Below are 56,706 nucleotides of genomic sequence, written 5' to 3' on the forward strand. Positions count from 1 at the left end.
CCAACGTCATGTCAACCGAGGCAAACGTCCTAAAACGCTATAAAGTGGTCTTTGAGTGGATGCGCTCGGCGGCGCTCTCCGAATCGGAAACCATCGACTGGCTCGTCGAGGCATCGGGGCGGCTGGCCGAGGCGGTGGGGTCGCCTGCGGCGGCCCACGGGTCGGCAACGGCGCCGGCCCAACGTCGCCGGCGCTCCGAACGCCTGACGGATCGGTGATCCATCACCGGATCGCCCCGTCCGGGTGCGCGGTACCACTCGTCCCGTCGGAGCAGTCCAGTCAGGAGCAGACCATGCACCACATCAGCGACACGTCGTCCGCACTCACCCGACAGTTGGCCGACGCCCGGTGGCGGACCAGCACCCGCAGCCAGACCTCGAACTGCGTCGAGGTGGCCCCGCTACGCGGCCGGCCGGCGGCCGTGGCCCTGCGCGACAGCAAGGACCGCGGCGGCCCCGTCCTGCTGTTCGACCGCGCCGGCTGGCGGGGGTTCATCGCCGGAACAAAGGACGGACAGTTCGATCTGAGCTGATCCGCCCGATCGGGTCGGGGCCGTCGGCGGGACGCCGGCGGCCCCGTCGTATGCCGGGTCCGCAACCCCGCTGAACAGGGTTCATCCGATCGAGGGACCCCACCAATCAATCGTCGGGTTTCACTTGCTGAGACGCCGGCCGGGCGTAGCATGTCGACAGAGTGACGTGGAACTTCCACTAAGTACCGTCCGTCACGGTCGCATCCGGAGACACCCATGCGGTTTCTGATCGTACGCACCGAAATCCGCGCCGCCGCCGACATCGACATCGTGGCCGCCTGGGCCGATGGCGGTCGGGTACGCGACGAGACCACCGCCCCCGAGCCGCGCCGCCAGGTGGTGCACGCCGAGGACCGGGAGGCTGCCCTGCTGCTGGCCCGGGCCCTGTCCGCGGTGGGTGCGGTCCGCTACGGGAAGCAGCGGGTCAAGGTACTCCCGCTCGACGACGTTGCCCTCGGCCTCCGCCGGTACGACTCCGGCGGCTGACCCCTCCGACGTCCGTCGTGGTCGGCCGGCTCCCCGCCGCAGTTCCCGCCTAACCCGACCACGGCGGCCCGTGTTCCCGGCCTGGGATCGTCGCGGCAACGGCGGTCCCGGGCCGGGACCGTGTCCGGGTTCCGCCAACGCCCGCGGACCCTCCGCCGGCCGGCAGCCGGAGCAGGACGCGGCTCGGGCAGAAACAGCAGCCTGGGCAGGTCAGCAGTGGCCGTCGAGCCAGCGGTGGATCAGGAACAACGCGATCGACGACGGCGGGGGCAGGGCCAGCTCGTCGCCCTTTCCGACGTCCACCCGACGCCCGGCAAGCACCGCGCCGATCTCCCGGCGGGTGAACCAACGGGCGGACGCGATCTCGGCCGGGTCCACGTGCACGGCGTGCTCCGGGTCGGCCAGGGCGACGAAGCCGAGCATCAGCGAGCCGGGGAACGGCCAGGACTGGCTGCCCACGTATGTGATCGCCTCGACCGTGACACCGACCTCCTCGTGGACCTCGCGCAGGACGGCGGCCTCGGCCGACTCGCCCGGCTCGACGAATCCGGCGAGGCAGGAGTAGCGGCGCCGGCCGGACGTACCGGCCCAGGTGACGTTGCTCCCGAGCAGGCAGCGCCCCTGGAGCCCGGCGACCCCGTCGTGCACCATGACGATCATCGCCGGATCGGTGCGTGGCCAGCTTCGACCACCGTCCGGATCGGCCCGGGACCAGCCGGCCTCGTCCACCTGGGTCCGGTGGCCGGTGGCCGGGGAGTAGCCGTGCCGGACGTGCCAGTTGATCAACGCCAGCGCGGTGGTGAAGATGCCGGCGTCCCGGTCGAGCAGCAGGTGGCCGACGTCGCGCAGGTGCGCCGCCCGGGTGCCCGGCAACTCGGGCAGCGGGCTGTCCACGGCGAAGACCGGCACGCCGTCCGGCTCGACGCCGAGAAACATCGGAACCGAGCGGGGCACCTGCGGCAGCTCGCCGGAGGCGAGGAGCACCAGCTCCGGCGGGGACCCGTCGCCCCGGACCAGGGCTCGCCCGTCGCTGGCCGAGTCGAGCACCAGCACCCGGGCACGCTCCCACGCCTCGGCCAGCCACTGCGGGTCGGCGCGCCGGTGCGCGGCCCGGTCCAGGGTGGACCGGGCCAGCGGCGGGGCGGTCTCGCCGATCGTCCCGGCGACCCGCACCGGCCCTCGCCGGGCGGTCACGGTCGGGCCGGCTCGGTGCAGACCGGGGCGAGGGCGGAGAGCATGGGGGTGATCCGCTCGGCGTCGCCGAGCACCACGGTGACCGCGCGCGCCGGGGCAAGGTAGCGCTGGGCCGCCTCCGCCACGTCGTCGACGGTGGCCTTCGCCAGCCGGGCAGCGTACTCGGCAAGAAAGTCCAGGCGCAGCCCGCTGCCCGCGTACGCGCTGGTCAGCGACGCCAGGCCGGCCTGGGTGGACATCCCGAGCTGAAGGGTGCCCAGGGCGTACTGGCGGGCCTGCTCCAGCTCCTCCGGCTTCGCCGCCACGGTGGCCAGCCGGCCCAGCTCGTACGTCGTCTCGAGCAACGCCGGCCCGGTGACCTCGGTGGCCACCTCGGCGGCGGCGATCAGCACCGACCCGGCCACCGAGTGATCGACCAGCGAGTGCGGGCCGTACGTGTAGCCCTTGTCCTCCCGGATGTTCTCCACCCAGCGCGAGGAGAAGTAGCCACCGAAGATCAGGTTGGCCAGTTGCAGCGCGGCGTGGTCGGGGTGGGTGCGGGGCACCGCCGGCAACGCGATCCGCAGCGACGACTGCACCGAGCCCGGCCGGTCGACCAGCAGCAGCGGGCCGGGCTCCAGCGGCGGAGCGGGCGGCAGCTCGGCGGTGTGGCCGGTGCCGGCCCAGGCCGACAGGGTCTTCTCGGCGGCGTCCAGTGCCCGCTCCGGCTGCACGTCGCCGACCAGGACCAGCACCGCGCCGGCCGGGTGCACCCGCTCGGCGTGCAGCCGGCGCAGCGCCGCCGGCCGGACCGCGTGCACCTGCTCCGGCTCGGGGGTCTGCACCGCGTACGGGTGCCGGCCGTAGATCCGCCGGAGCAGGGCGGTGTGGGCCAGGTAAGCCGGTTGACTGCGGGCCACCTGGATGCGGTCGACCAGCCGGTCCCGCTCGGTGCCGACCTCCTCGCCCGGGTACGTCGCCCCGGTCAGCACGTCGGCCAGGATCTCCAGCATCCGGTCCAGCCCGGTGACCAGCCCCGCGCCGGAGAGCATCAGCCGGTCCGGGTCGATGCCGGCGGAGAGCCCGCCGCCGACCGCCTGGAGCTCAGCGGCGATCTGCACGGCGGTCATCGACTCGGTGCCGGAGAGCATGGTCTGGGCGAGCATCGCACCCCGGGCCAGGTGGATCCGGCCGGCCGGCATCCACAGCCGCAGCTCGACCAGGGGGACGGCCGGGCGGCGTACCGCGATGACGGTGAGCCCGTTGCCGAGCGTGCGCTCGGCCTGCTTGGGCAGCTTCAGCTTGCGGTTCGGGCCGAGCGGCGGCAGCGACCGCACCCCGGCCTGGGTCTTCGTACTCACCTGAGCCCACCTCCGGGGATGACCTCGACGGATGCGCGGCGTTCCGGCCGTAGGGTGGCGGCGGCGGCCCGGATCTGCTCGTCGGTTACCTCGCCGACCAGCCGGGGCAGCTCGTTGAGCAGGCCCGGCTGGCCGCGTTGCTGTTCGAGCACCGCCATCCGCAGCGCCCGGCCGAGCGCCGCGTCGGTGTCGCGCAGCAGGTGGGTGGCCATCCGGGCCTGGGTACGGGCCAACTCCCCGCCGGTCGGGCCGTCGGTGGCCAGCCGGTCCAGCTCCTCGTCGATGGTGCGCAGCACCTTGTCCACGTCCCCGCCCGGCGGCAGGTGCGCCTCCAGCAGCAGCGCGGTGGGGTCCCGCACGTCGAACGGGTCACCCATGAAGCCGACGTACCCGCCGAGGCCGGTGACCGCGCGGTCCCGCTGGACCAGCCGCTCGACCAGTCGGGACGCGTCACCGTCGGTGAGCACCTCGGCGAGCACCACGTACGGCAGGTAGCCGGCGAAGTCGGTGATCGGGTCGGGCACCCGCCAGGCGGCGGCGAACGCGGGCAGCGGGGCGAGCGCGTCGGTGTATGAGGAGCGCCGCTCGGCGGTCAGGTCGGGCTCGGCGAAGTCGGGGCGCTCGGGAGCGGGTCGGGACGGCACGTCGCCGAAGTGCCGCTCGATCAGCTCGGTCGCCTCGGCGACGTCCACGTCCCCGCTGACCGCCAGCACGGCGTTGCCGCTGGCGTAGTAGCGGCGGAAGAAGTCCGCCGCGTCGGTGACGGTGGCCGACTCCAGGTCGTCAAAGGAGCCGTAGCCGTCGTGCGCGTTCGGGAAGGTGTCGAACATGACCGGCGGCAGGGTCAGCCAGGGGAACCCGCCATACGGACGGTTGAGCACGTTGACCCGGATCTCCTCCTTGACCACGTCGACCTGATTGCGCAGGTTCTCCTCGGTCAGCCGGGGACCGCGCATCCGATCGGCCTCCAGGAACAGCGCCCGTTCCAGGGCATTGCTCGGCAGCGTCTCGTAGTAGTCGGTGTAGTCGTGGTGGGTGGAGCCGTTGAAGGTGCCCCCCGCGCCCTGCACATGCCGGAAGTGGGCCAGCTTCTCGAGGTTCTCCGAGCCCTGGAACATCAGGTGCTCGAAGAGGTGGGCGAAGCCGGTCCGGCCCTCCGGCTCGGAGCGGATGCCGACGTCGTAGATCACCGCCACCCCGATCACCGGGGCACTGCGGTCGGGGGTGAGCACCACCCGCAGGCCGTTGTCGAGGGTGAACCGCTCGACCGGATACTTCGTCGCTGGAATTCTCGATCTCCGCGCCGCCACGTGGTCGACCCTAGCGCGTCGGCGCCGCCGGTAGCGGCGGCCTACCGCAGGCCGGGCTCGGCTGCGGGTCAGCCGGCCGGGACGGGAGCCGGGGCGAGGGAGGCGGTCACCCGGGGCAGCACCTCGGCGCCGACCCGTTGCGCCTCCTCCCGGTGCGGCCAGCCGGAGAGGATGAACTCGTCGACGCCGTGCGCCGCGTACTCGTCGACGCGGGCCGCGACCTCGGCGTAGCTGCCGACGAGCGCGGTGCCGGCGCCCTCGCGGACCAGGCCGATCCCGGCCCACAGGTTCGGCGCGATGGTGAGCCCGTCGGCGCTGCCGCCGTGCAGGGCGGCCATCCGGGCCTGACCGACGGAGTCCATCCGGGCGAAGCGCGCCTGGGCGGCGGCGATCCGCTCCGGGCTCATCCCGGCCAGCAGCCGGTCCGCCTCCGCCCATGCCTCGGCCGCGGTGGGCCGGGCGATGACGTGCAGCCGGAGCCCGGTGCGTAGCGCACGTCCCTGCTCGGTGGCCAGGGCGCGCACCCGGGCCACCCGGGCGGCGATCGCTGCCGGCGGCTCGCCCCACATCAGGTACGTGTCCGCCTGCCGGGCGGCCACCGCCTCGGCGGCCGGGGACGCACCACCGAAGTAGACCGGCGGCGGGTCGGCCAGCGGGTTGGCGAGGCCACCGCCGGTGACCCGGTAGTGCTCGCCGGCGAAGTCGAACGGCCCGCCCCGCCAGGCCCGGCGGAGCACGTCGACGAACTCCCCGGTGCGGGCGTACCGGGCGTCGTGGTCGAGGAAGTCGCCGTACGCGCGCTGCTCGGCCGGGTCGCCGCCGGTGACGACGTTGAGCGCCAGCCGGCTGCCGGAGACCGCCTGGAACGCCTCGGCCTGCTGGGCGATGAGGGTGGGCAGCGCGAACCCGGCCCGGACGGCGACCAGCATGCCGACCCGCTCGGTGTGCTGGGCGACGGCCGCGCAGACGATCCAGGGGTCGGGGCAGCCGGAGCCGACCGGGGTGAGTAGCGCGGCGAAGCCGGCCGCCTCGGCGGCCCGGGCGACCTCGGTCAGGTATCCGACGGTGGCAGCCCGATCGTGTCGCGCCGCGCCGGCCGTGACGGTGGCGGCACCCACGTGGTGCCCGTCGCCGGAGGTGGGAAGGAACCAGTGGAAGGTCACGCCGACCGCCTCTCCGCGTCTGCCGGGCCGCCGGAACACCCACCGGAAGCCGTCGCACAACCTACCAAGAAGGTAGGAAAACCGGGAATAACTTCGAGCGCCAATCCCGCAATGTGGACGGTCCTTGACGCCGCCTCACCTCTCCCCCAACCTTCCTACTAACTAAGTAGGAATACTGCGGATTGGACATACCATGAGACGGCTCCCCTTCCGTCGGTTGGTCTCCCTGGCCACCCTCGCCGTGATGGGCGCGGCCACCCTGGGCGCCACCGCCGCCTGCGGCGAGGACGACAGCACGGCTGCTGGCGGCTCCGGCCCGGTGACGCTGCGGCTGGGCTACTTCCCCAACATCACCCACGCCCCGGCGGTGGTCGGGGTGGAGAAGGGCATCTTCACCGAGAAGCTCGGCGGCGACGTCAAGCTGGAGACCAAGACCTTCAACGCCGGCCCGGCCGCCATCGAGGCGATCTTCTCCGGCGCACTCGACGCGACGTACATCGGGCCGAACCCGACGGTCAACGCCTTCTCCAAGTCCAAGGGCGAGGCGGTCCGGGTCATCTCCGGTGCCGCGTCCGGCGGCGTCGCGCTGGTGGTCAAGCCCGAGATCACCTCGGCCGAGCAGTTGCGCGGCAAGAAGATCGCCACCCCGCAGCTCGGCAACACCCAGGACGTGGCGCTGCGCTACTGGCTCAAGGAGAAGGGCCTGACCGCCACCAAGGAGGGCGGCGGCGACGTCAAGGTGGTCCCGCAGGAGAACGCCCAGACCGTGGAGACCTTCAACAGCGGCGCGATCGACGGCGCGTGGGTGCCTGAGCCGTTCGTCTCCCGGCTGCTCAACGCCGGCGGCAAGGTGCTGCTCGACGAGCGCGACCTGTGGCCGGACAAGAAGTTCGTCATCACCAACCTGATCGTCTCCACCAAGTTCCTCAAGGCCCACCCGGACGTGGTACGAAAGCTGATCGAGGGGCAGGTCGCGGCCAACGAGTTCGTCAACACCAAGCCCGACGAGTCCCAGCAGGCCATCTCCGAGCACATCGGCAAGATCACCGGCAAGCCGCTGGACGTGAAGCTCATCAAGCAGGCGTGGCCGACGTTGCAATTCACCAACGACCCGATCGCCTCCTCGCTGAAGACCGGCCTGGACCACGCGGTCGCCGTCGAGCTGACCCAGCCGGTCAGCCTGGACGGCCTCTACGACCTGAAGAACCTCAACGAGGTGCTCAAGGCCCAGGGCAAGCCCGAGGTCGCCCAACCATGACGTCGGCCACGACGACGCCACGCAGCGCGACCGGCTCGGTCGCGCTGCACGGCGTCACCAAGGTGTACGGGCAGGGCGAGAACGCCGTCCTCGCCCTGGACGGGGTCTCCCTCGACGTCGCGCCCGGCGAGTTCGTCTGCCTCGTCGGCGCGTCCGGCTGCGGCAAGAGCACCCTGCTCAACCTGGTCGCCGGCCTGGACCGGATCAGCGGCGGACAGATCGATGTCGGCGACGGGGTCAACCCCGGACTGATGTTCCAGGAGTCCGCCCTCTTCCCGTGGCTCACCGTCGAGGGCAACGTCGAGGTGCCGCTGAAGCTGCGCGGCCTGCCCCGGGCCGCGCGCCGGGAGCGGGTCGCCGAACTGCTGCGCACGGTGCACCTGTCCGAGTTCGGTCGCAAGCGACCACACCAGCTCTCCGGCGGCATGCGGCAGCGGGTCGCGCTGGCCCGCACCCTCGCCCTGGACACCCCGGTGCTGCTGATGGACGAGCCCTTCGGCGCGCTCGACGCCATGACCCGGGACATCCTGCACGACGAACTGGAGCGGATCTGGACCGAGCGGAAGCTCACCGTGATCTTCGTGACCCACAACGTCCGCGAGGCGGCACGGCTCGCCGACCGGATCATCCTGCTCTCCAGCCGGCCCGGTCGGATCATCTACTCCACCCAGGTCGACATACCCCGGCCGCGACGCATCGACTCCCCGGAGATCGCGTCCATCGCCGCCGAGGTAACCGACAAGCTCCGTACGGAGGTGGGCCGCCATGGCCAGTGACACGCTCGCCGACGCCCGCGCCGACGCGGAGATCTCCGGCCTCGACGCGTTGGAGATCGCCGGACAACGGACGACGACGACCCGGGCCGCCACCATCTGGGCGTCGACCTGGCCCAAGCTGGCGGCGCTCGCCATCGCTGTCGGCGTCTGGCAGGCCGTGGTGTGGGCCGAGATCTGGCCACCGTACTCGCTGCCCGGGCCGGCCACGGTCGGGCAGGAGCTGCTCCGGCAGGCCAGCAGGCCGCAGCTCTGGGACGGGATGGCCACCACCCTGCGTCGGGCGGCGGTCGGCTACGTCTTCTCCGTCGGCGTCGGCCTGCTGCTGGGCCTCGCCGTCGCCCGCTTCCGGGTGCTCCGGGCGGCCATCGGCTCCATGATCACCGCATTGCAGACCATGCCGTCGATCGCCTGGTTCCCGCTGGCCATCCTGCTGTTCGAGCTCAGTGAGAAGGCCATCTTCTTCGTCGTGGTGCTCGGCGCGGCCCCGTCCATCGCCAACGGGGTGATCAGCGGCGTGGACTACGTGCCGCCGCTGCTCGTTCGGGCCGGGCGCAACCTCGGCGCCCGCGGGCTGAACCTCTACCGGTACGTCATCGCCCCGGCGGCGCTGCCGGCCATCGTGGCCGGACTCAAGCAGGGCTGGGCCTTCTCCTGGCGCAGCCTGATGGCCGGCGAGCTGATCGTGGTGGGCATCTCCCAGACCTCGCTGGGGGCCCAGCTCACCTACGCCCGCGAGCTGGCCGACGCGCCGTGGCTGCTCGCCACGATGATCGTCATCCTGGTCGTCGGGCTGGGGGTGGACGCCGCGTTCGGGGCCGCGGACCGGGCGATCCGCCGTCGCTGGGGCGTACTGGACCAGGCCGGGCAGTGACATGTACGTCTCCGCGCGCAGCGACTACGCGCTCCGGGCCATGCTCGCCGTCGCCGCGGCCTCGGTCGACGGCGACGGGCGGGCCGATGGGCCAGCCGTCTCCCCGGAGCCGGGCGGCGCGCTGGTCAAAGCGGCGGCCCTGGCCGAGAGCCAGGCCATCCCGCTGAGCTTCCTCCAGGGCATCCTGCTCGACCTGCGGCGGGCCGGGCTGCTGCACAGCCACCGGGGCACCGAGGGCGGCTACGCCCTGGCCCGCCCGGCCACCGACATCACCGTCGGCGACGTCCTCCGCGCCGCCGGCGGGTCGCTCACGTCGGTACGTGGGCTGCCGGCCGGACACGCCGGTTATCACGGCGTGGCCACCGGGCTGCGCGACGTGTGGCTGGCGGTCGACGGGGCGATCGCCCTCGTGGTCGATCGGACCACCCTGACCGACCTCCTCGCCGAGGAGGGCCGGGACGACAGGCCCACCCGGGACGGGCCGGACGCGATGGGTGCGCGGCCCGCCGACCGAGTCGGCGGCCCCTGACCGGTCACGGTCGGGCCGAGCGGGCGACAGCGGTCGGCCGGCTGGGGTAACGCCTCAGCCGGCCGACCCGTCGGTCACCTCGACGACGGAGCCGATGGGGTCGCTGCCCATCCCCCCTGGGTGGTGCAGCCCGACCACCCCGGCCGGCGTCCGACCGCTCGGGGTGGGATGCCACGGCGAGAAGGCCGCGACCATGGCGAGCAGCAGGCCCACTCCCGCGACCGCCAGCACCACCATCAGCTCACGTAGCGCCCCCGAGTCGACGTCGCCCGACATGGTTCATCCCTCCCCCAGTGGGCCCGGCCCCGCCAGCCCGCGTTCCCCCCAGGCAAGCATCGAGTACGCCGGGATGGTGGAACAGTCGCCGATCGGACCCCAACCTGACTGATTCCCGACTCAGTCGAAGGGCGGATGCCGGCAGCCGGCGGGCAGACACCGGTCACCCACCGTGCGGAAGCCGCCCGGCGGCTCGCGCCCGCCCAACCAGGGCGGTTTCCGCCCGCCCCACCCCCCCCGGGCGACACGCACACCGCCCCGGCCAGGGCGGTGTGCGCCCGCCCCAACCAGGGCGACACGCGCCCGCCCCGGCCAGGGCGGTGTGCGGTACCGAATCGAATCAGGCGATACGGGGGCGGCTCGGCCGGCGCGACCTGCCCGAGGCGCGGTGACCGCCCCGGCGGGCCTCGGCGCCCGCTCCGTCCCGGCTGCGCCCGTCCTCGGAGGTGCCGCCGACGCGCGGCGCACCCCCGGTCGCGGAAACCCCGGCGCCGTGGGACGAGCCCGCGGCACGCGACGAGCGGGGGCCCCGGCCGCCGCCCGACGCGGACCGGTCCGGTGCCGGGGCGACGATGGTCACCGGCACCCCGGACGGCTCGCGGGCCCCGGTCACCCGGGTCAACGCCTCGCCACCGGAGCGGACCTGGGTGGCCTGCGGCCGGATGCCGGCGGTGGCCATCAGTCGGGACACCTCCCGGCGCTGCTCGGGCAGGACCAGGGTGACCACGGTTCCCGACTCGCCGGCCCGCGCGGTACGCCCGCCACGGTGCAGGTAGTCCTTCGCCTCGGCCGGCGGGTCGACGTTGACCACCATGTCGAGGCCGTCCACGTGGATGCCCCGGGCCGCCACATCGGTGGCGACCAGCGCGGTCACCTGGCCGCTGCGGAACTGCTCCAGGATCCGGGTGCGCTGCGGCTGGGACTTGCCGCCGTGCAACGCCGCCGCGCGTACCCCCTTGGACAGCAACTGGCGGGCCAGCCGGTCGGCGCGGTGTTTGGTGCCCATGAACAGGATGGTGCGACCCTCCCGGGCCGCGATCCAGGTCAGGGCGGCCGGCTTGTCCTCGGCGTCGACGTGCAGCACGTGGTGGCTCATCTCGGTCACCGTGGCGGTGCCGGGGTCGACGGAGTGCGAGACAGGGTTGGTGAGGAAGCGGCGGACCAGCCGGTCCACGCCGCCGTCCAGGGTGGCGGAGAAGAGCATCCGCTGGCCGTCACCGGCCACCTGCTCCAGCAGCTTGGTGACCTGCGGCAGGAAGCCCATGTCGGCCATTTGGTCGGCCTCGTCGAGCACGGTCACGGCCACCTGGTCGAGCCGGGCGTCACCACGGTTGATCAGGTCGTGCAGCCGACCGGGGGTGGCCACGACCACCTCGGTGCCGGCTCGCAGGGCGTCCGCCTGCCGCTGCAACGACAGGCCGCCGACCACGGTGGCGGTACGCAGTCCGAGCGCCCGGGCGTACGGGACCAGCGCGGTGGTCACCTGCTGGGCCAGCTCCCGGGTCGGCACCAGCACCAGGGCCAGCGGGCGCCCCGGGCGGGCCCGGCGGCCGGCGGTGCGGTGCAGCAGCGGCAGCCCGAAGGCAAGGGTCTTGCCGGAGCCGGTCCGGCCCCGGCCGAGCACGTCCCGGCCGGCCAGCGAGTCCGGCAGCGTCGCCGACTGGATCGGGAAGGGCTCGGTGATGCCCTGAGCGGTCAGCTCGGCGAGCAGCTCCGGCGCCAGGCCGGTGGCGGAGAACGAGGGAATGACAGTGGTCATGCAAGAGCCTTCCTCGACGCGGCACGTGTCGAGGAGGCGCCGGAGTGGCGCTGCACCGGCGGCGGGGCCGCGGTGGTCACAAGCACGAACCGAAGGTGGGGTGGGGGGGGGCCGCGCCCCCCCCGCGGCGCCCCGCCCGCGACACCGCGACTGAGGCGCGATGGGTGTTCCGAGGAACAGTTGGTGCGGACGATCAGACCGGGCGGATGTTCTCCGCCTGCGGGCCCTTCTGGCCCTGGGTGATCTCGAACTCGACCCGCTGGTTCTCGTCCAGGCTCCGGTAGCCGGAGGACTGGATCGCCGAGAAGTGAGCGAAGACGTCCGCGCCGCCGCCGTCCGGGGTGATGAAGCCGAAACCCTTGTCAGCGTTGAACCACTTAACGGTGCCAATTGCCATGTGTTCTGTCTCCTTGACGGAACGTTCGGACACGCACTTGTTGCGGCCCGAAGAGGGAGGAGTGGTCCGTGCCCGTATGCGCGGCCCACTTGTCGCTTCTGGTCGCCCCGCCCGGAGAGCTCCGGACACAACAAAGAGCGCCTGGGGCCACAATCCGCCAGGCGCACATAGAGTCTCTGGTAACCAAAACTGCAACCCGGCTAAGGTATCACGGATTTCGGCCCGCCGACCCACACGGTCCAAGATTTCTTACGCTCCCCGCTGGCGAACGGCCGGCTGGGGCACCTCGGGCACGCGGCTGATCAGGTCGGTGAGTCCGTCGGCGTCGAGCAGGTCCGCCGGGCGGACCGTCGCTGCGTCCCGCACGTAGTGGAAGGCCGCGCCGACCCGATCGACCGGCACCCGGGCCAGCTCGGCCCAGGCCAGCCGGTAGACGGCGAGCTGCACCGCCGCCGCGTCGGCCTCCGCCCCGACGGGCTGCCGCCCGGTCTTCCAGTCGATTACGTCGTACCGGCCGCCGGGGCGGGCGAAGACCGCGTCCATCCGGCCGCGCACCACCACCCCGGCGATCACTGTGGCGAACGGCACCTCCACCTCCACCGGCACCCGCTCGGCCCACTCCCCGGCCAGGAAACGCGCCTGGAGCTCGGCCAGCGCCTCGTCGGGCGCGGCGTCCGCATCGGCCGCCCCCGGCAGCTCGTCCACGTCGAGCAGCCGGTCCGCGCCGAAGCGCCGCTCCAGCCAGGTGTGGAACGCGGTGCCCCGCCGCGCGTACGGGTTGGGCTCGACGGGCATCGGGCGACGCAGGGCCCGGGCCAGCTCCTCCGGGTCGCGGCGCAGCGCTACGAGCTGGGTCACCGAGAGCTGGCCGGGCAGGGCCACCTCGACCGCCCCTGCCCCGGCCGCCAGCTCGGCCCGCTCGGCGAGCAACAGGTCGGCCTCCCGCCGCCAGCGCGCCACCTCCGGGTCCTCGGCCCCGACGTCGGCCTCGGCACCAACCCCAGCCACGGCCCCGGCTGCGGGGGCGGTGACCTCGGCCGGTAGGGCTGCTGGCGCCGCTGGGGCTGTGGCGGCCGACGCGACCGATGGGGCCCGTGGGTCCGCCCCGGCGGACACCGCAGGCGGCCCGGACACCGCAGGCGGCCCGGACACGACAGGTGCGGATGGCTGGTCCCCGGCCAGGAAGCGGCGGACCAGCGCGGCGGCCTCGGCCAGCGCCGGGCGGCGACCGCCCAGCGGGTCAGCCGGCCACTCGGCGCGCAGCACCACCTCCGTGGTGGGGTTGGTGGCGTCACCGCCGGGCTCGGGGGCCCACCGGTCCACCAGGTGCCCGCCGCCGCCGTCCAGGCAGGTGTCGTGCACCTCCCGGAGGAACACCGACGGTCCGCGTGGACGCTTCCTCCCCTCACCCCACCAGTAACCGGAACAGAGCAGCAGCCGCCGTGGCCGGGTCACCGCCACGTACGCCAGCCGGCGCTCCTCCCGCTCGTCGTGCGCCCGCCAGGCGTCGGTGAAGTCGGTCAGCGCCCGGGCCACCGCGCGCTGATCGGCGGCCTCGGCGAGACCCAGCTCCGGCAGCCCGTCGGCGTCCCCACGCAGCGGGAACGGCAGCATCCCCAGCCCGCCGAGCCAGTGGTCAGAGTTGCGTACCAGGCCGGGCCAGACGCCCCGGCTCAGGCCGGCGACCGCCACCACGTCCCATTCCAGGCCCTTCGCGGCGTGCGCGGTGAGGATCTGCACCGCCCCCTCCACCACCTCCACCTCGCCCGGGGCGAGGCCGCGCTCCTCGTCCTCGGCTGCGGCGAGGTAGGCCAGGAACCCCGACAGGGTGGCTGCCGGGGACTCCCCGCTGAACCGGGCCGCCACGTCGCCGAGGGCGTCCAGGTGACCCCGGGCGAGGCCGGCGTCCCCGGTGCCGTCCCGGCCGGCCCGGACCGCCACCTCCACGTCGAGGCCGATGGTCCGCTCGACGTCTGCGATCAGCTCCGGCAGCGTCTGGTCCAGCCGGTAGCGGAGCAGGGCCAGCTCCTCGCCGTACGTGCGCAGCCGGGTGTAGCCCTGGACCGAGTACGTCTGGGCTGGCCCGAGGTCCGCCAGCGCCTCCACGAGGGTGGCCTCGTCGAGCAGGTCGACGGCGATCTCCGGCCCGTCGTCGGCGGCGAGCCGGCGGCGGCCGGCGGCGACGGCCCGGGCCCGGCGGTGCAGGGCCACCAGGTCACGCGGCCCGATCCGCCAGCGTGCGCCGGTGAGCAGCCGCAGCAGCGCCGCACCGTCGGTCGGGTCGGCGAGCACCCGCAGCGTGCACACCACGTCCCGCACCTCTGGGGTGTCCAGCAGGCCACCCAGCCCCACCACCTCGACGGGCAGTCCCCGGGCACGCAGCGCCGTGGAGATCGCCGGGATCTGGCTGCGCAGCCGGACCAGCACGGCGGTGGAGGGCCGCTGCGGCACCGGGATGTGCTCGGGCAGCGCCCCCGGCATCCGGGCCGCCCCCCGCCAGGCGGCCAGCACGCTGTCGGCGATCCAGTCCGCCTCGTCCGCGTACGTCGGCAGGAGCGCGCAGTGCACGGTGCCGGCGGCCAGGCCGCCGGGGGTACGGTGGCCGATCGGGTCGGCGACGCTCAGCGCCGCGCGCAGCTCCGGCACCCGGGCGCCGGCCGCCCGCAGCGGGGTGGACAGGGCGTTCGCCACGCCGAGGATCTCCGGGCGGTTGCGCCAGCTCGTGGTCAGCCCGAGCATCGCCGCCGGCGTGCCGTCGGAGCGGGCGAACTCGGTGGGGAAACGGTCCAGCGTGCCGGCGCTGGCCCCGCGCCAGCCGTAGATGGACTGGCAGGGGTCGCCGACCGCCGTCACCGGGTGGCCGCCGCCGAACAGGGCGTTGAGCAGCACCACCTGGGCGTGGCTGGTGTCCTGGTACTCGTCGAGCAGCACCACCCGGAAACGGTCCCGCTCGATCGTGCCGACCGCCGGGTGGTCCCGGGCCACCCGGGCCGCCCGGGCGAGCTGGTCGGCGAAGTCCATCGCCTCGAAGTCCCTCTTGCGCCGGGCGTACGCCCGGACCAACGGAAGAAGCTTCAGCCGGGTCTGCTGGAGGGCTAGGGCCTTGCGCATGTCGGCGTAGACCCGGCCGGGGCGGGATTGCACGTCGGCGAAGAAGCGGCCGGTCCAGGCGGCCAGGGCGTCCGGGTCGACCAGGTGCTCGTCCAGCTCGCCGGCCAGGGCCAGCACCGCATCGGTGATGGTGCTGGGCATCCGGTCGACGCCGGTCATGTCGCCGTCGTAGTTACGCACCAGCAGGTCGACGAGCTGCCAGCGGGACGCCTCGGTGAGCAGCCGGGTGGATGGCTCGTACCCGGCGCGCAGGCCGTGCTCGGTGACGATCCGCCCCGCGTACGAGTGGTAGGTGGAGACGGTCGGCTCGCCGGCGAACGGGTCGTCCTGCGGGGTCCGGCCCCGCCGCCCGACCCGGCGGACCAACTGGTCGAGCCGGGTACGCACCCGGTGGCCCAGCTCGCCGGCAGCCTTGCGGGTGAAGGTCAGCCCGAGGATCTGCTCCGGCCGGACGTACGCGTTGGCGACCAGCCAGACCACCCGGGCGGCCATCGTCTCGGTCTTGCCGGACCCGGCGCCCGCGACCACCAGCAGCGGCTCCACCGGCGCGGCGATGATCGCCGCCTGCTCGCGGGTGGGCGCGGACAGCCGGAGCAGCTTCGCCAGCTCGACCGGCGTGTACCGGGGGCCGGAGTCGGCGGTGCGGGGCGCCGGAGTCGCGGTGCTGAACAGGGCGGGCTGGGTCACGGTGCCTCTTCGTTCACGACTGTGGGGCTCGCAAGCCGGCTCCTCGCGCTCACGGGCTGTCCGGGCGGCGGGTGGTCGGCGGTTCGACGACCTGGCGCCCCTGGCCGGACACCGGGCAACTCGTGCGCACCGGGCAGACCCGGCACTTCGAGTTGGCGACCGCGGCGAAGGTGGCGGCGGCCATCGTATCGGCGGTGCGCCGCACCAGCGCGGTCGCCCAGCCGGCCTCCGGCCCCTGCCCTGTCGCCGGCTGGCTCTGCTCCTTCGCGTCCTTCGCCCCGGTGCCGAGCTGCACCAGGGCTGCGCCCCCGGACTCGGCGCCGAACTCGGCGAACCCGCCCGCCTCCACTGCCGCCTGGTACGCCCCGAGCTGCGGATGCTCGCCGATCTCGTGCTCGGTGACCACGGTGGACTTGCCGGTCTTCAGGTCGATCACCACGAGCCGTCCGTCGGCGTCCACCTCCAGCCGGTCCACCCGGCCGGTCAGCTCCACCGGCCGGTGCGGGTCGTCGAGCCGGACCGCGAACTCGTGCTCGATGGCGAGCAGCCGGCGCGGGTTGCCGGCCAGCCAGCGCAGCAACTTGTCGACCATCGCCTCGGCCCGTTCCCGCTCCGGGCCGACCATCCACCGGGCGGCCAACTCGATCGCGTCGAACCGGGCGGCCACGTACTCCAGCAGGGCGGAGCGGTCGACGCTGGCGTCCTCGGCGAGCATCGCTGCGGCGTGCACCAGGTTACCCACCCCCTGCGCGGCGCTGGCCGGGCCGCTGCCGCCATGCCGTTCCAGCAGCCAGCGCAGGCTGCACCGCAACGCGCTCTCCATCCCCGACGGGGTGACCCGCACCGGCTCCCCCTCGTCGACCAGCGGCCGGTCGTCGGAGAGGCCGCGCAGCCCCCACCAGTCGTCCGGGTGCGCACCGGGCACCCCGGCGGCGGCCAGGCGGGCCAGTTCCGCCGCCGCCGCGCGCCGCCGGGGATGTGGCGCCGCCGGGTCGGCCACGGCGGTACGCAGCTCCGCGACCAACGCCGGCAGGGTCAGCGCCCGGGGCGGCCCGGCCACCGGCAGAGTCACCGGCCCCGCCGAGTCATCGCCCGGCCCCGCCGAGTCATCGCCCGGCCCCGCCGAGTCATCGCCCGAGCCCGCCGGAGCGTCGCCCGACCCCGGCTCGGGCGGGCCGCCGGGCGGCGTGTCCCCACTCCCGGCCGACGGCGGGGCGGCCGGGCCGCCGTCCGGGGCGACGGGCCGTGGGCCACCGCTGCCGGGGTCACCCGGGCCGGTGGGGTCGAGCTCGTAGAGGAAGCGACTGGGCTGCTCCTCGTGGTCGTCGCCCCCGACCGCGGCCGAGGCGACCGCGCTCACCAGCAGCCGACGGCGGGCCCGGCTCACCGCCACGTGGAAGAGCCTGCGCTCCTCGTCGAGCAGAGCGGAGGTCTGCCCGATCAGGACGGCCCGCCCACCGTCGCCGGAGTCACGGCCGGCCAGCACGTCGACCAGCCGCTCGGAGCCGAGCAGGCTGCCGCGCAGCCGCAGGTCAGGCCAGACGCCCTCCTGCACCCCGGCGACCGCCACCAGGTCCCACTCCAACCCCTTGGCGGCGTGCGCGGTGAGCAGCCGGACGGCCTCGCCCCGGTCGGCCGTCGCGGCCAGGGTGTCGGCCGGCAGATCCTGGGCGAGCACATGGTCGAGGAAGACCTCCGTACGGGCGCCGGGAAGCCGGTCGGCGAAGCGGGCAGCCGCGTCGAAGAGCACCAGCACCGCGTCCAGGTCCCGGTCGGCGGCCTCAGCCCGCCAGCGCCGCGCGGTCTCGTGCTCGCCGGTCGCTTCCCGCCCCCGGGTGATCGCCCCGGCCCAGCGCTCGGCCAGGCCGCTGGCGTTCCACACCGCCCACAGCACGCCCTCGGCGGTCGCCTCGGGCCGCCCGGCCGCCTCCCGGGTGATGGCCAGCAGGCCGGCCACCGCCTGCGCCGGCTCCGCCCAGTGCCGGTCGATGGCCGCCAACTCCTCCGGGTCGCGCAGCGCGTCAACGATCAGCTCACCGGAGGGGCGGCGGTCGCCGAGGGCCAGGGCGAGCGAGCGCAGCCCCTGGCGCAGCCGCCGCTCGGCCAGCGGGTCGGCCCCGCCCAGCGGCGAGTGCAGCAGCGCCACCGCCGACTCCTCGTCCAGCCGCTCCGGCTCCAGGGCGCAGCGCAGCAGGAGCAGCAGCGGGGCGACCGCCGGTTGCAGGTGCAGCGGCAGGTCCTCGCCGTGCACCACGGTCGGCACCCCGGCGGTGTGCAGCGCCCGGCGCAGCACCGGTAGCTGCCGGGCGGTCGAGCGGACCAGCACCGCCATCCGCGACCACGGCACACCGCCGAGCAGGTGCGCCGCGCGCAGCGCCTGGGCCAGCCAGGCCGCCTCGCTGGTGGCCGAGCGGAAGGTGCGCACCTCGACCGAGCCGGGCGGGGCCTCGGGCAGCGGACGCAACCGCCGGTGGGCGTTCGGGCCGCGCAGGCGGCCGGTGAGCCGCCGGGTGGCGGCGATCAGCCCCGCCCCCGACCGGTACGAGGTGGTCAGCAGGACCTGGGCGGCCGGCGCACCGGAGGCGGTGCGGAACCGGTGTGGGAAGGTGCCCACCCCGGCCGGGTCCGTGCCCCGGAAGGCGTACGTGGAGGAGTCCGGGTCGGCGAAGGCCACCAGGGACTTGCCGCCGCCGGCCACCACGCCGAGAAGGTCGAGCTGGGCCGGGTCGGTGTCGGCCAACTCGTCGACGTACACGTGGGCGAGGCGGCGGCGCTCCGCCTCCAGCAGCTCCGGATCGTCCAGCAGCAGCCCGGTGGCGGCCCGGACCAGCTCCGCCGGGTCGTACGCGATCGAGCCGCGGTTGCTGACGTCGCGCAGGGCGAGCACGGCGACGTACTCCCGCAGGAAGCGGGCGGCGGCCGGCCAGTCCGCGCGGCCCAGCTTCTCCCCCAGCCGGGCCAGTTCCACCGGGCCCACCCCGCGCTCCGCAGCCCGCATCAGCAGGTCGCGGAGCTGGGCCGCGAACGCCCGGGTACGCAGGGCGGGGCGCAGGTCCTCGGGCCAGCCGACCGGGTCGTCGTCGGGCTCCTCGCCGACCACGTCCAGCAGCTCCCGGATGATCAAATCCTGCTCCGGGCCGGTGAGCAGCCGGGGCGACGGCTCGCCCCGCTCGGCGGCGGCCCGGCGCAGCAGCCCGTACGCGTACGCCGGGAAGGTGCGTACCAGCGGCTCGCGCAGCACCCGGTGGCCGTCCCCGGCCACCCGGGCCTCGATCCGGCGGCGCAGGTCGGTGGCCTGCCGGCGGCCGAAGGTGAGCACCAGGACCCGCTCGGGGTCGGCCCCCTCGGCCACCCGGGCGGCGACCGCCTCGACGAGGGTGCTGGTCTTACCGGTGCCGGGCCCGCCGACGACCAGCATCGGCCCGGCGGTGTGCGCCACGATTTCGGCCTGCAACGGGTCGTCCCGCCACTCCTCAGGCCCAGTCCCCTCGCCCTGGGGGTGGTCGGCACGCGGCTCCTTGGCCGCCGCACGGCCTACGGGTTCCCCCGCGTACGTCAGACCGCCGCGCGGCGCCTCATCCGGCGGGCCACCGGCGGCCGGCTCCTCGGCGTACGCGTCATCGCCGCCCGGCCCCCCGGCCCGACGCTCCCGCGTGGTCGCCCCCTCGGGCCGACCATCCCCCCGCGTGGTCGCCCCCTCGGGCCGACCATCCCCCCGCGCCGCCCCACCGGACCGACGGTCCCCCCGGGCCGCCTCGGCAGGCCGACGCACCAGCCGGTACGCCTGCATCTCCCCATCCCACCACGCCCCTACGACACCCCACCCACCCCCGGCCCCCCACCCACCCCCCGGCCTCCCACCCACCCCGATCCGGTTGATCATGAAGTTAGCGCCACGACACGCCGACAGCCGCGCCGGTAACTTCATGATCGACTGCGGGCGCGGGTGGGACCGGGTCGGGTGCGGGGGGCCTCGGGGAGATGGGGGTTAGGGGAGGTGGGGGGTTAGGGCGTCGAGGGCGGCGGGGATCGTGTCGACGACAGTGAGGAGGCCCAGGCCGGCCGGCTTGAGGAAGTTCTGGTCGGCGAGGCCGGCCAGCCAGTCGAGCAGGGGCCGGTAGAAGCCGTCCGCGTCGACCAGCACCATCGGCTTGGCGTGCTGGGCCAGGGTGGCCGTGGTCCAGACCTCGAACAGCTCGTCCAGGGTGCCCAGCCCGCCGGGCAGGGTGAGGAACGCGTCCGACTTGTCGATCATGACGGTCTTGCGGTCGGCCATGCTGCCGGTGACCAGCAGTTCGTCCGAGGCGAGGTCGGCCACCTCCAGGTCGACCAGGGACTGCGGGATCACCCCCAGGGTGGCTCCGCCGGCGGAGCGGGCCCCGTCCGCCACCGCGCCCATCATCCCGACGCAGCCGCCGCCGCTGACCAGGGTGTGACCGCGGCGGGCGATCTCCGCGCCCGCCTCGGCGGCCAGGTCCAGCCAGCGCCGGTCGAGGGTGCGGGAGGACGCGCAGAAGACGCAGATCGCCGCCACCGGACTCAGTCCTCCCGGCCCTGCTCGGCTGCGGCCCGCTGATCCGCCCCGGTCTGCGCGACGACCTCCTCGCGGACCGCCTCCTGCTCGACGGAGAGCGCGGCCTCGGCCTCCACGATGTGCCGGACGGCCGCGGTGACGTCGTCGGTGAGACAGATCAGCTCCAGGTCGACCGGCCCGATCTTGCCGTCGGCGGCCATCGTGTCGCGCAGCCAGTCGAGCAGGCCACGCCAGTAGTCCGTCCCCATCAGCACCACCGGGAACCGGGTGACCTTGCCGGTCTGCACCAGGGTCAGCGCCTCGAACAGCTCGTCCATGGTGCCGAAGCCGCCGGGCAGCACCACGAACGCCTGGGCGTACTTGACGAACATGGTCTTGCGGACGAAGAAGTACCGGAAGTCGATGGCCAGGTCGACCCAGTCGTTGAGGCCCTGCTCGAACGGCAACTCGATGCCGAGGCCGACGGAGAGCCCGCCGGCGTCGCTGGCGCCCCGGTTGGCGGCCTCCATCACGCCCGGCCCGCCGCCGGTGATCACCGCATACCCGGCCCGGGCCAGGGCTGCGCCCAACTCCTCGGCCAGCCGGCACTCGGGACTGTCCGGCATGCTGCGGGCGGAGCCGAAGACGCTGACGGCCGGCGGCAGGTCGGCAAGGGTGTCGAAGCCCTCCACGAACTCCGACAGGATGCGCAGCGCCCGCCACGCGTCCTTGGTCTTCCAGTCGCCGCGACCCCGCGAATCCAGCAGCCGCTGGTCGGCGGTGCTGGTCGGAATGGCCTGACGGCGCAGCGTGACGGCGCCCCGGTGCCGTTCCCGCCCCGGCTCGCGACTAGGGCTGTGCCCGCTGCTGTCACTCATGGGAGCAACCGTAGTGGAGGGACACCTACCGGGTGCGACCCCCGCACCAGGCGAAGGCGGAGAAATTCTTCACGACCGCGGCAACTAATTCGGTCGCACCCACGTCTTAGTATTCACATACCGGGTATGCCCCGGCACGCGCCTTCGGGGGAGGAGCCAGCGTGATCAGCAACAGCGAAATGATCCGGATCCGTCGGCAGATGCAGCGACGCATCCAGGACGTGGTGGCCGAGCGCCGCCGCGCCCGGCAGATGGAAGCCGCCGTCGCCGACCTCACCGGCGACCCGGCAGACACCCGCCCCGAGCCGTCCCTGACCCCGACCGCCTGACCGGCCGGGCGGCCCGCCCACCGATCCCGGTGGCACGGGCCGCCCGGCCGCACACTCCCAGCCCGATCGCGGTCCCACCCGAAGACAAGCCGCCCCGGGCACGGGCCCTACCCGGGGGCGGACCGGCATGGGCGGACCGGCATGGGCGGACCGGCATGGGCGGGCTCAGGCGGGGCGGGCTCAGGCGGGGGTGAGCCAGCGATGCAGGGTGGTCGCCCCCTCGCGGATCTTGCTGATCTCGACATGCTCGTCGGGATGGTGAGCCAGGTTGGGGTCGCCCGGGCCGAAGTTCAGCGCGGGAATGCCCATCGCGGCGAACCGGGCCACGTCCGTCCAGCCCAGCTTGCCGATCGGCGCGGCGCCGACCGCCGCCAGGAACTCCTGCGCGGGGGCCGCGTCCAGCCCGGGGGCCGCCCCGGCCGCCGTGTCGGTGACCCGCAGGTCGAAGCCCGCGAAGACCTCGCGCAGGTACGCCTCGGCCTCGGCCGGGGTGCGATCCGGCGCGAACCGGTAGTTCACCTCGATCTCGCAGTGGTCCGGCACCACGTTGCCGGCGACCCCGCCGTTGATCCGCACGGCGTTCATGCCCTCGCGATAGTCGCAGCCGTCGATGGTGACCCGGCGCGCCTCATACCCGGACAGGCGGCTCAGCACCTCGCCGGCGGCGTGGATGGCGTTCACCCCGTGCCAGGAGCGCGCCGAGTGGGCCCGTACGCCGGTGGTGGTCACGACCGAGCGCATGGTGCCCTGGCAGCCGGCCTCGACGATGCCGTGCGTCGGCTCCAGCAGCACCGCGAAGTCCGCCTGGAGCCACTCCGGGTACGCCTCGGCGACCAGGAAGAGCCCGTTGTACTTCGACTCGATCTCCTCGGCCTCGTAGAAGAAGTACGTCACGTCGTACTTCGGCTCGGGCAGGGTGACCGCCAGGTGCAGCGCGTACGCCACCCCGGACTTCATGTCCGAGGTGCCGCAGCCGTACATCAGGTCCCCGCGCGTGGTCGACGGGAAGTTGTTGTTCAGCGGAACGGTGTCCAGGTGCCCCGCGAGCACCACCCGGGAGGCCCGCCCCAGGTCGGTACGCGCCATCACGGTGTTGCCGTGCCGGAACGTGGTCAGGTGCGGCAGCCCCCGGAGCACCTCCTCGACGCAGTCGGCGATCACCTTCTCGTCGAGGGAGACGGATTCGATGTCGACCAGGGCACGGGTCAACGCCACCGGATCGGCGAGGACCTCAGGGGTCAGCGGGTTGTCCATGGTTCGCACGGTACCGTCACAGGCGTGACGACTGCACAGCCTGCGTGGGGAATTGGACTGGCCACCACCACCGCTGACGAGCAGGTGCTCGACACCTGGTACCCGACGGGCAAGCTGGGGCTCGGCGAGCTGCCGCTGGTCCCGGGCGAGGACGAGGCGGACGTGCTGGACCTGCCGCCGGGAGCCCTCGGCGAACGGGCGCTGCCCGGTCTGCGTACGGTCCAGGTGGTCACCGAGATCGGCTCGCTGGACGACCCGATCGCCGATGCCGCCGACGCGTACCTCAGGTTGCACCTGCTCTCCCACCGGCTGGTGCGCCCCAACGAGCTGAACCTCGACGGCATCTTCGGCAAGTTGGCGAACGTGGCCTGGACGTCGGCCGGGCCGTGCCCGCCGGAGCGGGTGGACGAGCTGCGGGTCATCGAGCGGGCCGCGGGCCGGCACCTGGCCGTGTACGGGGTGGACAAGTTCCCCCGGATGACCGACTACGTGGTCCCCGCCGGGGTGCGGATCGCCGACGCGGACCGGGTCCGGCTCGGCGCGCACCTGGCCGCCGGTACCACCGTGATGCACGAGGGCTTCTGCAACTTCAACGCCGGCACGCTCGGCACCTCGATGGTCGAGGGGCGGATCGTGCAGGGCGTGGTGGTCGGCGACGGCTCCGACATCGGCGGCGGTGCGTCGATCATGGGCACTCTCTCCGGCGGTGGCACCGACAAGGTGCGCATCGGCGAGCGGAGCCTGGTCGGCGCGAACGCGGGCGTCGGCATCTCGCTCGGCGACGACTGCGTGGTCGAGGCGGGCTGCTACGTCACGGCCGCCTCCAAGGTCACCCTGCCGGATGGCCGGGTGGTCAGGGCCCGCGAGCTGTCGGGCGTCGACGGGCTGCTGTTCTGGCGCAACTCGGTCACCGGCGCGCTGGAGGCCCGCCCCCGCACCGGCCGGGGCATCGAGCTGAACGCCGCCCTGCACGCCAACGACTGACGGGCCCGACAGCACGAGAGCCGACAGCTACAAGGGCCGGCAGCACGAGGGCGCCGGCCACGAAGCTGAGGACCGATATGCGCGGCCCGATCCGGCAACGTCCGGGCCCGGCGGGGACGTCCGCCGGGCCCGGACGCCTGATCACCGCAGCCGGTACGCCTGGATGATCCGCGTGCTCACCGTGCTGCCGGCGGTGTCCTTCGCGGTGGCCCGCAGCGAGACGTAGCCGGCGCCAGCCGGGTGTTTCACCGTGGCCGTCCAGCCGGAGCCCTGGCGGCGCAGTTCCGCCTTGCGCCAGGTCTTCCCGCCGTCGTAGGAGGCATCGACGGTCAGCGATGATACCTTCGCCGCCGGGGCGCCTTCCTGCCGCTCGACCCGTACAGGGACCGTGAAGGACCGGCCGGCCGGGGCGCTGTTGTCGGCACGAAGCGCCGGGGTGAAGCGCACCGCCATCGCCGGCAGTGCCGCGAAGCCGTCACCGGGGACGTGCCGGGACCGGAACGTCCACGCGCTGGTGACCTCGGTGCTCAGGTCGACGAGGCCGCGCTTGGCCAGGGTCTCCACCCGGTAGTCCGCCGCGCCCGCCGGCACTCGGAACTCCCCGTAGCCCGCGTACTCACTCTCCCCGACCAGCTTGCCCTCGCGGTACAGCCTGGTCCACTCGGGGTCATTGAACGACCCACCGGGATGCCCGGCCGCGTCGCTGTGCACGGGCAGGTTGACCACGACCGTGTCGCCCGCGCGGGTGATCCCGTCCGACGGCCAGCGCCGTGCCGGGAAGGACGGCGCGAGCGGGGCGACACCCCAGGTCTCGTGGTACGTCCGCCCGGCCCGGTACGCGGTGGGCCGGGTGAACAGCACCGCCTCGATGTCCAGCCAGCCCTCCGGGGCACGGGTGCCGAAGTCCAGCTCCGTCTCCCACCGCACGTGGTTCGTGCTGTAGTGCTCGACCCGGCGGCCGGGCGTGGGGATGGGCAGGACCAGCCCGGAGCCGCCGGTGTTGTACTCCAGCTCGCCCATGACGAACCGATCGGCCTCCAGCCCGGGGTAGGGGTCCCGGAAGGTGTGCACGACGGTGGCCAGGTCCCGGCTGCGGTAGTGCTTGACGAAGCCGGTCGGCATCCGGCCGGGGAACGCCTCCAGCAGCGCGTACAGGTACGGGCTGGCGGAGGCGTCCTGGGCGGCCCACTGGCTGCCGATCGTGGCGACGAACCGATCGGGAGTGCTGGCCGGGCCGACCTGTCCGACGGTCAGCCCCTCGAAGGCATCGCTCCACAGGCCGAACGAGTAGCTGCTCTCGTCGGCGCCGAAGAAGATCGCGCTGACGTCGATCAGATGGGGGACCGCGCCGCGCTGCGGCACCGTGTTCAGCACCGGCTTGGCGGTGCGGGCGTCGAGGGTGAGCCGGAGCGCCCGGTCGACGACCAGTTCGGGCCGGGCGAGCAGGGTTGCCCCGGTGGGCTCGCCGTCCGCGTCCGTGGCGAACAGGTAGCTGGCCAGCCCGTACCGCCCCTTCGGGACGCGCACGGTCACCGTGCCGTCGGCATCGTAGACGTCCGTGGGGAACTCGGAGGTGTCCAGGTTGACCAGGGTGGTGCCGTACTCGGTGGCGGGCCTGCCGTCCTGGCCGAGGTGGCTGATGGTGACCTCGTAGCTCTCCACCTCGCGGTGCACCGCGATCGGGGTGACCGCCACCGTCGCGCCGGACCGGGCGACGATCCGCCCGGTGTAGTAGCCGTCCGGGCTGTCCACCCGGGTGTCGGCGGTGACGGTGGCCTGCGCCTGGCCGCCGGCCGGCACGGTGATCCGGGACGCACCGAGCCGGAACAGGCCGGCCGGGGCGGGGTCGCCGCCCGGCCCGGTGGCCTCGACGGCGAGGTCGAGGGTGACCGGGGTGGCCCCGGAGTTATGCCAGGTCACCGTCCGGCCGACGACCGGGTCGTCGCCGTGCGGCCACTGCGCGCGGCCGAAGGACACGCTCGCCGGGTCGCTGGTGAGCTGCTGGCCGATCGCGCGGGCCACGTCGACCCGGCCCGCGCCCTGCTGGTACGCGGTCTGTCCCGGATGCGGTTTCGCCGAGGCCATCAGGGTCGACTTGAGCGCACCGGCCCGCCAGTCGGGGTGGCGCTGGGCGAGCAGCGCCACCGAGCCGACGACGTGCGGGGTGGCCATCGACGTGCCGGAGAGTGACATGTACTTCTCGCCGACCGGCTCGCCGATGTCGCTGCCGGCGGCCCGGGCCGCGACGATCTCCACGCCGGGGGCGGTGAGGTCGGGCTTGAGGGCGTCGTCGCCGACCCGGGGTCCGCGACTGGAGAAGTCGGCCAGCTCGTCGTCCCGGTCGACGGCGCCGACCGCCAGGGCGGCGTCCGCGCTGGCCGGGGAGCCGACGGAGCCGTCCGAGCCGCTGTTGCCGGCGGCGAGGACGAAGAGGGTGCCGGTCTGCGCGGTGAGGGTCTGCACCGCCTGCTCCAGCGGATCCACCTCGGGGGTGTCCATTCCGCTGAGACTCATGTTGACCACGGTGGCGTGCTTCTCCACCGCCGCCCACTGCATGCCGGCGAGGATGGCGGAGTCCGAGCAGCCGAAGCTCTCGCAGACCTTGCCGGAGAGCAGCGTCGCGTCCGGCGCCACCCCTCGGTATTTTCCGCCCGAGGCAGCGCCGCTGCCGGCGATGATCGAGGCGACGTGGGTGCCGTGACCGATCACGTCGCCCGGCTCGGGCGCCTCGCTGAAGTTGCGCGACTCGGCGAGCCGGCCGGCGAAGTCGGGGTGGTCGGGGTCGACGCCGGTGTCCAGCACCGCGACGGTGACGCCGCTGCCGGTGAGGCCGGCGGCGTGGGCGGCCGGCGCGCCGATCTGCGGCACGCTGTGGTCGAGGGTGACCTGACGCCGGCCGTCCAGCCAGAGCCGGTCGACACCCTCCGCCGTGTCGACGCGGGCCGAGGCCCGGCCGGTGGTCACCGCACCCCAGACCGCACCGGCCCGGGCCTTCTCGGCCGTCAGCGCCGCCCCACCGATGGCGGGCAGGTCGCGGGTGACCCGGGTGCCGGTGATGCCGGCGACGGCCCGGCGGGCGTCGGCCGACCGGTACGACACGAGCAGCGGAAGGGTGTCCCGACGTGCGTCGTCGTAGCCGGCGTCGATCAGCCCGGTGACGTCGAAGAGCCGCCGGTCCACCTTGCCGGACCGCAGCAGCGGCAGCGCGTCCTGGGGTAGCACGGTGACGTGACCCCGGTCCCGTTGGACCAGGAACCGCAGCTCTGCACGGCCGGCACCGGGCCGGACGGAGACCACGCCGCCGGCGGTGACGGTGACCCGGTCGCCGGTGACCAGGGTGACCGTGGCCGGGCGGCCGGCGGCCTTACCGGCCGGTCCGGAGCCGGCGGTCGGGGCCCCGACGGTCGAGGCCGGGCCGGCACCGGTGGCTGCGGTGGGGGGCATGGCCGGGGCGGCCCCGGCCGGGGTGGTCAGCGGTGCCGCAAGCACCAGACCGAGTGCCAGCGCCAGGCCGGCGGACTTTCTTCCTGTTCGATGCAACGGATCCTCCTCGTAAGGCGTCATCACTGACAGGGATCGCACAGACACAGAAGAGGATTGCATACGCGGTATACATAAGAGAAGTAAGAAAGGTGACAAAATTCGCACGAGGCAGCGACCGGGCCGGAGATGATCGGCCGATGACCTCCATGAAGGACCGCATGCTCGCCGGCGAGCTCTACCGCGCCGAGGGCCCGGAGATCCTGGCCGACCTGGACCGGGCCGCCCGCCTCAACGAGGCGTTCAACCGCAGCTCGGCGACCGACCCCGAGGGCCGGCTGGAGGCGCTGCGCGCGCTGCTCGGCTCCGTCGGCGAGGGCACCTGGGTCCGCCCACCGTTCCACTGCGACTACGGCTGGAACAGCCATCTCGGGCCGCGCGGGTTCGTCAACTTCAACGCCGTTTTCCTCGACATCGCCCGGATCAGCATCGGCGCGGACGTCCAGATCGGACCGAACGTGCAGTTGCTGACCGCCACCCACCCGGTCGACCCGGAGCCCCGGCGGGAGAAGTGGGAGGCTGCGCAGCCGATCACGCTCGGAGACAACGTCTGGCTCGGCGGTGGGGTGATCGTGCTGGCCGGGGTGAGCATCGGCGACGACACGGTGGTCGGCGCGGGCGCCGTGGTAACCCGCGACCTGCCGGCCGGCGTCGTCGCGGTGGGCAACCCGGCCCGGCCGGTACGCACCGTCAACTGAGGGCCGATATCCGGTCATCACGGCCCTCACCTGCGAAAACGTCTCGCCACAGGGGTGGCCGAAGCGGGTCCGGGTGGTGCACTCTGGGTAGTGGAACCATTACTAGGAGGCACCAATGGCCGGCCGGGTGCTCGAACTTCGCGTCCACGGCGTGTCCAACACTCCCCCGGCCCAGGTGCTCGGCCTGGCCCCTCAGCCGGGCGACGACGCCCCCCGCCCCTGGCTGGTCGCCGGCGACGAGGTCACGGGCTTCTACCGCTCCACCGCCGCCCGCCCGGACGACTCGGTCACGGTGGAGGCGTACAGCTGGGGGCAGTTGACCTCCGGCGCGCGGACCGCGCGAGACGTGGAGCGGGCCCTCTGGACGCTACTGCTGCCGTTCACGCTGGCGAACGTGGCGCTGCACGCCCGGCCAGGCATTCCGCCGGACCCGGGCCAGGAGCGCTGGGGCAGCCGGTCCGGGATCACCGCCTGGCTGATCCGGTTGTTCTGCCTCAGTCTCACCGGGACGCTGATCCTCGCCGCCACCGGCATCGGTGTGGACCTGGTCGCCTGGCAGTGCGTCGACGACGACTGCCTCGGCCGCATCCCCGGGCCGTGGGAGTTCCTCGCGCACGGCTGGTGGCGGGAGGATGCCCACGCCCTGGCCGCCGGCCTGGGGATCCCGCTGGTCCTGCTGATGCTCCTCGGCCTGCTCGCCTGGCGGACCTACCAGTACGAGGCGGAGATGCCCGCCGCACCGGCCACCGACGCGTCGGCGCAGGACGCCGAGGCCGCCAACCCGCTACAGGACCACACCTTCTGGTGCGGCGAAGGTCAACTGCGCCGCGCCGGCGTGCTGCACCTCTGCGTCGGGGCGGCGGTCGCGGCGGCCGTGCCGCTCGGCGCGGTGATCGCGATGGACCCACCCCTGGGCGTACGGGCCGCCATCGCCTGGCCCACCGTGGGGTTGCTCGTCGCGGTCGTGACGATCGCGGTGGTAGCGCTGGGTCGGCCCTGGCTGAGTCGACGCGCCGGGGACACCCCGCTCGGGGCATGGAGCGTGACCGTCATCGCCCTGACCTGCGCCGGGGTCACCGGCACGGTGCTGCTCCTGCTGCTGCCGGACGGCCCGGCCGGGACCCCGCTGGCCGAGCTGCGGCCGCCGGCCGGGTGCCTGCGCGACCCGGCCACCGCCGGCTGCGCGGTCGACCACTCGCTGCCCGGCTACGACTGGATCATCGCCTGGTACGGCACCGGTCAGGTGCTCCTGCTGGCGGCCATCGCCTCGGTGTCCCGCTCCGGCCGGCGCGCGCTGGCCGCCCCCGTGACCGCTGCGGTGCTCCTCCCGCTCGGGGTCGCCTGGATCGCCGGCTGGCTGCCCGCGACGCCCCCGGCGCCGCAGCGGCTGGACGGCTGGATGCTCAGCGTCCCCGCGATCGCGCTGGCCGGCATCGGGCTGCTGCTGCCCCGCACCGGCCCCGCCGCACCGGCTGAGAACCGGGAACCGCACACCGACCTCGGCTGGGGAGGCCGGGGGCCGGCGGTCATCGCCGGCTTCGGCTGGCTGCTCGGCATCGCGTACTGCTCCGGGGTGCTCTACTGGGTCACCGCCCGGCTCACCGACGGTGCCCCGTCCGACGACCGGATCGGCGTGGTCCCACCACTGCCGGTGATGTGGGCCGGGCTCGCCTTCGCCGTCGCGGTGCTGGCACTGGCCGGGCTCGCCCTCCGCGCCGGTCTGCTCTTCCACCGGCTACGCCGGGAGGAGTACGCCCGGCTGGTGCCGGAGGACAACACCCTATCCGCCCACGACCGACGGCGCTGCCGGGACGTGAGTGCCTTCCGGGCGCTGCACCGGCTGGTCGGCGAGCACGCCGTTCGACTGGTCGGCTGGTACGCGGCGGTCGGCGCGCTGCTCGGCACCCTCGGCTCCGCCGCGGCCCTGTCCCACCTCCCGCCGGACGCCGCCACGGTGACCGGATGGCCGATGGTGGTGAAGACGGTGGCCGACATCGGCGACGCCCTGCTCGGCTGGCTGCCGGTGGCGATCGCCACCGTGGGGCTGCTGGTGTACCGCAACGACACGGTGCGCCGGTCGGTCGGGGTGTTCTGGGACATCGGCACCTTCTGGCCCCGCGCCGCGCACCCGCTTGCCCCGCCGAGCTACGCCGAGCGGGCGGTGCCGGAGTTGCAGACCCGCACCGCCGGCCTGCTCGCGCTGGGTGAGCACGACCCGCACCGGGTGGACGGGATCATCCTGTCGGGGCACAGCCAGGGCACGTTGATCTGCGCGGCGGTGATCCTCCAGCTCCCGGCCCGCTGGCGTCGGCGGATCTGGTTCTTCTCCTACGGCTGCCAGCTCACCCGCCTGTACGGGCGGATCTTCCCGGCGTACTTCGGGCCGGACCGGCTACCGACGCTCACCGAAGCGCTGCGGGGGCCGTCCGCGTGGCCCGGCTGGACCAACTTCTGGCGCGACACCGACCCGTTGGGCTGGCAGGTCACCGCCGGCGAACGGGACCTGCCGGTGCGCGACCCGGACGCCCTGCATCCCACCGGCGGGGAGGTCGCCGACCCGCCGATCCGCAACCACAGCGGCTACCCGGACGCTGCCGAGTTCCGCCGCGAACGGGCCAGGGTGACCTGGCTGCTCCGCCGGCCGGTCCCGGCACCCCGGGAGGGAGTCGACTAGGGCCTCGGTTTCGCCAGCCGGACCACCAGGTCGGCACGGTCGGCGGTGGCGGCCACCAGGGCCGCGTTGGCCTCGTCGCTGCCCAGCGCCCAGGCCCGCGCCCGCTCCGGCGACCGCCCGTACGCCTCGTGCCGGGCGGTCAGCCTCTCCCGCCGCAGGTCGGCGTCCAGATCGAGGAACCACGCCTCGTGCAGCAGCGACCGCACCTCGTCCCACGGGTCCTCGGGCAGCAGCAGGTAGTTGCCCTCGGTCACCACCAGCCGGACCTCCGGCGGCACGTCGATCGCCCCGGCAACCGGCTCCTCCAGGTTCCGGCGGAACTGCGGCGCCCAGACCGAGGTCGGCTCCAGCCGGTGCAACCGACGCAGCAGCGCGACATACCCACCGCCGTCGAAGGTGTCCACCGCGCCCTTGCGCGTGTCCCGGCCGAGCCGGCGCAGCTCGGCCTGGGCCAGGTGGAACCCGTCCATCGGCACCAGCCGGGCGGCCTGGCCCAGCTCGGCGACGATCCGCTCGGCCAGAGTGGACTTGCCGGCCCCCGGGGCGCCGGCGATGCCCAGCAGCTGGCGGGGGCCGCCGTCGGCCAGGGCTCGGGCGCGGGCCACCAACTCCTCCACGGCCAGCACCCGCGCGGCCGGCATCAGTCGAGGACCGGCGCGGTGATCGTGAAGCGGGCCTCCACCGCCGCGTGCACGTTCTGCAACTGCGGGTCCAGGTCGAGCTCCGGCGCGGCGTCCTCCGGACCGCCGCCCTTGAACGCGGCGCGGGTCATCATCGGCTGCGGGTTCATCCCGGTGTCGGCGAGTTCCAGCAGGGCCGTCACCCGGGCGCCCAGCGCCTCGGCGTACTCCCGGGCGCGGACCAGCGCGTCGGCGATCGCGGCGTGCCGGGCCTCCCGGTACGCCGGGCTGTCCGGGCGCAGCGACCACCACGGGCCGGCGACCTCCACCTGGTCCTGGTCGGCCAGGCGGAGCATCAGCTCGCCCAGCGCGGTGAGATCGGTGACGGTGACGGTGGTGGCGACGCTGCCGTGCCAGGCCACCACCCGCTCGCCGGAACGCTTCGTCTCCGGCCACACCCGCAGGTCGCCGGTCTCCCGGCGGTCCACCGCCGGCTCGGCGGAGTCGAGCAGCACCCGTACGGCGGCGGCCCGCTCGGCGAGCCGGGTCAGCGTGGCCGCCCGGTCCCGGTCCCGGGCCATCGCGGTCACCGTGAACCGGGCCAGCTCGGGAGCAACTTCCCGGTACGCCTCGCCGCGCACCGCCACGACCGGTCCGTCCACCATGCCCTCACCCTAGATGAAGGAAGGGCACCTCATTAACTCCTGCGGTGGAGCAGGTGCCCTTCTCCACACCGTCGGTGGCTCAGGACGGCGCGGTCGGCAGGTGACCGGTATAGGTCACCGTGCCCGCCGCCACCCGGCACCCGGTCAGGTGGCCGCCGGCCGCGCCGAGCGACAGCAGGTACGCCAGCTCGCCGTCGACGGCGTCGGGGCGTTCTGCTGGTTGCCGGACAGCCACGCCGACCGGGAAGTCCCGGCCGACCGGGGACAGCTCGCGGTCGAGCAGCGCCAGCCGCAGCCCGCGTGCCCGCTGGTAGTGCCCTACCAGGGTCGCCGCGTCGCCGGCCCGCAGCGCGGCGGCGAACTGGTCGAGGATCCCGGTGACCCGGGCGAGCTGGTCGAGGATCTGGTCGCGGTTGTTCAGCAGCATGTCCGCCGTCCGGGTGGCCGGGGTCGCCGCGACCCGGGTGCCGTCGCGGAAGCTCCCGGCGGCCAGGCCGAGCACGGCGTCGCGCAGGTCGGAGTCCGCCACCGCGCCGGCCAGGCCGCCGGCCAGCAGGTGTGGGACGTGCGAGGCGAGCGCCGCCGCCGCGTCGTGCGCGTCCGGCGCCATCGGTACGACCCGGGCGCCGAAGACGTCGACGACCAGGGCGGCCAGCGTCCGGAACCGGTCGACGCCCTCGGCCGTGGGGCAGAGCACCCAGGCCGCGCCGTCGAGGAGCCCGGGGTCGGCGGAGGTCAGGCCGGCGCGTTCGGCCCCGGCCATCGGATGCCCCGGGACGAAGCGGTCGGTCAGGCCGTGCGCCGCCGCGAACCCGGCGATCCCGCCCTTCGTGCTGCCCACGTCGGTGATCACACAGTCGGGGCCGGTGTGCTCGGCGACGGTGAGCAGGGTGTCCGGCAGGCTGGACAGCGGGCCGCAGAGAAACACCACGTCCCGGTCGCGGACGGCGTCGGCCAGCTCGTCGGGGAAGGCGATGCCCCGGGCCCGCCCCTGTGCGCGGGTGGCGGCGTCCGGGTCCCAGCCGGCGACGTCGAGCCCACGCTCATGCAGGCGGAGCAGGACGGAACCGCCGATGAGCCCCGTGCCCACCACGGCGGCCCGCGGGTTGCCACCGCGCCTCTCCACGATCACGCACCTCGGCGTTCCGGTCAATGGACGCCGAGGTCCTCCCGACGTGGTCCGACCGAGGATATCGCCCCGCAAGTTGCCCCGCCCGTGCCCGGGCGAACGTCGTCCCGGGGTCAGGGCTGGGCGAGGCGCGCGGCGACCGCCGCGATGTGCTCGTCGGACTCGGTCAGCGCCGCCCGGACGTGCCGCGCGCCGCCTGGGCCATAGAACACGCCGGCGGCGACCAGGACACCCCGGCGGGCCAGCCAGTCGACCGTCGCCCAGCAGTCCTCGCCCCGGGTCATCCAGAGGTAGAGCCCGGCCTCGGAGTGCTCGACCGTGAACCCGGCCCCGGTGAACGCGGCGAGAAGCTGCTCCCGCCGGGCCCGGTAGCGCTCCCGTTGGGCGTCGGCGTGTTCCTGGTCACCGAGCGCGGCGATCATCGCCGCCTGCACCGGGGCGGGCACGATCATGCCGGCGTGCTTGCGCACCGTCAGCAGCTCGGCCACCAGCGCGGGATCGCCGGCCACGAAGCCCGCCCGGTACCCGGCGAGGTTGGAGCGCTTGGAGAGCGAGTGCACCGCCAGCACCCCGTCGTACGACCCGCCGCACACCTCGGGGGCGAGCACGGAGACCGGCTCGGCGGCAGCTGACCAGGCCAGCGGCAGGTAGCACTCGTCGCTGGCCACCACGGCGCCCCGCTCCCGGGCCCAGTCGACCACCTTGCGCAGGTGGTTGGCGGGCAGCACCCGGCCGGTGGGGTTGCCGGGCGAGTTCACCCAGACCAGGCGGACCCGGGGGTCGGGGCCGAGCGCGGTCAGCGAGTCGGTGCGCACGGTGGTGGCACCGGCGAGCCGCACCCCGGCCTCGTACGTCGGATAGCAGACAGACGGCACCACGACGATGTCGCCGGGGCCGAGGCCGAGCAGGGTGGGCAGCCAGGCCACCAGCTCCTTGGAGCCGATGGTGGGCAGCACCCCGAGGCCGTCGACGCCCACGCCGCAGGCCCGGGCCACCCAGGCCGCGATGGCGGCCCGCAGGGCGGGCGTACCGGCGGTCAGCGGGTACCCGGGGGCGTCGGAGGCGTCGGCCAGGGCCTGCCGAATCACCGGGGGCACCGGGTCGACCGGAGTGCCCATGGAGAGGTTGATCAGGCCGTCCGGGTGCGCCGCCGCCACGGTGGCCGCAGCCTCCAGGGCGTCCCAGGTGTAGTCGGGCAGCCGCGCCGAGACCAGCGCGGGCCGGTTCAGTTGCCCTCTCCATGCGGTGGCTGGGCCACGACGAACGTCGCGTCCTTGTCCACCTTGCCGATCTTCGAGGCACCACCGGGCGAGCCCAGCTCCTCGAAGAACTCGTAGTTCGCCCCGGTGTAGTCCTTCCACTGCTCCGGGACGTCGTCCTCGTAGAAGATTGCCTCGACCGGGCAGACCGGCTCACAGGCACCGCAGTCGACGCATTCGTCGGGGTGGATGTAGAGCATCCGGTTTCCCTCGTAGATGCAGTCGACCGGGCATTCCTCGATGCATGCCTTGTCGAGCACATCCACGCAGGGCTCGGCGATGATGTAGGTCACCGGTCTTCTCCTCCGCAAGACACGCCGCGATCATCCGCGACAGTTAGAGCCTAGTATCTCGCCGGGGAGGAGGTCGATCGTGCTCCGACAGCAGGATGTGGGACACCGGATCGTGGTCCGCCGGATTGTGGGGATTCGCGAAGGCCGACCACTCTTCTCGGACGCCCTCGGCGAACTGGTGGAGCTGACAGAGACACATCTCACTCTCTCCACCGCGCAGGGCCGGCTCCAGGTCGCGGTGGGCGAGGTGCACCGGGCCAAGCGGGTGCCGCCGGCACGCCGGCCGACAGCCGCCGCGGTCGTGGCGCTGGAGCTGGCCGCTGACGAGGCCTGGCCGGCGCCGACCAGGAGCCGGCTCGGCGGCTGGTTGCTGCGCAGCGCCGAGGGGTGGACCGGCCGGGCGAACTCGGCGCTGCCGGTCGGCGACCCGGACCGGCCGCTGCCGGCCGCGCTGGACGCCGTCGAGCGCTGGTACGCCGACCACGGACAGCCTGCCCTGGTCAACACACCGTTGCCGCTCGCCACGCCGGTCGGCATCGAGCTGGACGCGCGGGGCTGGGGCACCCGCCCGCCGACGCTGGTGCAGACCGTGCCGCTGGCCACGCTGCGGGCGGCCCGGGCCGGCACGCCGCCGGGCCGCACCGGCACGCCGCGCGTGCTGACCGACCCGTCGCGAGACCACGACGACCGGCCGCCCGCCGGCGCCGAGCCACCGGCCGCAGGTGGTGAGCCAACGCGCGGGGCCGCCGAACCGCCTCCGGTCGAGCTGGTCGCCGCGCCGTCGGACAACTGGCTCGCGATCGCCGCCGGGCGCAAGGGCAGCCTGCCGGACGCCGCCCGGCACGTGCTGACCGCCGTGGACCGGATCCGCTTCGCCCAGGTGTACGCCGACGGCGAACTGATCGCCATCGGCCGGGGCACGGTCACCGGGCAGGGGCGCTGGCTCGGGGTGACCCTGGTCGAGGTGCTGCCGCACGCCCGCCGGCAGGGTCTGGCCACCCGGGTCGTGTGCGCCCTGGCCGACTGGGGCGCAGCCCTGGGCGCCACCGACGCCTTCCTCCAGGTGGAGCAGCGCAACACCCCGGCGGTGGTTCTCTACCGCGCCCTGGGCTTCACCACCCACCACACGTACCTCACCCGGGTAGCCCCGTGAGCGGGCGCGGCGGGAGTCGGCCCCGGGCCGGGCCGTCTCCTCTGATCGGGGCGGTCAGCGGCGGATCGGGCGGCGCGGCTTCGCCCTCTTGATCTCCGCGTAGCGCTTCAGCAGCCGGGAGCGGTGGTCCCGGCCCAGCGCGGTGAGGGTCAGGTAGCCGACGAGGACACCGGCGGCCGTGGCCACGAGGTAGAGCCCGGCCTGGGCGAGGAAGGTATCCACGCCGCCGCCGAACGGGTTCTGCCCGACCAGCAGCGGCCCGACCAGGACGGTCAGCAACAGCGCGACCCCCACCGCGGCGGCCACGTCGGCGCCCCAGCGGGCCACCGGGCGGTCCTGTCCCCAGCGGAACACCAGCCCGGCGAGGATCGCCCCGATCACCAGGAACATCGCCAAGGAGACCCTATCGGCGGCCGTGTCGTTCCCGTCGAAGCCGAGCCTGACCACCACCCGGGCGGCCACGTTGACCGCGAACAGTGCCGCCGCGAGCACCCCGAGTGTCCGCCACCGATCCTTCATCGCACGTCTCCCGCCGCACCGCCCACCTCGACGGCGGACCCCCTGGCAGGAATTTCTACCACCGCGGGCCGGGTGCCGTCATCATCCGTCCCGGCGGGCCGGCGGCGGAGCCAGGATCTGCCGGAACCCCATCACGGCGAAGGTCATCGCCCCGGCGACGATCATCGCCAGCCCGACCCAGTTGTCCCCGGCGAGCAGCAGGTCGCCCTCGCTGGTCCGGACGGCCGCCGCCCCCATCAGCACGAACCACGGTGCCCCCGGCAGGACCACCGCCCACCGGCGCCCGACGGTCGCGTACGCGAACCAGGCGAGCGCGATGTTGGCGACCACGGCCACCAGCACCGACACCCCGATCAGCCGCCCGTCGACCCGGGCGGTCGACAGGATCAGCTCCAGCAGGCCGGTCGCCACCGCGCCGACCACCGCCACCGCGCCACCGGCGACCCGTAGGGCGAGGTCGAGCAGCCGCCACGACCGGCCCGGCGGGGGCGGGGCGGGGGCCTGCGGCGGGGCGATCGACATCGGCGCGGCGGGCAGGGTCACCGGACGCCGGACGCCGTGACCGGGGCTCGACCGGATCCGTCGTCGAGGCCGAGCCCGGCGAAGAGGTCGGCCTCCCAGCCGTACGGGCCGCCGCCCGGCCCCTTCTCCCCCACCGCCAGGGTGAAGTACTCCACCCCCATGAACTCGGCGCCGAAGTTGCCGGCGATCGAGTAGAGCCAGGAGGTGGCCGGGATCTGGGTGGCGTGCGCCCGCATCGCCGCCTCCTTGGCGGCGTGCCGCTCGGTGGCGTCGATCCGGGCGGCGATCTCCGGGTCGGGGGTGCCGAAGGGCAGGTCCTCGATGCTGTCGATGCCGTCGAAGGGGTTGTCCGACGCCTCGGTGAAGTGGTCCAGGCCGGCCTCCAGCACGCTGCGCGGCATGGCCGTCCAGTAGACCTTGGCCGGGGCGATCCCCTCGGCGGCGGCCAGCTCGTGCGCCCGCATCGCCACCCGGTGCGCCTGGATGTGGTCGGGATGCCCGTAGAAGCCGTTCGGGTCGTATGTGATCAGCACCTGCGGGCGTACCTCCCGCATGATCTCCACCAGGTGCCCGGCGGCGACGTCGAGGTCGGCCTGCCAGAACGCCCGGGGCTGCTCGTTGGTGGCCAGGCCCATCATCCCGGAGTCCCGGTACCGGCCCGCGCCGCCGAGGAAGCGGTGGTCGGTGACGCCGAGCGCGGCGCAGGCGGCGGACAACTCGCCGATGCGGTACCCGCCGAGCTGGTCGGCCTCCGCGGCGGAGAGCTGGGCCAGCTCCGGCACGTGGATCTCACCCTCCTCGCCGAGGGTGCAGGTCACCAGCGTGACGTGGGCGCCGGTGGCCGCGTAGTGGGCCATCGTCGAGCCGGTGCCGATTGTCTCGTCGTCGGGGTGGGCGTGGACCAGCAGCAGGCGGCGGTCGGGCAGCGTCGTCACGACGGTCACTCTAACCGGCAGAGAACGCCCGCCGTTCCCAACGCGTCCGGGCAGGTCGGCCACATCGCCCCCGGCCCGGCTCTACGATCCGACGTGTGGACTTTCCGGAGCTGGCCGCCCGTACCCGCCGGTTCAGTCACGGGGCGCCGCGCGCTGTCTCGGTGGCCGACGACGGCGCCAGGGTGATCTTTTTGCGCTCGGCCGGTCCGGAGGACCCCGCCGACGCGCTCTGGCTGCTCGACACGGTCACCGGCGAGGAGCGGCTGCTGGCCGACCCGGCGACGCTGCTCGGCTCCGGCGTCGACCCGGCGGCCCTCTCCCCGGGGGAGCGGGCGCTGCGCGAGCGGCGGCGACTCAGCTCCGCCGGCATCGGCTCGTACGCCCTGGATGCCGCCGGCCGGGTGGCGATCTTCGCGCTGGCCGGCCGGCTGTTCCGGGCCGACCTGGTGCACTCCGACGTGGTCGAGGTGTCCGCCGTCGGCCCGGTGATCGACCCCCGACCGGACCCGACCGGCGAGCGGCTGGCATACGTCACCGACGCCGCCGCCGGGGTGCGCCGGGGCGAGCTGCGGGTGGTGGCCGCCGACGGCACCGACACCCTGCTGGCCGGCGAGGACGGCGAGGTGACCTGGGGGCTGGCCGAGCATGTGGCGGCCGAGGAGTTCGGCCGGTTCCGGGGCTACTGGTGGGCGCCGGACGGGCGCTGCGTGCTGGCCGCCCGGGTCGACTCCTCCCGACTGCCCCGCTGGCACCTGCACGACCCGGCGGACCCGGCGAGCCCGCCGACCACCGTCGCCTACCCGCAGTCCGGCGGCCCGAACGCCGAGGTCAGCCTGCACCTGCTCGACCTCGACGGCGGCTGGGTGGACGTGCACTGGGACCGGGAGACCTACCCGTACCTCACCTCGGTCGACTGGGCCGACGGCAACCCGCTGATCACCGTGCTGCGCCGCTCCCAGCAGCACGGCCTGGTGCTCGCGGTCGACCCGCGCACCGGGGAGACCCAGGTGCACGCCGAGTTGGCCGACCCGCGCTGGGTGGAGCCGATCCCCGGCACCCCGGCGCACCTGCCGGACGGCCGGGTGCTGGTCGGCGGCGAGTTGGCCCACGACGGGTACGACGCCCGCTGCCTCTTCGCCGACGGCAGCCTGCTCACCCCGCCCTCGCTCTACGTGCGCCGGGTGGTGGGCCGGTTGATCATCGGCAACGGCCCGTCCGAGCTGCTGGTGGAGGCGAGCGAGGGTGAGCCGAGTCAGCGACACCTGTACCGGGTCCGGACGCTGATCGGCGGCGGGGTGGACGCCCGCCGGATGAGCGGCACCCCCGGCTGGCACACCGCTGCGGTGGGCGGGGACACGCTGGTGGTCGGCACCGCCTCGCTGGAGCAGCCGGGAACCACCTGGTCGGTGTGGCGCGGAGACCGGGAGGTGGCGCAGCTTCGCTCGCTGGCCGCGACCCCGCCGTACGCGCCCCGGCCGATGCTGGTCCGGGTGACCGACCGGCGGCTGCCCAGCGGCGTCGTCTATCCCACCCATCACGTCAAGGGCACCCGGCTGCCGGTACTGCTGGACGTCTACGGCGGCCCGGGGCACCAGGAGGTGCGGGCCGACCGGGCGGCCTGGCTGGAGCGGCAGTGGTGGGCCAACTCAGGCTTCGCGGTGGTGACGATCGACAACCGCGGCACCCCCGGGGTGGCCCCGTCGTTCGAGAAGGCGGTGCACCGGCGGGTCGCCGACGTGGTGCTGACCGACCAGATCGACGCGCTGACCGCGCTGGCCGGCAAGCACCCGGACCTGGACCTGGGGCGGGTGGGCATCCGGGGCTGGTCGTTCGGCGGTTGGCTGGCCGGGCTGGCGGTGCTGCGGCACCCGGAGCTGTTCCGGTGCGGGATCGCCGGCGCCCCGGTCACCGACTGGGCGTTGTACGACACCGCGTACACCGAGCGCTACCTGGGGCCGCCGGAGGACGGGGCCGACGTGTACGCCCACCACTCGCTGCTGGAGCTGGCCGCCGAGCCACCCGTGACCGGTGAGCCGGCCCGGCCGCTGCTGCTGCTGCACGGCCTGGTCGACGACAACGTGGTGGCCGCGCACACGCTGCGGCTGTCGGCGGCGCTGCTGGGGGCGGGCCGGCCGCACTCGGTGCTGCCGCTGACCGGGGCCACCCACATGGCGGCGGGCGGCCTCTCGGAGCGTCTGCTCCGCCTGGAGCTGGACTTCCTCCGCACCCACCTCGGGTAGCAGGAAGGGCGCCCTGTTAACGCCTGCGACAGAGAAGGGCCCCTTCTCAACGAGGCGTTGAGAAGGGGCCCTTCTTTTCGCTACCGGCGGGCTGGGGCCCGGCCGTCGGCGGTCAGCCGAGGGTCACTGCTTGACGTACGCGTTGGTGAAGGCCGGGTAGCCGAAGACACTGGAGATGAAGATCCCGCCGGCCTTCGAGCCGTGCACCAGGTAGGCCACGTCGACGAAGAGCGGCACCACCGGGGCGTGCTCCTTCATGATCCGCTGGTCGAGCTTGGCCCACTCCGGCCCCTGCGCGGCCGGCTCCAGGGCGAGGATCCGGTCGAACTCGGCGTTGATTGCCGGGTCGTTGAAGAACGCGCTGTTGCTGTTGCCCTCGGCCTTGATCGTGCGGCCGTCGTAGAGCACCGGCAGGATGGACGCGCCGCTGGGCCAGTCCGCCGCCCAGTTACCGATGTACAGGTCCCAGGGGTTGTTCTTCTTCTTGACCTCGTCGAGCTTCGCGTCGTCCGGGATGTTCCGAACGGTGATCTTGAAGCCGGCCCGCTCCAGGTTGCCCTTGAGCTGGATCGCGACCTTCTGCTCGCCGGTGTTGTCGGCCACGCCGAGGACCAGCTCCGGGGTCTGGCCGCCGAGCAGCTCCTTGGCCTTCTCGACGTTGCCGTTGGCCCCGGCCGGGTACGCGTCGTACGCCGCGTAGCCGATGGTGGACGACGGCATCAGCGTGGTCATCGGCTGGGCCACGGTCTGCCCGCCGACCGCCTTGATCAGGCCCTCCCGGTCGATGGCGTAGTTCAGCGCCTGGCGGATCTTGAGGTCCGTCACCCGCTGGTTGTTGATCACGAGCTGGTTGGTGCTCGGCGTCGGGGAGAGGATCGTCCGCGACTTCAGCGCCGCGTCCTGGGCCACCCGGGCGACCAGCGAGGACGGCACGTAGTTGAAGGCCACCGCGCTCTGGTCGGCGCCGTTGTCGGCGATCACCCGGTTGTTCGCGGCGTCGGCGGTCGCGCCGAAGCTCCAGACGAACTGGTCCGGGTACTGGTGGCGCACCGGGTCGGTGTTGGCGTCCCAGTGGGGGTTACGGTCCAGGGTGATCTGCACGCCGGCCTGGTTCTTGGCGATCTTGTACGGGCCGGAGGAGAACGGCCGCTGGTCCAGGTTGACCCCGGTGTCCTTGTCGGCCTTCAGCGGCGCGCTGGTCGGCAGCGACACCGCGAACGGCAGGTCGCAGCGGGCCTTGGCGAACTCGAAGCGCAGGGTCTTCGGGTCCGGGGCGGTCAGCCCCGGCGGCAGCGAGGTCTTGTTCTTCTTGAAGTCCCACTTGGTGTCGAACTGTGGGGTGTCGGCCAGCCACTCCTGGATGTAGGTCGGGCCGCCGGCAAGATCCGGGTCGAAGGACCGGGCGATGCCGTACGCGATCTCCTTGGAGGTGATCGGGCTGCCGTCCTCGAACTTCACCCCGTCCTTGATCTTGAATTCCCAGACCTTGCAGTCGGAGTTGACGTTGGTGCCCGGGGTCTCGGCCAGGTCGCCGACGAGGACCAGGCCGCCCTTGCCGTCGTCCTTCCAGGTGGTCAGGTAGCGGGCGAAGAGCGGGTTGGTCATCAGGCCCGCGAACGAGTACGTCCGCTGCGGGTCCAGGTGGGAGATCGGGGTCTCCCGGATGATGGTGAAGGTGCCGCCCTTCTGCGCCCCGCTCACCTCGGCCGCCGGGCCCTGCGAGTCCTTCGGGTCGGTGGCGATGACCCCGGTCTGCTGCCGGGTGGTGTCCACCGTGGTGCCCTCGCCCGTGTTCTCCGAGCACGCCCCCAACGTCACCACCAGTGCGATGGCGCCGCCTGCGGCGACCGCTGCGCGTGGTCTCATCTGCTACCTCCTCCACCCGGTGCCGTCGGGCGGAAACGCCGACGTCCCGAGGATCGTAAAGAAGAAAAACTTCGAATTGTGTAACGGTTTTCGATAACTTCCGTCGCCGGTCGGGGAAGCCGCCGGTCGGCGGGTCAGCGCAGCCGCACCCGGGGGTCGATCACGGCGTAGAGCAGGTCCACCAGGACGTTGGCCAGCACCACGAAGACCGCGGCGATGAGCACGGTCGCCATGATGGTGGGCAGGTCCCCGGCGCGGACCGCGTCCACCGCGGTACGCCCCAACCCCTGGATACCGAAGGTGGTCTCGGTGATCACGGTCCCGCCGAGCGCCCCGCCGACGTCCAGCCCGGCGATGGTCACCACCGGAGTGATCGCCGCGCGCAGCGCGTGCCGCCCGTACACCTTGGGTTTGGTCAGGCCCTTGGCCCGCGCGGTGCGGACGTAGTCCTCCGAGAGCGTCTCCAGCATCTGCGCCCGGGAGAGCCGCGCGTAGATGGCGGAGTAGAGGAAGGCCAGCGCGACCCAGGCGAGCACCAGACCGCTGGCCCACTTCGCCGGATTGTCGAACAGCGATGTGTAGCTCGGCACCGGCAGCCACCGCAGGTTGTAGACGAAGACCAGCAGCAGCAACGCGCCGACGAAGTAGAGCTGAAACGACGCGCCGGTCAGCGAGAAGCCGATGGCCGCCCGGTCCAGCCAGGTGCCCCGGCGCAGCGCGGAGAGCATGCCGAGGCCGACGCCGAGCAGCAGCCAGAGGATCGCCGCCGGGATCACGATGCTCAGGGTCACCGGCAGCACCCGGGCGATGGTGTCGCTGACCGCCTCATTCGTCACGTACGACCAGCCCAGGCAGGGTGCGTCGCATCGGCCGCCCTGGGCGCTGCCCAGGTCCCGACCGGTGACGATGCCCTTCATGTAGCCGGCATACTGGCTGATCAGCGGGTCGCGCAGGCCCAACTCCTGCCGGACCCGCTCCAGGCGCTCCGGGTTGCAGTTCTTCGGGCACATGCCGGTGACCGGGTCCCGGGGCAGGGCGAAGAACATCAGGAAGCTGAGCACGCTCACCGCGAAGAGGGTGAGCGCGGCCGAAAGCAGCCGCTTGACCAGGAACCGCGCCATGGTTTACCCCTACCGGGACGACTTCGGGTCGAGCGCGTCGCGCAGCGCGTCCCCGAAGAGGTTGAAGGCGAACACCAGCGCGAAGATCGTGATGCCGGGGAAGAAGACGTACGCCGCATCGGTCTGGAGGTAGTCCAGGCTGCGGTAGATCATCCGGCCGAAGCTCGGCGTCTCGTCGGTGAGGCCGACGCCGATGAACGACAGCGCCGCCTCGCTGGTGATGTACGACGGCACGGCGAGGGAGAACGACACCAGGATCGGCGCCCAGATGTTCGGCAGGAGTTGACGGAAGAGCATGTGTCCCAGCCCGGCGCCGCTGGCCCGGGCCGCCTCCACGAACTCCCGCTCGCGCAGCGCGATGACCTGCCCCCGGACCAGCCGGGCGGTGCTGGTCCAGCCGAACAGGGCGAAGATGGCGATCAGCACGCCGATCTGGAAGGTGGGCGGCACCGCCTCGCGCTGGCCGTAGAAGCGCAGCGCGATGGTCGGGGTCAGCGCCAGCGCGACGATCAGGAACGGCATGGCCAGGGTCAGGTCGGTGATCCAGTTGATCACCGCGTCGAGCCAGCCGCCCAGGTACCCGGCGAGGGTGCCCAGCAGAATACCGATCGCGGCGGTGATCACGGCGGCGGCGAACGCGATGAACAGCGACGTCCGCAGGCCGTGCACCATCCGGATGAAGATGTCCCGGCCCAGGCCCGGTTCCAGCCCGAACCAGTGCTCGCCGGTGATGCCCCCGGCGTAGCCCAGCGGCATGCCGAAGCCGTCGAGCCGGCCCTGGAACTGCTCGCGCGGGCCCACCCCGTACACCATCTGGATCAGCGGCACGGCGAGCGCGACCAGCACGAAGAAGATCAGCATTGCGGCGCTGATCATGGCCGTGCGATCCCGTCGCAGCCGGAACCAGGCGAGTTGGCCGGGCGAGCGGCCGACGAAGCCCTTCTCCTTCGGCGCGTCGCCGTCGCCGTCGCCGGTGGACTCGATCTCCGCCAGCGCCACGCCCTCGACCGGGGACAGGCTCACCTCGTCACCTCCGCACCGCTCACGCCGGCCCGCTCGGACTCCGGGAAGTGGCAGGCCGTCGACTGGGCACCGCCGTCCCGGGGCACCAGGGCGGGCTCCTCGGTGGCACAGATGTCCTGCGCCTTCCAACAGCGGGTGCGGAACCGGCAGCCCGACGGGGGGTTCAGCGGGCTCGGCACGTCGCCGGTCAGCCGGATCCGGCCGCCCGGCCCGAGCGTCGTCACGTCCGGGATCGCCGACAGCAGGGCCCGGGTGTACGGGTGCTGCGGGCGCTCGTAGATGTCCACCCGGTCGCCGATCTCCACGATCCGGCCCAGGTACATCACGGCGACCCGCTGGCAGAAGTGCCGCACCACGGCCAGGTCGTGAGCGATGAAGACGAACGCCAGCCCGAGGTCGCGTTGCAGGTCGCGGAGCAGGTTCACCACCTGCGCCTGGATCGAGACGTCCAGGGCGGAGACCGGCTCGTCGGCGACGATCAGCTTCGGCCGCAGGGCCAGCGCCCGGGCGATGCCGATGCGCTGCCGCTGGCCGCCGGAGAACTCGTGCGGGTAGCGGTTGTAGTGCTCGGGGTTGAGCCCCACCAGCTCCAGCAGCTCCTGCACCCGCTTGCGCACCCCGCCGGGCGGGTCGATCCCGTTGACCTGCAACGGCATCGCCACGATCCGGCCCACCGTGTGCCGGGGGTTCAGCGAGGCGTACGGGTCCTGGAAGATGATCTGGAGGTCCTGCCGCAGCGGGCGCAGCTCGCGCCGCCCGGCGTGGGTGATGTCCCGCCCGGCGAACTCGATCTTCCCGGCGGTCGGCTCCAGCAGCCGCACCAGCATCCGGCCGGTGGTGGTCTTGCCGCAGCCGGACTCCCCCACCAGGCCCAGCGTCTCGCCGGGGCGCACCTCGAAGTCCAGGCCGTCGACGGCCCGCACCAGGCCGGTGGAGCGGAATCCGTCGCGCACCGGAAAGTGCTTGGTCAGCCCACTCACCCGCAGCAGCGGCTCGGTGTCACTCGTCGGGTCCGTCATCGGGCCACCCCCACCTGGGCTACGTCCTCGCGGTACAGCCGGGCGCGCTCCTCGGCGGGCAGGTGGCAGGCCACCAGGTGGCCCGCCTCGCCAGCCGGGCGCAGCGCCGGGACCTCGGTGCGGGAGCGGTCTCCGTTGCGGTCGGCGTACCGGCAGCGAGGGTGGAAGGCGCAGCCCGACGGAAGGTTGATCAGGCTGGGCGGGTTGCCCGGGATGGGGACCAGGTCCACGTCCGCGTCGCCGTGCAGCGAGGGCACGCTGGAGAGCAGACCCCAGGTGTACGGGTGCTGCGGGCTCCGGAGCACCTGCTCGACCTCGCCGTGCTCGACGGCCCGGCCGCCGTACATCACCAGCACCTCGTCGGCGACCTGGCTGACCACGCCGAGATCGTGGGTGATCAGGATGATCGCGGAGTGGAACTCGGCCTGGAGGTCGGCCAGCAGGTCGAGGATCTGCGCCTGCACGGTGACGTCCAGGGCGGTGGTCGGCTCGTCGGCGATCAGCAGGTCCGGGTCGTTGATCAGCGCCATGGCGATCATCGCCCGCTGCCGCATGCCGCCGGAGAACTCGTGCGGGTACTGGTCGTACCGCTTCGCCGGCTGCGGAATGCCGACCCGGCCGAGCATGTCCACGGCCCGCCGCCGGGCCTCCCGCCTGCCGGCCTCCGGGTGGTGCACCCGGAACGCCTCGGCGATCTGCTTGCCCACCGTGTAGTACGGGTGCAACGCGGAGAGCGGGTCCTGGAAGATCATCGCCATGTCCCGGCCACGCAGCCGGCGTACGTCCTCCTCCGGCAGGCCGACGAGCTGTCGACCGCCGACGGAGATCCCGCCGGTGATGGTGGCCCGCTTCGGGTCGTGCAGCCCGAGGATCGCCAGCGAGGTGACGCTCTTGCCGGAGCCGGACTCGCCGACGATGCCGAGGGTGCGCCCGCGCTCGACGGCGAAGGAGACGCCGTCCACCGCGCGGACCGTCCCGTCGGTGGTGTCGAAGCTAACCCGCAGATCGCTCACCCTCAGGTACGGGCCGTCGCCGCGCTGCTCCGGCACGCCGGGGCTGTCGCCCGGTCGCCCGGACGGCGCCGATGCTGGGTTGTCCACGAGCGCCTCCCTCAGTGACGAAGAGAACCTACAACAGATCACTGAGGCTGAAAATAAGCTACAAATCCGGAGCTGTCAGGAGGGGTCAGCGTAACGACTCGGCATCTACCTCCGACACCCCTCACCTGGACATCGACGCGACGCACACCCCCTGCCGCACCTCGGGTGCGACCATGGTGGCGGCAACCGGGAGACGATCCGCGCCGGATCGAGGTGGAGGTGACCATGACCGCGGCAATGTTCGACCACGACGGCCCGTGGACCGAGGAGGAGTACCTCGCCCTCGGCGAGACGTCCCAACGGGTCGAACTGTTCGACGGGAGCCTTCACGTGACCCCAGCCCCCACCCCCCGGCACCAGCGGATCTCGCGCAAGCTGGGCAACATCCTCGAACCGGCCGCCGAGGCCGTCGGGCTGGAACTGCTGGAGGCGGTGAACGTCCGGCTCAGGCCCGGACGCGTCCCCATTCCCGATCTCGTCGTCACGAACCCGGTCGACCTCGACGATCCCAACGTGGAGGCGCACGAGGTCCGGCTGGTCTGCGAGATCATCTCGCCGAGCAACGCGGCCACCGACAAGGTTCTCAAGATGCACTACTACGCCGCCGCCGGGATCGACTGGTACCTGCTGATCGAGCAGGACACCGGCGCGCTGCGTCTGTACCACCGTCGGCACGCCCACTACGTGGAGCACGCGGCGGTCAAACGAGGCGAGGCGCTGGAGCTGACCGAGCCGGTCCGGGCGACGATCCGGCCGGAGGATCTCGTCCCCACGGATGTCGGTCCGGTCCCCTAGGGTCGGGCCATGACCGGATTCGACGCGGCGTCCGCGGCCGTGCAGGCCGCCCTGGACGCGGGGGCCCGGTACGCCGACGCCCGGGTGATGCACCGCCGATACGAGTCGATGTCGGCCCGCAACGGTGACATCGAGGAGCTGACCCAGGACGAGAGCCTCGGGCTGGGCGTACGGGCGCTGGTCGGGTCGAGTTGGGGCTTCCACGCCGTACCCGACCTCTCCGACGCCGCAGCCCGCGACGCCGGCCGGCGGGCCGCGCGGATCGCCGCCGCGAGCGCGCGCGTCCCCGGCCCGCCGATCGACCTGGTGCCGGCCGAACCGACCGTCGCGAGCTGGTCCTCGCAGTGCGAGGTGGACCCGCTCGGGGTGGCGTTGTCCGACAAGGGCGACCTGCTGGTCGGCGCGACCGCGACGATGGCCGCCCACGGCGCGGACGTGGCCGAGGGGCTCTACCAGGTCTGGGACACCACGAAGTGGTTCGTCTCCAGCGAGGGGCACCGCATCGACCAGCGCATCCGCGAGTGCGGGGGTGGCATCTCCGCCACCTCGATCGGCGACGGCGAAACCCAGCGCCGGTCCTACCCGAGCTACCGGGGCCAGTACGGCACCACCGGCTGGGAGCTGGTCACCTCCCTCGACCTGGCCGCGCACGCCGCCCGGATCGCCGAGGAGAGCCGGGCGCTGCTCACCGCCCCGCAGTGCCCGGCCGGCGAGACCGACCTGATCCTCGGCGGCGAGCAACTCGCGTTGCAGATCCACGAGTCGGTCGGGCACGCCATCGAGCTGGACCGCATCCTCGGCTGGGAGGCCGCCTTCGCCGGCACCTCCTGGCTGGACCTGGCCCAGCTCGGCTCGCTGCGCTACGGCTCCGAACTGATGAACGTCACCATCGACCCGACCATCCCCGGCGCGCTGGGCAGCTTCGGCTTCGACGACGAGGGCTCCCCGGCGGTGCAGCGGGACGCGGTACGCGAGGGCCGGTGGGTGGGAGTGCTCGCCGGCCGCGACTCGGCCGCCGTCGCCGGCCTGGACCACGGCGGCAGCGTACGGGCCGACGGCTGGGCCCGACTGCCGATGGTCCGGATGACCAACGTCGGCCTGGAACCCGGCCCGCACACCCTCGACGAGATCGTCGCGGCCACCGACGACGGGGTGCTGATGGACCTCAACCGCTCCTGGTCCATCGACGACAAACGGCTCAACTTCCAGTTCGGCTGCGAGGTCGGCTGGGAGGTGAAGCGGGGACGGCTAGGGCGGATGCTGCGCAACCCCACCTACACCGGCATCGGCCCGCTCTTCTGGCGCTCGATGGACATGCTCTCCTCCGAGACCGTCGCCTGGGGCACGCCGAACTGCGGCAAGGGCCAGCCCGGCCAGATCGGGCACACCGGCCACCCGTCCGCGCCGGCCCGGTTCCGCAACGTCCGAGTGGGGGTCCGCGCATGAGTCACGACGCGGAGCGGGACGCACTCGACGTCGCCGGCCGGGTGGTGGAGCTGGTCCGCCGGCTGGCCGGGCCGGCGGCCGAGGCCGAGGTGGTGGTCACCCGGTCCGACCTGGCGCTGACCCGGTTCGCCAACTCCTTCATCCACCAGAACGTCGCCGAGTCGGGTGTCGAGGTGCGGCTACGACTGCACGCGCGGGGCCGTACGGCCGCCGGCAGCGGCAGCGTGGTCACCCCGGACGGGCTGGCCGCACTGGTCGAGCGAACCCTCGCGGCGGCCCGGCTCTGCCCGCCCGACCCGGCCTGGCCGGGGCTCACCCCGCCCACACCGGCGCCCACCGCCCCGGACTGGGACGAGGCCACCGCCTTCGCCGAGCCGGCCGAGCGGGCCGAGCGGGTGCGCGCGTTCGTGGCCGCCGTGGGCGGGCTGGAGGCCGCCGGCTACTGCCGCACCGCCTACCGGGCGGCGGCGTTCGCCAACTCGGCCGGGCACTGCGCGCACGGGAGCGCCGCCGAGGCGGCGATGGACGGCATCGCGCGGGCCGGCGGCGCGGATGGCGTGGCCCGGCTCTGCGCCGACCGGCTCGCCGACCTCGACGGGGCGGCGCTGGGGGCCCGGGCCGCCGCAAAGGCCCGCGCCGCCGTGGACCCGGTCGAGTTGCCGCCGGGCCGGTACGAGGTGGTGCTGGAGCCGGCCGCCGTCGCCGACCTGCTGCACAACTTCGCGCTGTGGGGCTTCAACGGCAAGCGGCACACCGAGCGGCAGTCGTTCGTCGAGCCGGGCGCGGCCCAGTTCGACCCGGCGGTGATGCTGGTCGACGACCCACTGGCCGGCTCCGGATTGCCGTTCGACGCCGAGGGCACCGGCCGGCGGGCGCTGACCCTGGTCGACGCGGGTACCACGGTCGCCGTGGCGCACGACCGGCGCAGCGGCGCGGCGGCCGGCACGGCGTCCACCGGCCATGCGGCCCGGGGGGCGGCCACCTTCGGCCCGATGGTCGGCAACCTGCGGCTCGCCGGCACGGGCGGGCCACCGGCCATCGGCACTCGGGGCGGGGACGACAGCGCCCCGGCCGGCGGCACCGGGACGGAGCCCGGCGGGGCGGGGACGCCGGTCGGGGCGGTGCTCGACGCCGACTCCGCAGCCCTGGTCGCCGGGATGGAGCGCGGCCTGCTGGTCAGCGACCTCTGGTACACCCGGGTGCTGGACACGAAGAGCCTGGTGATCACCGGGCTGACCCGCAACGGGGTCTGGCTGGTGGAGGGCGGCGTGCCCGTCCGGGCGGTGCGAAACTTCCGCTTCACCGAGTCGTACCCGCGGGCGCTCGGGCCGGGCGCGGTGCTCGGGATCGGCAGCCGGCCGGTCCGGCAGCCGGACCGGGTCGTCGGCACCTGGTGGGACGCCCCGGCGCTGCGCCTAGCCGCCTGGAACTTCACCGGCGGCGCCTCCGGCTGAACCGCGCCACCTCCGGGTGAATCCTCGCCTCCTCCGGGTGAACGCCGGGTTGGCGGCGCGGCCCCCGGCCGGCAGCGGGTCGCGGATCACGTCGGACAGTGAGGTTCTTAACATCGGGCACCGAACGTGTTGCGGGGACTTTGCGCGGGCCCGGACACACGGGACACTCGCTTGCGCGGACGGCCAGCGAAGATCGGCGTAACGTGTGGCACTTAGCTGCGCCGGCACGCCCGGTGCGGTCGTTGGTGTGCGCGTGACGTGGCAGCGGGTAGCGGGTTCGCCGGTCCGCGTGCCCTATCGGAACAAAATGCCGCCCGTGAGGGCCCCTCAGGGAGACGACTCGAATGACATCAACGGCAACGAAGCCGCGGGGAGCGCGAGCACGCGCCGCCATAGCGGCGAAGACGTTGCGCACCGACCGCTGGTGGCTCGCCCCACTGATCACCGTCGTCGGGCTCAGCGCCTGGATCGCGTACGCCACGGTCCGGGTCTTCATGCACAAGTGGTACTGGGTCGATGATTTCCACTACCTGACCCCGTTCTACTCCCCCTGCGTCACCGAAGGGTGCCTGCCGGAGGCCGCGCACTTCGGGCGTTTCCTCCCCGACTGGTGGTTCATCCCGGACGCGGCGCTGACCCTGCCGTTCCTGCTGCTGTTCCGGCTCACCTGCTACTACTACCGCAAGGCGTACTACCGGTCGTTCTGGCTGTCGCCGCCGGCCTGTGCGGTCCCGGACGGGCACAAGACCTACTCCGGCGAGACCCGGTTCCCGCTGCTGGGCCAGAACCTGCACCGCTACTTCTTCTACGCCGCCACGGTCATCTCGCTGATCAACACCTGGGACGCGATCCTGGCCTTCCACTCGCCGAAGGGCTTCGGCTTCGGGCTGGGCAACATCGTCCTGCTGGTCAACGTGGTGATGCTCTGGGCGTACACGATTTCCTGCCACTCCTGCCGGCACATCATCGGCGGGCGGCTCAAGCACTTCTCGGCGCACCCGGTCCGGTACAAGGCGTGGACGTTCGTGTCCACGCTGAACGTCCGGCACATGCAGCTCGCCTGGATCACCCTTGGCACCCTGGCGCTGACCGACTTCTACGTCATGGCGGTCTCAGCCGGTTGGTTCAACGACCTGCGGTTCATCAACTAGAGGGCCTGACATGACCACCACGAATCGCATCGAACGACACCACTACGACGTCGTCGTGATCGGGGCCGGCGGCGCCGGCCTGCGCGCGGCGATCGAGGCGCGGCTCGCCGGCAAGAAGACCGCGATCATCTCGAAGTCGCTGTTCGGCAAGGCGCACACGGTGATGGCCGAGGGTGGCGCCGCCGCCGCCATGGGCAACGTGAACAGCCGGGACAACTGGCAGGTGCACTTCTGCGACACCATGCGCGGCGGCAAGTTCCTCAACAACTTCCGGATGGCCGAGCTGCACGCGAAGGAGTCGCCGCAGCGCGTCTGGGAGTTGGAGACGTACGGGGCGCTCTTCGACCGCACCTCCGACGGGAAGATCTCCCAGCGCAACTTCGGCGGCCACGAGTACCCGCGGCTGGCGCACGTCGGCGACCGGACCGGCCTGGAGCTGATCCGCACCCTCCAGCAGAAGATCGTCTCCCTCCAGCAGGAGGACAAGGCGGAACTCGGCTCGTACGACGCCCGGATCAAGGTGTTCGACGAGACCACCATCACCGAGTTGCTGCTCGATGGCGACAAGGTCGCCGGGGCGTTCGGCTACTACCGGGAGTCCGGCGAGTTCGTCCTCTTCGAGGCGCCCGCCGTGGTGCTGGCCACCGGCGGCGTCGGCCGGTCGTACAAGGTCACCTCGAACTCCTGGGAGTACACCGGGGACGGGCACGCGCTGGCGCTGCGCGCCGGGGCGACCCTGATCAACATGGAGTTCCTCCAGTTCCACCCCACCGGCATGGTCTGGCCGCCCTCGGTGAAGGGCATCCTGGTCACCGAGTCGGTGCGTGGCGACGGCGGCGTGCTGAAGAACTCCGACGGCAAGCGGTTCATGTTCGACTACGTCCCCGACGTCTTCCGCAAGCAGTACGCGGAGACCGAGGAGGAGGCGGACCGCTGGTACACCGACGCGGACAACAACCGGCGCCCGCCGGAGCTGCTGCCCCGCGACGAGGTCGCCCGCGCCATCAACAGCGAGGTCAAGGCCGGTCGGGGTACCCCCGCCGGCGGCGTCTACCTGGACATCGCCTCCCGGCGCTCGGCGGAGGAGATCCGCCGCCGCCTGCCGTCGATGTACCACCAGTTCAAGGAGCTGGCGGACGTCGACATCACGAAGGAGCCGATGGAGGTCGGCCCGACCTGTCACTACGTGATGGGCGGCGTGGAGGTGGACCCGGACTCGGGTGCCGCGTTCGGCACGGTGCGCGGGCTCTTCGCCGCCGGTGAGGTCTCCGGCGGCATGCACGGGTCCAACCGGTTGGGCGGCAACTCGCTCTCCGACCTGCTGGTCTTCGGCAAGCGGGCAGGCGGCCACGCGGCGTCGTACACCGATCAGCTGACCTCGCGCCCCAAGGTGGCGATCGGCCTGGTGGAGACCGCGGTGGAGACGGCGCTCGCGCCGTTGCAGCGCGACACCGGGGAGAGCCCCTACCAGCTCCAGCAGGATCTCCAGGTGGTGATGGGGGATCTGGTCGGCATCATCCGGCGGGAGGGCGAGCTGGCCGACGCGCTGGCCCGGCTGGCCGAGCTGCGCGAGCGGGTGGCGAAGGTCAGCGCGGTCGGCGGCCGGCGGTACAACCCCGGCTGGCACCTGGCGCTGGACCTGCGCAACATGCTGGTCGTCTCGGAGTGCACCGCCAAGGCGGCACTGGAGCGGCAGGAGTCACGCGGCGGGCACACCCGGGAGGACTTCCCGACGATGGACCCGATGTGGCGGCGGGTGAACCTGGTCTGCTCGCTGGCCGACGACGCCGTACGGCTGACCCACAAGCCGCTGCCGAAGATGCGGGCGGAGCTGATCGGCCTGTTCGACCGCGCGGAACTGGCCAAGTACCTGACCGACGAGGAGCTCGTGGACTTCGACGCCCTCGTCTCGGACGTCGACGCCGGGGAGGCGAGGAACTGATGGGCACCAAGCGTCACTTCAGGGTCTGGCGCGGCGACGATGGCGGCGGCGACCTGCAGGACTACCAGGTCGAGGTCAACGAGGGCGAGGTCGTCCTCGACATCATCCACCGGCTGCAGGCCACCGACGCGCCGGACCTGGCCTGCCGGTGGAACTGCAAGGCCGGCAAGTGTGGCTCCTGCTCGATGGAGATCAACGGGATGCCCAAGCTGGGCTGCATGACCCGGATGTCGACGTTCGAGGAGAACGAGACCGTCACGGTCACCCCGCTGCGCACCTTCCCGATCATCCGGGATCTGGTCACCGACGTCTCGTTCAACTACGAGAAGGCGCGGGAGACCCCGGCGTTCGCGCCGCCGGCCGGGCTGGCCCCGGGCGACTACCGGATGCAGCAGGTGGACGTCGAGCGCTCGCAGGAGTTCCGCAAGTGCATCGAGTGCTTCCTGTGCCAGAACACCTGCCACGTGATCCGGGACCACGAGGAGAACGAGCACGCCTTCGCCGGTCCCCGGTACTTCATCCGGGCCGCCGAGCTGGACATGCACCCGCTCGACACGAAGACCGACCGCAAGGAGTACGCGCAGGCGGAGCAGGGGCTCGGCTTCTGCAACATCACCAAGTGCTGCACCGAGGTCTGCCCCGAGCACATCAAGATCACGGATAACGGAATCATCCCTATGAAGGAACGGGTCGTCGACCGCAGGTACGATCCCCTGGTGTGGCTTGGTAGCAAGATCTTCCGGAGGGGTCAGGTGCCTCAGACCAGCGTGTCCAGCGCCTCGCACAGCGGCACCGTGCACTCCAGCGCCGCCCAGGGCGGGGTCCACTCGCACGCGGGTGGCTCGCACGACCCGCGCGCCGAGGTCCAGGCCCAGAAGGGCGTGAACTGGGACCGCGAGGTGCCGAGGCCGACCGCCCCGGCGGTGGACGACAACGGCAGGCTCCCCCTGACGGAGCTCACCTTCGACCGGGCCGCCGCCCCGTCGCCGTTCGGCGACGACGTGACGTTCCCGCTGCCCCCGGAGCACCTGAACTTCGCCCACCCGGAGCAGGACAAGCACTGACCCCAAGCACCACCCGGAGGGGGGGGGGGGGCGCCCCCCCCCCCCCCCCCCCCCCCCCCCCCGGGGGGGGGGAGCCGCCCCCCCCCCCCCCCCCCCCCCTCCCCACCCTTGCGGCGTTGATCATGGAGTTAACGGCAGTCTGGATCTCCAGGGCCGCCGTCAACGCCGGGGTCGGCGCGGGTCGGCGGGGGTTGGGGTGGGAGGAGGGGGCGGAGGGCGGCGACGATGGGGGCGTCGGCGGGGAGCCAGGTGACGGTGTCGAGTTCGGCGGCGGAGAGCCAGCGCAGGGCGGAGTGCTCCAGGGCCTGCGGCCGGTCGCCGTGCAGCAGGCGGGCGGCGTACACCTTGAGCACCGAGCGGCCGTGGGCCATCCGCACGTTGCGGCCGACCCGGTCACCGACGGCCACGCGTACACCCAGTTCCTCGGCGCACTCGCGGGCCAGCGCGGCGGTCTCGCTCTCCCCCGGTTCTACCTTGCCGCCCGGGAACTCCCACATCCCGGCGACCTCGGGCGGGGCCGACCGGGCGCAGGCGAGCACCCGCCCGCCCTCGATGATCGCGGCGCCGACGATCACCTTCGGGTCTCGTCGCTCGCCCTGTCCGCTTTCGCTAGCCCGTTCGGTCCGCACGGGCGTCCAGAGTGCCAGATCAATCGGCGGTTTGGGTACCGTGACCGTCCGCTAGGGCAGTAGAAGTAGGAAGTGTGGGCGTGGACACACCCGCAGGCCGGGAGACAGACTTGAGGGCGCCGACAAGACACGGGACGGCGACGATTTGGCCACAAGCCGGCAACGACGCCTGGGAGGTGCGGTGATGCGTGCACTGTTCAAGGGACGGGCGAAGGACGACTACCTGAGCGACGCGCTGACCCTGCTCACCGGGTGGACCCGGGAGGGCGAGCAGATCCGGCGCACGTTGGTGATCGACGACACCCAGCACGCCGCGCTCACCGAGCGGGTCAAGGTGGTCGCCGACGCCCTGCGCCTGCGCCCCGAGATCAACCGCCGAGACGACCGGACCCAGATCCGGGTCGGACACTGCGACGGCGAGCCGCTCACCGAGGGTGAGGTTCTGCTGGCCGCCCGCATCGAGGACGCGTACCGGGCCGTCACGGCCGACTGACCTCGAACACCGGGGCATTGGCGCGACCGACCTACCGTGGACGCATGGCCAACGCGACGTACGACCGCAAGGAGCAGTTCCAGCAGATCCAGAGCGGCCTCCTCGACAGGGAGCAGATCATCGCCGTCTACGACGCCGTCGGCACCGGGACCGGGTTCATCGGCCTCACCGACCGGCGCGTGATCATCCAGGACCGGTCCTTCGTCGGCAAGCGGTTCGCGATCACCAGCATCCCGTACTCGAAGATCACCAGCGTGAGCGTGGTGAGCAACAAGTCGTGGGGCGGGTCGTTCTTCTCCACCGGCTCGATCGCGATCCACGTCGGCACACACACGTACGAGGTCGAGTTCCGCGGCGCGGAGAAGAGCCACCACGTGCACAACGTGATCCTGCACTACATCTCCTGACGGTCGCTCGCGGCGCGGGCAGACCCCCTAGGGCTGACCGGGCGCGCACCCCGCACATGTTTCACGGCAGGCAAGATCAGTTGTTGGGCGGCCCTGGGATACTTGCCCCATGCGGGGTCGACTTTCCAATCTGTTCCGACGGCTGCGCCCGGCCGGCGGCCGGCGTACGCGCTGGCTGCTCCGTGCCGTCGTCGCGGCCGTCATCGGCGCGGCGCTGCTGACCGGCGGCACCGTCGCCAGCGTGCAGTGGATCCGCGGTGGCGCCGACGGGCACATCTTCGCCGAACAGGACGTCCCCGAGGCGCCGGTCGCCCTGGTGCTGGGCACCAAGGTGCACCCCGACGGGACCCCGTCACCGTTCCTCAGCGCCCGCCTGGAGATCGCGCAACGACTGCTCGCCACCGGCAAGGTACGTGCCATCCTGCTCTCCGGCGACAACATGAACCCGGACTACGACGAGCCGACCGCGATGCGCCGCTGGCTGCTCGATCAGGGCGTGCCACCGGAGAAGGTGGTGCTGGACTACGCGGGCTTCGACACGTACGACTCGTGTGCCCGCGCGAAGCGCATCTTCGGGGTGGAGCGGGCGACGGTGGTGACCCAGTCCTTCCACCTGCCCCGCGCCGTGGCAGTGTGCCGGCGGCTCGGCGTCGACGCCAGCGGGGTGGGTGACGAGACGGCCCGGCGGTACGACCGGACGTGGCGGGTCAGCTCCACCCGGGAGTACGGCGCCTGTGTGAAGGCCGCCGTCGACCTGCTCTCCGGCCGCGATCCCGCCCACCTCGGCCCCCGGGAGACCGGCGTCCAGGACGCGCTTTCCCGCGCGTGACCCAGGCAGCTAACCGGCGGGCAGCAGGGCGTCGAGCCAGCTCAGCATCGTGGCGGTGTACTGCGGGCTGATGCTGCCGAGGTCCTCGCCACCGTGCAGGGTCGGATAGTGGTCGCAGCCGTCCAGCCGGCAGACGGTAGGCGCGGTGGCGGCTCCGGCGGTGGCCCGCCGCCAGGCGGCGACGCTGGCGTCGATCGGGACCCACCCGTCGGTCGTACCGTAGAACAACAGCACCGGGCAGGTCACCCGGGCGAAGACCGGAACCGGGTCGAAGTCCATGTCCCGCCAGGCTCCCGGCTCGTCGGGCAGCTCGCGCGGCAGGTAGACCAGCGGGAACCAGGGGCGCTCGGCGGCCCGAGCGACGGCGGCCTGCGCCGTGGCCCGGTCGAGGTCGCCCCGGTAGTACGCCTCCACCGTGGCCCGCAGCCGGCCCAGCTCGGCCCGGTCGGCGTCGCCGTAGCCGTGCAGGCGGA

At 73.2% G+C, this 56,706-nt stretch carries 50 protein-coding genes (2 of these 50 only partly in view); 22 read left to right on the forward strand and 28 right to left on the reverse strand.

The genetic code is table 11. The features are described from left to right. The 3 genes from SNR22_RS10665 to SNR22_RS10675 all read left to right on the forward strand — a co-directional run. Positions 1-218: the 3' end of a helix-turn-helix transcriptional regulator gene (locus tag SNR22_RS10665; protein ID WP_320066355.1), read on the forward strand. 760 nt of this gene lie to the left of the window's left edge; 218 of the gene's 978 nt are visible here — the last part of the coding sequence; the start codon falls outside the window, past its left edge; its stop codon occupies positions 216-218. A gap of 74 nt (positions 219-292) precedes the next feature. Next, on the forward strand, positions 293-532 hold the full coding sequence (locus SNR22_RS10670) for a DUF397 domain-containing protein (RefSeq protein WP_320066356.1): 240 nt from the start codon (positions 293-295) through the stop codon (positions 530-532). Positions 533-748: 216 nt separating this feature from the next. Next, positions 749-1,018 (forward strand): hypothetical protein, encoded by a 270-nt coding sequence (locus SNR22_RS10675; RefSeq protein ID WP_320066357.1) that lies wholly within the window; start codon positions 749-751, stop codon positions 1,016-1,018. Between the two features lie 210 nt (positions 1,019-1,228). On the opposite strand, the gene nudC is transcribed toward SNR22_RS10675, so the two are convergent. The 4 genes from nudC to SNR22_RS10695 form a co-directional block, all read right to left on the reverse strand. After that, a complete protein-coding gene (nudC, locus tag SNR22_RS10680; protein WP_320066358.1) occupies positions 1,229-2,212 on the reverse strand; it encodes an NAD(+) diphosphatase in 984 nt (327 codons plus the stop codon). Then, positions 2,209-3,552, reverse strand: a complete 1,344-nt coding sequence (locus SNR22_RS10685) for a pitrilysin family protein (RefSeq protein ID WP_320066359.1) — start codon at positions 3,550-3,552, stop codon at positions 2,209-2,211. The genes nudC and SNR22_RS10685 overlap by 4 nt, the downstream gene beginning before the upstream one ends. Continuing rightward, complete coding sequence (locus SNR22_RS10690; protein ID WP_320066360.1) at positions 3,549-4,862, reverse strand: pitrilysin family protein; 1,314 nt, start codon at positions 4,860-4,862, stop codon at positions 3,549-3,551. Before SNR22_RS10690 ends, SNR22_RS10685 begins: the two co-directional genes overlap by 4 nt. A 68-nt stretch (positions 4,863-4,930) precedes the next feature. Then, the gene (locus SNR22_RS10695; RefSeq protein WP_320066361.1) at positions 4,931-6,025 is read right to left on the reverse strand and encodes an LLM class flavin-dependent oxidoreductase; all 1,095 of its coding nucleotides are present in this window, start codon (positions 6,023-6,025) and stop codon (positions 4,931-4,933) included. Between the two features lie 193 nt (positions 6,026-6,218). On the opposite strand from SNR22_RS10695, the gene SNR22_RS10700 reads away from it, so the two are divergent. Genes SNR22_RS10700 through SNR22_RS10715 form a run of 4 tightly spaced genes read left to right on the forward strand, consistent with a single transcriptional unit; the run spans position 6,219 to position 9,459 of the window. Further along, positions 6,219-7,283 carry an ABC transporter substrate-binding protein gene (locus tag SNR22_RS10700; RefSeq protein ID WP_320066362.1) on the forward strand — a complete coding sequence of 355 codons (1,065 nt, stop codon included), beginning with the start codon at positions 6,219-6,221 and terminating at the stop codon, positions 7,281-7,283. Then, positions 7,280-8,059 carry an ABC transporter ATP-binding protein gene (locus tag SNR22_RS10705; protein WP_320066363.1) on the forward strand — a complete coding sequence of 260 codons (780 nt, stop codon included), beginning with the start codon at positions 7,280-7,282 and terminating at the stop codon, positions 8,057-8,059. The genes SNR22_RS10700 and SNR22_RS10705 overlap by 4 nt, the downstream gene beginning before the upstream one ends. Then, positions 8,049-8,930, forward strand: coding sequence for an ABC transporter permease (locus SNR22_RS10710; RefSeq protein WP_320066364.1), 882 nt, complete (start codon positions 8,049-8,051; stop codon positions 8,928-8,930). The genes SNR22_RS10705 and SNR22_RS10710 overlap by 11 nt, the downstream gene beginning before the upstream one ends. A 1-nt stretch (position 8,931) precedes the next feature. Beyond that, entirely contained in the window at positions 8,932-9,459 is a 528-nt protein-coding gene (locus tag SNR22_RS10715; RefSeq protein WP_320066365.1) for an Rrf2 family transcriptional regulator, read from the forward strand. A 54-nt stretch (positions 9,460-9,513) separates the two neighbouring features. Here SNR22_RS10715 and SNR22_RS10720 read toward each other — a convergent pair whose 3' ends face one another. From SNR22_RS10720 to SNR22_RS10750, 7 genes are all read right to left on the reverse strand, one after another. Then, positions 9,514-9,735: a hypothetical protein gene (locus tag SNR22_RS10720; RefSeq protein WP_320066366.1), complete on the reverse strand. Its 222-nt coding sequence runs from the start codon at positions 9,733-9,735 to the stop codon at positions 9,514-9,516. A gap of 340 nt (positions 9,736-10,075) precedes the next feature. Further along, complete coding sequence (locus SNR22_RS10725) at positions 10,076-11,494, reverse strand: DEAD/DEAH box helicase (RefSeq protein ID WP_320066367.1); 1,419 nt, start codon at positions 11,492-11,494, stop codon at positions 10,076-10,078. A gap of 193 nt (positions 11,495-11,687) precedes the next feature. Beyond that, positions 11,688-11,891 (reverse strand): cold-shock protein, encoded by a 204-nt coding sequence (locus SNR22_RS10730; RefSeq protein ID WP_320066368.1) that lies wholly within the window; start codon positions 11,889-11,891, stop codon positions 11,688-11,690. Positions 11,892-12,140: 249 nt separating this feature from the next. Further along, on the reverse strand, positions 12,141-15,689 hold the full coding sequence (locus SNR22_RS10735; protein WP_320066369.1) for an ATP-dependent DNA helicase: 3,549 nt from the start codon (positions 15,687-15,689) through the stop codon (positions 12,141-12,143). A 49-nt stretch (positions 15,690-15,738) separates the two neighbouring features. Next, positions 15,739-19,479, reverse strand: a complete 3,741-nt coding sequence (locus SNR22_RS10740; RefSeq protein ID WP_320066370.1) for an ATP-dependent helicase — start codon at positions 19,477-19,479, stop codon at positions 15,739-15,741. A gap of 198 nt (positions 19,480-19,677) precedes the next feature. Further along, positions 19,678-20,223, reverse strand: coding sequence for a TIGR00730 family Rossman fold protein (locus tag SNR22_RS10745; protein ID WP_320066371.1), 546 nt, complete (start codon positions 20,221-20,223; stop codon positions 19,678-19,680). Between the two features lie 5 nt (positions 20,224-20,228). Further along, the gene (locus SNR22_RS10750) at positions 20,229-21,080 is read right to left on the reverse strand and encodes a TIGR00730 family Rossman fold protein (protein WP_320066372.1); all 852 of its coding nucleotides are present in this window, start codon (positions 21,078-21,080) and stop codon (positions 20,229-20,231) included. Between the two features lie 161 nt (positions 21,081-21,241). Here SNR22_RS10750 and SNR22_RS10755 point away from each other — a divergent pair, with 161 nt between their 5' ends. Beyond that, entirely contained in the window at positions 21,242-21,409 is a 168-nt protein-coding gene (locus tag SNR22_RS10755; RefSeq protein WP_320066373.1) for a hypothetical protein, read from the forward strand. A gap of 180 nt (positions 21,410-21,589) precedes the next feature. On the opposite strand, the gene dapE is transcribed toward SNR22_RS10755, so the two are convergent. Next, positions 21,590-22,663 carry a succinyl-diaminopimelate desuccinylase gene (gene dapE / locus SNR22_RS10760; protein ID WP_320066374.1) on the reverse strand — a complete coding sequence of 358 codons (1,074 nt, stop codon included), beginning with the start codon at positions 22,661-22,663 and terminating at the stop codon, positions 21,590-21,592. Between the two features lie 24 nt (positions 22,664-22,687). Here dapE and dapD point away from each other — a divergent pair, with 24 nt between their 5' ends. After that, positions 22,688-23,647, forward strand: coding sequence for a 2,3,4,5-tetrahydropyridine-2,6-dicarboxylate N-succinyltransferase (gene dapD / locus SNR22_RS10765; RefSeq protein WP_320066375.1), 960 nt, complete (start codon positions 22,688-22,690; stop codon positions 23,645-23,647). 141 nt (positions 23,648-23,788) lie between these two features. On the opposite strand, the gene SNR22_RS10770 is transcribed toward dapD, so the two are convergent. After that, positions 23,789-27,211: a S8 family serine peptidase gene (locus SNR22_RS10770; RefSeq protein WP_320066376.1), complete on the reverse strand. Its 3,423-nt coding sequence runs from the start codon at positions 27,209-27,211 to the stop codon at positions 23,789-23,791. A 116-nt stretch (positions 27,212-27,327) separates the two neighbouring features. Here SNR22_RS10770 and SNR22_RS10775 point away from each other — a divergent pair, with 116 nt between their 5' ends. After that, positions 27,328-27,885, forward strand: a complete 558-nt coding sequence (locus tag SNR22_RS10775; RefSeq protein WP_320066377.1) for a sugar O-acetyltransferase — start codon at positions 27,328-27,330, stop codon at positions 27,883-27,885. A 115-nt stretch (positions 27,886-28,000) separates the two neighbouring features. Next, complete coding sequence (locus tag SNR22_RS10780; RefSeq protein WP_320066378.1) at positions 28,001-30,559, forward strand: hypothetical protein; 2,559 nt, start codon at positions 28,001-28,003, stop codon at positions 30,557-30,559. Here the strand turns inward: SNR22_RS10780 and SNR22_RS10785 are convergent. The 5 genes from SNR22_RS10785 to fdxA form a co-directional block, all read right to left on the reverse strand. Then, positions 30,556-31,200 (reverse strand): nucleoside/nucleotide kinase family protein, encoded by a 645-nt coding sequence (locus SNR22_RS10785; RefSeq protein ID WP_320066379.1) that lies wholly within the window; start codon positions 31,198-31,200, stop codon positions 30,556-30,558. The two genes, SNR22_RS10780 and SNR22_RS10785, sit on opposite strands and share 4 nt — an antisense overlap. Next, positions 31,200-31,844: an SIMPL domain-containing protein gene (locus SNR22_RS10790; protein ID WP_320066380.1), complete on the reverse strand. Its 645-nt coding sequence runs from the start codon at positions 31,842-31,844 to the stop codon at positions 31,200-31,202. The genes SNR22_RS10785 and SNR22_RS10790 overlap by 1 nt, the downstream gene beginning before the upstream one ends. A 79-nt stretch (positions 31,845-31,923) precedes the next feature. Further along, positions 31,924-32,973, reverse strand: a complete 1,050-nt coding sequence (locus SNR22_RS10795) for a prephenate dehydrogenase (RefSeq protein ID WP_413775621.1) — start codon at positions 32,971-32,973, stop codon at positions 31,924-31,926. Positions 32,974-33,086: 113 nt separating this feature from the next. Then, positions 33,087-34,202, reverse strand: a complete 1,116-nt coding sequence (gene dapC, locus SNR22_RS10800; protein ID WP_320066592.1) for a succinyldiaminopimelate transaminase — start codon at positions 34,200-34,202, stop codon at positions 33,087-33,089. Further along, on the reverse strand, positions 34,199-34,525 hold the full coding sequence (gene fdxA / locus SNR22_RS10805) for a ferredoxin (protein WP_320066382.1): 327 nt from the start codon (positions 34,523-34,525) through the stop codon (positions 34,199-34,201). The genes dapC and fdxA overlap by 4 nt, the downstream gene beginning before the upstream one ends. Before the next feature lie 79 nt (positions 34,526-34,604). Here fdxA and SNR22_RS10810 point away from each other — a divergent pair, with 79 nt between their 5' ends. Further along, positions 34,605-35,678 (forward strand): GNAT family N-acetyltransferase, encoded by a 1,074-nt coding sequence (locus SNR22_RS10810; RefSeq protein ID WP_320066383.1) that lies wholly within the window; start codon positions 34,605-34,607, stop codon positions 35,676-35,678. A gap of 54 nt (positions 35,679-35,732) precedes the next feature. Here the strand turns inward: SNR22_RS10810 and SNR22_RS10815 are convergent, their stop codons facing one another. The 3 genes from SNR22_RS10815 to mshB all read right to left on the reverse strand — a co-directional run bounded on the left by SNR22_RS10815 (position 35,733) and on the right by mshB (position 37,663). Then, a complete protein-coding gene (locus tag SNR22_RS10815; protein WP_320066384.1) occupies positions 35,733-36,197 on the reverse strand; it encodes a hypothetical protein in 465 nt (154 codons plus the stop codon). A gap of 81 nt (positions 36,198-36,278) precedes the next feature. Next, positions 36,279-36,719 carry a hypothetical protein gene (locus SNR22_RS10820; RefSeq protein WP_320066593.1) on the reverse strand — a complete coding sequence of 147 codons (441 nt, stop codon included), beginning with the start codon at positions 36,717-36,719 and terminating at the stop codon, positions 36,279-36,281. Positions 36,720-36,736: 17 nt separating this feature from the next. Further along, positions 36,737-37,663 carry an N-acetyl-1-D-myo-inositol-2-amino-2-deoxy-alpha-D-glucopyranoside deacetylase gene (gene mshB / locus SNR22_RS10825; RefSeq protein ID WP_320066385.1) on the reverse strand — a complete coding sequence of 309 codons (927 nt, stop codon included), beginning with the start codon at positions 37,661-37,663 and terminating at the stop codon, positions 36,737-36,739. An 86-nt stretch (positions 37,664-37,749) separates the two neighbouring features. Here mshB and SNR22_RS10830 point away from each other — a divergent pair, with 86 nt between their 5' ends. Continuing rightward, the gene (locus SNR22_RS10830; RefSeq protein WP_320066386.1) at positions 37,750-39,894 is read left to right on the forward strand and encodes a S9 family peptidase; all 2,145 of its coding nucleotides are present in this window, start codon (positions 37,750-37,752) and stop codon (positions 39,892-39,894) included. Between the two features lie 123 nt (positions 39,895-40,017). Here SNR22_RS10830 and SNR22_RS10835 read toward each other — a convergent pair whose 3' ends face one another. From SNR22_RS10835 to SNR22_RS10855, 5 genes are all read right to left on the reverse strand, one after another. Then, positions 40,018-41,760 carry an ABC transporter substrate-binding protein gene (locus tag SNR22_RS10835; RefSeq protein WP_320066387.1) on the reverse strand — a complete coding sequence of 581 codons (1,743 nt, stop codon included), beginning with the start codon at positions 41,758-41,760 and terminating at the stop codon, positions 40,018-40,020. A gap of 134 nt (positions 41,761-41,894) precedes the next feature. After that, positions 41,895-42,881, reverse strand: coding sequence for an ABC transporter permease (locus SNR22_RS10840; protein ID WP_320066388.1), 987 nt, complete (start codon positions 42,879-42,881; stop codon positions 41,895-41,897). Between the two features lie 9 nt (positions 42,882-42,890). After that, the gene (locus SNR22_RS10845) at positions 42,891-43,904 is read right to left on the reverse strand and encodes an ABC transporter permease (protein ID WP_320066389.1); all 1,014 of its coding nucleotides are present in this window, start codon (positions 43,902-43,904) and stop codon (positions 42,891-42,893) included. Next, positions 43,901-44,923: a dipeptide ABC transporter ATP-binding protein gene (locus SNR22_RS10850; protein WP_320066390.1), complete on the reverse strand. Its 1,023-nt coding sequence runs from the start codon at positions 44,921-44,923 to the stop codon at positions 43,901-43,903. The genes SNR22_RS10845 and SNR22_RS10850 overlap by 4 nt, the downstream gene beginning before the upstream one ends. Further along, complete coding sequence (locus tag SNR22_RS10855) at positions 44,920-45,972, reverse strand: ABC transporter ATP-binding protein (protein ID WP_320066594.1); 1,053 nt, start codon at positions 45,970-45,972, stop codon at positions 44,920-44,922. The genes SNR22_RS10850 and SNR22_RS10855 overlap by 4 nt, the downstream gene beginning before the upstream one ends. Positions 45,973-46,248: 276 nt before the next feature. On the opposite strand from SNR22_RS10855, the gene SNR22_RS10860 reads away from it, so the two are divergent. The 6 genes from SNR22_RS10860 to SNR22_RS10885 all read left to right on the forward strand — a co-directional run bounded on the left by SNR22_RS10860 (position 46,249) and on the right by SNR22_RS10885 (position 53,875). Further along, entirely contained in the window at positions 46,249-46,818 is a 570-nt protein-coding gene (locus tag SNR22_RS10860; protein WP_320066391.1) for a Uma2 family endonuclease, read from the forward strand. 9 nt (positions 46,819-46,827) lie between these two features. Continuing rightward, positions 46,828-48,264: a TldD/PmbA family protein gene (locus SNR22_RS10865; protein ID WP_320066392.1), complete on the forward strand. Its 1,437-nt coding sequence runs from the start codon at positions 46,828-46,830 to the stop codon at positions 48,262-48,264. Further along, entirely contained in the window at positions 48,261-49,718 is a 1,458-nt protein-coding gene (locus SNR22_RS10870; RefSeq protein ID WP_320066393.1) for a TldD/PmbA family protein, read from the forward strand. The genes SNR22_RS10865 and SNR22_RS10870 overlap by 4 nt, the downstream gene beginning before the upstream one ends. A 344-nt stretch (positions 49,719-50,062) precedes the next feature. Further along, positions 50,063-50,869: a hypothetical protein gene (locus SNR22_RS10875; RefSeq protein ID WP_320066394.1), complete on the forward strand. Its 807-nt coding sequence runs from the start codon at positions 50,063-50,065 to the stop codon at positions 50,867-50,869. 10 nt (positions 50,870-50,879) lie between these two features. Next, positions 50,880-52,811, forward strand: coding sequence for a fumarate reductase/succinate dehydrogenase flavoprotein subunit (locus SNR22_RS10880; RefSeq protein ID WP_320066395.1), 1,932 nt, complete (start codon positions 50,880-50,882; stop codon positions 52,809-52,811). Next, positions 52,811-53,875, forward strand: a complete 1,065-nt coding sequence (locus SNR22_RS10885) for a succinate dehydrogenase/fumarate reductase iron-sulfur subunit (RefSeq protein WP_320066396.1) — start codon at positions 52,811-52,813, stop codon at positions 53,873-53,875. Before SNR22_RS10880 ends, SNR22_RS10885 begins: the two co-directional genes overlap by 1 nt. A gap of 128 nt (positions 53,876-54,003) precedes the next feature. On the opposite strand, the gene SNR22_RS10890 is transcribed toward SNR22_RS10885, so the two are convergent. Continuing rightward, positions 54,004-54,504, reverse strand: a complete 501-nt coding sequence (locus SNR22_RS10890) for a (deoxy)nucleoside triphosphate pyrophosphohydrolase (RefSeq protein ID WP_320066397.1) — start codon at positions 54,502-54,504, stop codon at positions 54,004-54,006. A 184-nt stretch (positions 54,505-54,688) separates the two neighbouring features. Between SNR22_RS10890 and SNR22_RS10895 the strand changes: the two genes are divergently transcribed. The 3 genes from SNR22_RS10895 to SNR22_RS10905 all read left to right on the forward strand — a co-directional run bounded on the left by SNR22_RS10895 (position 54,689) and on the right by SNR22_RS10905 (position 56,233). Next, positions 54,689-54,997 (forward strand): 4a-hydroxytetrahydrobiopterin dehydratase, encoded by a 309-nt coding sequence (locus SNR22_RS10895; RefSeq protein WP_320066398.1) that lies wholly within the window; start codon positions 54,689-54,691, stop codon positions 54,995-54,997. A 44-nt stretch (positions 54,998-55,041) separates the two neighbouring features. Then, positions 55,042-55,404 carry a PH domain-containing protein gene (locus SNR22_RS10900; RefSeq protein ID WP_320066399.1) on the forward strand — a complete coding sequence of 121 codons (363 nt, stop codon included), beginning with the start codon at positions 55,042-55,044 and terminating at the stop codon, positions 55,402-55,404. 109 nt (positions 55,405-55,513) lie between these two features. After that, entirely contained in the window at positions 55,514-56,233 is a 720-nt protein-coding gene (locus SNR22_RS10905; protein ID WP_320066400.1) for a vancomycin high temperature exclusion protein, read from the forward strand. 9 nt (positions 56,234-56,242) lie between these two features. Here the strand turns inward: SNR22_RS10905 and SNR22_RS10910 are convergent, their stop codons facing one another. Continuing rightward, positions 56,243-56,706, reverse strand: partial view of an alpha/beta hydrolase gene (locus SNR22_RS10910; RefSeq protein WP_320066401.1) — the 3' portion only. It continues 430 nt past the right edge of the window; the window shows 464 of its 894 coding nt (coding positions 431-894); its start codon lies beyond the right edge, outside the window — the gene reads right to left on this strand; the stop codon is at positions 56,243-56,245.

This window comes from Micromonospora sp. RTGN7, assembly GCF_033804645.1.
Classification (GTDB): Bacteria; Actinomycetota; Actinomycetes; order Mycobacteriales; family Micromonosporaceae; genus Micromonospora.

Coding starts and splice junctions, on each gene's coding strand:
- SNR22_RS10670 (WP_320066356.1), top strand. CDS start 293: ATGCACCACATCAGCGACACGTCGTCCGCACTCACCCGACAGTTGGCC.
- SNR22_RS10675 (WP_320066357.1), top strand. CDS start 749: ATGCGGTTTCTGATCGTACGCACCGAAATCCGCGCCGCCGCCGACATC.
- SNR22_RS10700 (WP_320066362.1), top strand. CDS start 6,219: ATGAGACGGCTCCCCTTCCGTCGGTTGGTCTCCCTGGCCACCCTCGCC.
- SNR22_RS10705 (WP_320066363.1), top strand. CDS start 7,280: ATGACGTCGGCCACGACGACGCCACGCAGCGCGACCGGCTCGGTCGCG.
- SNR22_RS10710 (WP_320066364.1), top strand. CDS start 8,049: ATGGCCAGTGACACGCTCGCCGACGCCCGCGCCGACGCGGAGATCTCC.
- SNR22_RS10715 (WP_320066365.1), top strand. CDS start 8,932: ATGTACGTCTCCGCGCGCAGCGACTACGCGCTCCGGGCCATGCTCGCC.
- SNR22_RS10720 (WP_320066366.1), bottom strand. CDS start 9,735: ATGTCGGGCGACGTCGACTCGGGGGCGCTACGTGAGCTGATGGTGGTG.
- SNR22_RS10725 (WP_320066367.1), bottom strand. CDS start 11,494: ATGACCACTGTCATTCCCTCGTTCTCCGCCACCGGCCTGGCGCCGGAG.
- SNR22_RS10730 (WP_320066368.1), bottom strand. CDS start 11,891: ATGGCAATTGGCACCGTTAAGTGGTTCAACGCTGACAAGGGTTTCGGC.
- SNR22_RS10740 (WP_320066370.1), bottom strand. CDS start 19,479: ATGCAGGCGTACCGGCTGGTGCGTCGGCCTGCCGAGGCGGCCCGGGGG.
- SNR22_RS10750 (WP_320066372.1), bottom strand. CDS start 21,080: ATGAGTGACAGCAGCGGGCACAGCCCTAGTCGCGAGCCGGGGCGGGAA.
- dapE (WP_320066374.1), bottom strand. CDS start 22,663: ATGGACAACCCGCTGACCCCTGAGGTCCTCGCCGATCCGGTGGCGTTG.
- SNR22_RS10770 (WP_320066376.1), bottom strand. CDS start 27,211: ATGACGCCTTACGAGGAGGATCCGTTGCATCGAACAGGAAGAAAGTCC.
- SNR22_RS10775 (WP_320066377.1), top strand. CDS start 27,328: ATGACCTCCATGAAGGACCGCATGCTCGCCGGCGAGCTCTACCGCGCC.
- SNR22_RS10780 (WP_320066378.1), top strand. CDS start 28,001: ATGGCCGGCCGGGTGCTCGAACTTCGCGTCCACGGCGTGTCCAACACT.
- SNR22_RS10785 (WP_320066379.1), bottom strand. CDS start 31,200: ATGCCGGCCGCGCGGGTGCTGGCCGTGGAGGAGTTGGTGGCCCGCGCC.
- SNR22_RS10790 (WP_320066380.1), bottom strand. CDS start 31,844: ATGGTGGACGGACCGGTCGTGGCGGTGCGCGGCGAGGCGTACCGGGAA.
- SNR22_RS10815 (WP_320066384.1), bottom strand. CDS start 36,197: ATGAAGGATCGGTGGCGGACACTCGGGGTGCTCGCGGCGGCACTGTTC.
- SNR22_RS10820 (WP_320066593.1), bottom strand. CDS start 36,719: ATGTCGATCGCCCCGCCGCAGGCCCCCGCCCCGCCCCCGCCGGGCCGG.
- SNR22_RS10835 (WP_320066387.1), bottom strand. CDS start 41,760: ATGAGACCACGCGCAGCGGTCGCCGCAGGCGGCGCCATCGCACTGGTG.
- SNR22_RS10840 (WP_320066388.1), bottom strand. CDS start 42,881: ATGGCGCGGTTCCTGGTCAAGCGGCTGCTTTCGGCCGCGCTCACCCTC.
- SNR22_RS10850 (WP_320066390.1), bottom strand. CDS start 44,923: ATGACGGACCCGACGAGTGACACCGAGCCGCTGCTGCGGGTGAGTGGG.
- SNR22_RS10860 (WP_320066391.1), top strand. CDS start 46,249: ATGACCGCGGCAATGTTCGACCACGACGGCCCGTGGACCGAGGAGGAG.
- SNR22_RS10865 (WP_320066392.1), top strand. CDS start 46,828: ATGACCGGATTCGACGCGGCGTCCGCGGCCGTGCAGGCCGCCCTGGAC.
- SNR22_RS10870 (WP_320066393.1), top strand. CDS start 48,261: ATGAGTCACGACGCGGAGCGGGACGCACTCGACGTCGCCGGCCGGGTG.
- SNR22_RS10875 (WP_320066394.1), top strand. CDS start 50,063: ATGACATCAACGGCAACGAAGCCGCGGGGAGCGCGAGCACGCGCCGCC.
- SNR22_RS10880 (WP_320066395.1), top strand. CDS start 50,880: ATGACCACCACGAATCGCATCGAACGACACCACTACGACGTCGTCGTG.
- SNR22_RS10885 (WP_320066396.1), top strand. CDS start 52,811: ATGGGCACCAAGCGTCACTTCAGGGTCTGGCGCGGCGACGATGGCGGC.
- SNR22_RS10895 (WP_320066398.1), top strand. CDS start 54,689: ATGCGTGCACTGTTCAAGGGACGGGCGAAGGACGACTACCTGAGCGAC.
- SNR22_RS10900 (WP_320066399.1), top strand. CDS start 55,042: ATGGCCAACGCGACGTACGACCGCAAGGAGCAGTTCCAGCAGATCCAG.
- SNR22_RS10905 (WP_320066400.1), top strand. CDS start 55,514: ATGCGGGGTCGACTTTCCAATCTGTTCCGACGGCTGCGCCCGGCCGGC.